This is a genomic window from Kribbella sp. NPDC059898 (assembly GCF_042730855.1).
Classification (GTDB): domain Bacteria; phylum Actinomycetota; class Actinomycetes; order Propionibacteriales; family Kribbellaceae; genus Kribbella.
Genome location: NZ_JBHWKR010000001.1, coordinates 1,074,302 through 1,131,972 on the forward strand (window position 1 = coordinate 1,074,302; position 57,671 = coordinate 1,131,972).

Here is a 57,671-nt window from a genome sequence, read left to right on the forward strand (position 1 = left end):
AGGTGTGGCCGAACGAGTCGGCTGTAACTCGGGCGGACTTCCTCGGGCTGTTCGCCGAGGGGTTGTCGTTGGCGGACGAGGAGTTCCTGGAGACGGGGCTGGACGATCGTTCCCGGGAGGTACGGCGGGTGGCGGCGCGGCTGCTGGCGCGGTTGCCGGGGGCGCAGTACGGCGTACGGATGAGTGAGCGGCTGCATGCGCATCTGGTGGAGTCGCAGGGGGTGCTTGCCGTCGACCTGCCGCGGAGTTTGACCGCGTCGATGGAGCGCGACGGGCTGGACTCGGCCAACCCCGAGGGGGTCGGGAAGCGTGCGTGGTGGTTCCACCAGGTCGTCGCCCACACACCCCTCACCACCATGAACCTCACCTGGCTCAACCTCCCCGTAGAAGGCTGCGCCCCCGAAGTCCTCCAATCAGCCTGGACCGAGGCCGCCATCCGCGAGGATGCGGCGGACTGGGCGCGCGAGTTGTTGCTGAGGAATGCCAACACCGGGAGCCGGAATCCGGCTGAGCTCTTGCGGTTGTTGCCGGCTGCGGAGTGGGCCCAGGCGGTGAACGTTCTGCGGAACACCGTGGATGTTGCCGAGTTGGTGGGTGGGTTGCCGGTGCCGTGGCCTCCGGAGCTGGGGAGGATGGTGCTCGACCAGCTCGGCAAGGTCGGGACCAACCGGGCGTGGGCGCGGCTCGCGAGTATTGCGGCACGGGCGGTGCCTCCCGACGTACTGGACCATCCGATCACCCGCGACCCGAGCGGCGACGAGGACACCTGGCGCCGCCGGCTCGTCGAGACCCTGACCTTCCGCCGTGAAATGTACGAGGAGCTGACATGACCGAGGTTCTCCGCCCGCACGCGGAAGTCGAGTACGCCGACGAGCTGCAGGCACTGCGCGCCGCCGACGACAAGCCGCGCCCGCCGGCCTGGCAGCTCTCCCCGAGCGCGGTCGTCACCTACCTCCTCGGCGGCAAGGCGGGCAGCACCGAGATCTCCCCGAAGTACGTCGGCCCGCGCCGCCTCGTCGAGGTCGCCGTCGCCACCCTCGCGACGGACCGAGCTCTGCTGCTGCTCGGCGTACCGGGCACGGCCAAGACCTGGGTCAGCGAACACCTCGCGGCCGCGGTCTCCGGCGATTCCACCCTCCTCGTCCAAGGTACGGCCGGCACCGCCGAGGAAGCGATCCGGTACGGCTGGAACTACGCCCAACTGATTGCCCAAGGCCCCAGTGAGGCGGCGCTGGTACCGAGCCCGGTGCAGCGCGCGATGACCGAGGCGAAGATCGCCCGGATCGAGGAACTGACCCGGATGCCGTCCGACGTGCAGGACGCGCTGATCACGATCCTGTCCGAGAAGACGCTGCCGATCGCGGAGCTGGCCACCGAGGTCCAGGCCCGCAAGGGGTTCAACGTGATCGCCACCGCCAACGACCGGGACAAGGGCGTCAACGAACTGTCGAGCGCACTCCGCCGCCGGTTCAACACCGTCGTACTGCCGCTGCCGGACTCAGCCGAGGACGAGGTGGAGATCGTGTCCCGCCGGGTCGCGCAGCTCGGGTCCGCGCTCGAGCTGCCACAGCCGGACGACGCGCTGGAGGAGATCCGTCGGGTGGTGACGATCTTCCGCGAGCTGCGCTCGGGGCGGACCGAGGACGGCCGGACCGCGGTCAAGTCGCCGTCGGGCACGCTGTCCACCGCGGAGGCGATCAGCGTGGTCACGGGCGGTCTCGCACTCGCCGCGCATTTCGGCGACGGCGTACTGCGACCGACCGATGTCGCGGGCGGCATCCTCGGCGCGGTCGTCAAGGACCCGTCGGCGGACCGGGTGGTGTGGTCGGAGTACCTGGAGACCGTCGTCCGCGAACGCGACGACTGGGCGCCGTTCTACCGGGCCTGCCGAGAGATCTCCGGATGACCGTTCATCTGCTGGGGATCCGGCATCACGGACCGGGGTCGGCGCGGGCGGTGGCGGTCGCGCTGGCGGAGCTGCGGCCGGACGTGGTGCTGATCGAGGGGCCGCCGGAGGCCGACAAGATCGTCGAGTTGGCGGCGTCGGAGGAGATGGAGCCGCCGGTCGCGCTGCTCGCGTACGCGGTGGACGACTCGACGCGGGCGGCGTTCTGGCCGTTCGCGGTCTTCAGCCCGGAGTGGCAGGCGATCCGGTACGGGCTGGCGGCGGGTGTCCCGGTGCGGTTCTGCGACCTGCCGGCCGCGCAGCAGTTCGCCTCGTCGGGCGGGCGGTCCGCGGCGGCGATGGACCCGCTGGCGACGCTGGCCGCGGCCGGTGGGTACGACGACCCGGAGCGCTGGTGGGACGACGTGATCGAGTCGCGGCGGGACGGCGCCGAGCCGTTCACGGTGATCGCGGACGCGATGCGCGAGCTGCGCCGCGGCGAGGAAGCGGTGGGGCGGGAGGCACAGCGCGAGGCGTACATGCGGACCGTGCTGCGGAAGGCCCAGAAGGAGGGATTCGAGCGGATCGCGGTCATCTGCGGCGCCTGGCACGTCCCGGCGCTCGAGCTTCCGTTGCCTCCGGCAACACATGACCAACGGATCCTGAAGGGCCTGCCGAAACGCAAGATCGCCTGCACCTGGGTGCCGTGGACGCACGGCCGGCTGGCCGCGACCAGCGGGTACGGCGCCGGCATCACGTCCCCCGGCTGGTACCACCACCTGTTCACCGCGCCGGACCAGATCACCGCCCGCTGGCTCTCGAAGGTCGCCCAGGTACTGCGTGACGAGGACCTGCCGGTGTCGAGCGCGCACGTGATCGAGGCGGTCCGTCTCGCCGACACCCTGGCCGCCCTGCGCGAACGTCCGCTCGCGGGCCTCAGCGAAGTCACCGAGGCCACGCGGGCCGTTCTCTGCGGCGGGAACGACGTACTGCTGGATCTCGTCACGCGCGAAGCGGTCGTCGGCGAGCTGCTCGGTTCGGTGCCGAGCGCGACACCGCAGGCGCCGGTCGCGGCCGACTTCGCGGCGCAGGTACGGCGGTTGCGGATGAAGCGGGACGCCGCCGAGCGCGTGATCGAGCTGGACCTGCGGAAGCCGAACGACCTGGAGAAGTCGAGGCTCCTGCACCGGTTGCAGATTCTCGGCGTCCACTGGGGTGTGCCGGCCACGGACGAGCGGCGTGCGCAGGGGACGTTCCGCGAGATGTGGCGGCTCGCGTGGGACCCGGGGCTCGAGGTGGAGCTCGTCGCCGCCGGTGCGCACGGTACGACGGTGCTCGGCGCCGCGACGACCGTGATGCTGAAGGCCGCCGACTCCACCACGCTCGCGGACGTCACAGCCGCGCTGGAGAAGTCGCTGCTCGCGGATCTCGCGGACGCACTGCCGCCGCTGCTGCAGGGCATCGACACCCGCGCCGCGGCCGACGCCGACGTTGGCCACCTGATGGCGGCGCTCCCGTCGCTGGCGCGCGCTTCGCGGTACGGCGACGTCCGCGGGACCGACACGGCCGGGCTCGCCTCGGTCGCGGGGCGGATGGTGTCGCGTGTGTGCGCGGGCCTGGCGCGGACGGTTCACGGGCTCGATCCGGAGGCGGCGTCCGCCGTACAGGAACTGATCGACGGCGTGCAGGACGCGGCGGCGCTGCTGGCCGAGGACGTCCGCGCGGAGTGGCTGAACACCCTGCAGGGGTTGAGTGATCGGGCCTCGGTGCCGCCGTTGATCCGCGGACGGTTGACGCGGCTGATGCTGGACACGTCGCGGCTGCCGGACGGGGAGGTCGCGCTGCGGCTCGGTCGGTCGTTGTCGCCCGGTACGCCGACGGCGGACGCGGCCGGGTACGTGGAGGGGTTCCTGGCCGGCGGCGGGTTGTTGCTGGTACACGACGAGCGGCTGCTCGCACTGGTGGACGCCTGGCTGGGCGGGATCCCGGACGACGCGTTCGTCGAGGTGCTGCCGTTGTTGCGACGTACGTTCGGCACGTTCGCGGCGCCGGAGCGGCGGACGATCGGGTCCCGCGCGCGGGTGCTGAGCGATCCGTCCGCGGTGGTCGTTGCCGACGACAACGAGCTGGACGCCGAACTGGCCGCGACCGCGCTACCCGTGGTGGCGCAGCTCCTGGGGGTCTCATGAACGAGCGTCTTCGCCGCTGGCGTCTCGTGCTGGGCGCGGAGGCCGAAGAGGAGACGGGCACGACACTGTCCAAGGCCGATCAGTCCGTCGATGCCGCGTTGGCTGCGCTGTACGACGCCGGGGAGAGCTCAGGGACGCAGCGGGCCGCCGGGCTGGGGTCGTCGGCGCCGCGGGTGGCGCGCTGGCTGGGCGACATCCGGCAGTACTTCCCGAGCACGGTCGTCCAGGTGATGCAGCGGGACGCGGTCGAGCGGCTCGGGATCACCCGGATGCTGATGGAGCCGGAGCTGCTCGGCGCGGTCGAACCCGACGTACACCTGGTGTCCACGCTGCTCGCGCTCAACGAGGTGATGCCGGAGGAGACCAAGCAGACCGCGCGCGAGGTCGTCGGGCGGGTCGTCGCGGAGCTGGAGGCCCGGCTCGCGGAGCGCACCCGGGCCGCGGTGACCGGCGCGCTCGACCGGGCCGGCCGTACGTCGCGGCCGCGGCACTCGGACATCGATTGGGACCGGACGATCCGGGCGAACCTCAAGCACTTCTCGCCCACGCTCGGCACGATCGTGCCGGACCGGCTGGTCGGGTACGCGCGCCGCAACCACAGCGTGCAGCGGGACATCGTGCTGGCGATCGACCAGTCCGGGTCGATGGCGGAGTCGGTCGTCTACGCGTCGCTGTTCGGCGCGGTGCTCGGGTCGATCCGGACGCTGCGGACGTCGCTCGTGGTGTTCGACACCGCGGTCGTGGATCTGACCGACCAGCTGGAGGACCCGGTCGACGTACTGTTCGGGACGCAGCTTGGCGGCGGGACGGACATCAACCGGGCGCTCGCGTACTGCGAGGAGCTGGTCACGAAGCCCGCGGAGACGGTGCTGGTGCTGATCTCGGACCTGTACGAGGGCGGCGTACGCGAGGAGCTGCTGCGGCGGGCGCGGTCCCTGGTGGAGTCCGGCGTACAGGTGATCGCGCTGCTGGCGCTCGCGGACTCCGGCACCCCGTCGTACGACGCCGAGAACGCGGCGGCACTGGCCGAGCTCGGCGTACCGGCGTTCGCCTGCACGCCCGATCAGTTCCCGGACCTGATGGCGGCGGCGATCCGGCACGAGGACATCACCACCTGGGCTGCAACCAACATCACGTGAGGACGTCATGGTGATCGACGAGATCCGGCCGGACGAGTACGAGCGGGCGGCGGAACTGTGGGAGGCGTCGGTGCGGGCGACGCACGACTTCGTCACCGAGGCGGACCTGGACGTGTTCCGGCCGTTGGTGCGGGCGTCGTTCGGGGAGATCGCGCAGCTCGCGGGGCTGCGGGAGGACGGGCGGCTGATCGGGTTCATCGGGGTCCAGGACGGGAACGTGGAGATGCTGTTCCTCGATCCGGCGTACCGCGGCCGCGGCGGTGGGAGCCTGCTGCTGCGGCACGCGGTCACGCACTTCGCGGCGACGTCCGTCGACGTCAACGAGCAGAACCCCCAGGCCCTCGGCTTCTACGAACACCACGGGTTCAAGGTCGTCTCTCGCACCACCCACGACTCATCCGGCAAGCCGTACCCGATCCTGCACCTGGCGCGTTAGCCGGCGATCTCCAGGATGTCGATCGGGGTGTGCGGGTCGGCCTCGGCGAAGCGGAGGGCCCACTGGACGGCCTCCTCCTTGGAGTCGACGCGGATGATCGAGACGCCGGCGACGAGTTCCTTCGTCTCGGCGAACGGCCCGTCGGTCACCCGCGGCTGACCCGGCACAGGGAACGTCACGCGCGCGCCGCGGGAGCTCGGCATCAGCCCCTCCCCGAGCACCAGCACCCCGGCCTGCCGCATCTCCTCCAGCACGGCGTCGGCGCGCTCGAGGATCTCCGGATCCGGCGGGTTCCCGGCCTCCAGACTGTCGTTGGTCTTGTGCAGCAGCATGTACCTCATAGCGCAGACCTTAGTGCGGTCCAGAACGGTTCGGGGATCTCGAACTCGTGCCACGCCGCCGCCTCCGCGATCTCCCGCGGGCTCCGCGCCCCGACCACCACGGCCGGTACGGCGGGATGCCGCAGCGGGAACTGCAACGCCGCCGCGAGCAGCGGTACGTCGTACGCCCGGCAGACCTCCCGCAGTACGCCGATCCGCCGCAGCACCTCCCGCGACGCCCGCGCGTACCCGGTCGGCGTACCGTCCGCGGTGTCCGCGAGCACCCCGCCCTGGAACACCCCGGCCGCCAGCACCGCCACGCCGTACTTCCGGCACAACGGCAGCAGCTCGTCCGCCCCGGACCGGTCGAGCAGCGTGTACCGCCCGGCCAGCAGCACGAGGTCCGGGCCGCCGTCGGTCTCCCGGACGAACCGCGCCGCGACGTCGGCGTGGTTGACGCCGAGCGAGATCGCCCGGATCGTGCCACGGCCGCGCAGCTCGGTCAGCGCCCGGAACGCCTCGGTCGACGCCCGCGGGAAGTCCAGGTCGGGGTCGTGGACGTGCAGAACGTCGATCCGGTCGATCCCCATCCGCTCCAGGCTCGCCTCGAACGAGCGGATCGTGCCGGCGTACGAGTAGTCCAGCCGCGGCCCGACCCCCGCGGGCGGCTCCGCCCAGATCGGCTGCAGATCCGGACCGCCCGGCTCGATCAGCCGGCCGACCTTCGTACACAGCACGAACTCGTCCCGCGGCCGCCCCCGCAACGCCAGCCCGGCGCGCTGCTCGGACAGCCCGTACCCGTACACCGGCGCCGTGTCGAAGAGCCGCACGCCCAGCTCCCACGCGCGGTCGATCGTCGCCACCGCCTGCTGCTGCGGAACCGCCGCGAACATCCCCCCGACGGACGCGAGCCCCAGCCCCAGCTCGCTGCCCCGCAACCCCGTCCGCCCCAACTCCACCGTCCGCATACGCCGGACGCTAACCGCCCCCACCGACAGTGCCCGGATCGCCAGGCCATCACAATCGGCCGCCCCGGACGCGTTCACGCCTGCCCGCCCGCGACCGCGGGTGATTGTGATGGCCTGGGGATCCGGGACCTACAGCCGAAGGCTGCTCGGGGCGTAGTAGCTGCCCGGGTCGTCGCACACGGGCGCCTCCGTGAGCTGTGCCGGATCCTGCAGCAGCAGCGCGTGCCCCTTGGCGATCGCGGGCTCCAGGTACTCGTGCCCCGGCAGATCCGCGACCGCCGTACGGCACCCGAGCGCCATCCCCTCGAACAGCGCCGTCGTCGAGACACCGACCTGGTACGTCGCGGCCGCGAGCAGGTCGAGCGTGCTCCCACCGGCGGACAGCCGTACGCCGGGCGGGACCGTGTAGTCGGCGGGGCGCTCGCTCGGGTGCAGGCGGTACAGCACCTCCAGCTCCGGGTGCTGCTCGGCGATCGCCCCCGCTGTGCGCACGAGCTGGGCGCCGATGGTGCCCTGGGAGAGGACGACCACGCGGTTCGTCTTCGGGGCAGGCGCCGGGAGGAACCGGGCGCCGGTGACCTTGGTCTGCATCCCCGCCGGCAGGTCCGCGACGTCGGTCCAGTAGGACCCGAAGCACCACAGCTCGTCCGGCTGATCCGCGACCACTGGCCGGCCCGGGTAGCTGTACCCGAGGTGGAACGGGCTGATCGCGCCGTGCTGCAGTTCGACCACCCGGATCCCGAGATCGCGGGCAGCGCCAACGATGTGCTGGTGGAAGTACGCGACCACCACGTAGACGGTCTCGATCCGGTGCTTCCTGAGCAGCGCACGGTACAGCGCCCGCAGCCGCAGATGCTTCGGCACCTCACGGGCGAGCAGCGCCCCGACCGGGACCTGTACGCCGGTCAGTTTCTGCAGCGCATCCGCGGCGCTCCGGTCGTCTTGGGTACTGCGGTGCACCGCGCCGGCCGCCGACGTGAAGAAGTCGAGGTTCTTACTACCTGGCAGCGGTACGCCGTTGATCCCCGAGTCCAGGACCAGTGCGCGATCGCCGAGCAGCGTCCGAAGCTCGTCCGTGTAGATCTCGACACCGTTCGGTTTCCGCGGGTGCGGTACGACGAGCGCGTCGTACCGGCCGGGGAACGGGCTGCGCGTGACGATCCCGCTGACGTGCTTCGCGACCAGGGCAGCCTTGTCGTACGGCGTGCGGCGTACCGGATGGGGAGCGCCGTGGATGCCGCCGCGGCGGGTCAGCTCATGGAAGACGCGCATCCGGATGATCGGCCAGGGATGCATCCCTTTGATCTGCCACGTCAGCAGCTCCAGGTCCTGCTCCACCGTCCAGATCGCCCGGCACAGGTCCGCCACCGTCGGCCGAACCGTGCCGTTCCCGGTACTCGTCATGGTTGATCCCAACTATCCCGGCGAGACTACCGACGCCCGAGAAGAACCGGCGGACTGCCTTCAGCAGGTGCGTCTTCCGGCCGAGCAGCAGCCCGGCGAGGGCGAGCCCGAACGCCGAGATCACCCGGGCTGAAGCATAGGCCAGCACCAGCACGTAGCTGATCGCGCCCGGGCGGATCAGCAGCCGGCTGATCGTGTCGCCGCTACCGGACCGGAACGCCCGCCGTACCAGCCAGCGCAGCGTCGTCCGGCCGACCGGGACGTCCTCGGCGATACACGCCTCCTCGCACCACACGATCCGGAACCCGGCACGGTGCACGCGGAGGAAGAAGTGCAGGTCGCTGGAGCCGGTGTACCGGAACGCGGGGTGGAACCCGGGCGTGACCGCGTGGTACACGCGCCGGCTGACCAGCGTGTTGTTCGTGTACGCCTTCTTGAGCTCCTCGCCGGTCGTGTGCCGGCCGGTCGAGTCGTGGACGTCGCTGTAGTGGTTCCAGGGCGGCGCACCGGCCGGGAGGTTGCCCTTCACCGGTCCGGTGACAACGTCGGCGCCCGTGGTCTCCCATGCCTTCAGCAGCGTCGCCAGCCAGCCGGGCGGCGCGACCTCGTCGTCGTCCACGAAGATCAGCGCGTCGTCGTTCCAGCACAGCTCGACCGACCGCTCCCGGGCGAAGGGGATCCCCGGCTCCGCTTCCACCACCGACTCGATCGGGTACGGCGTACCCTCCCCGAACTCCTCCAGCACCCGCGCCGCCGACCCGTCCGCGTCGTTGTCCACCACCACGATCCGGATCGAGTAGTCCCCGCCCGCCGGCAACTCCTGCGCCTGCAAACTCGTCAACAACCCCCGCAACAGAGCAGGTCGCCTGAAGGTAATCACCGCAATGGCGACGCAGGTGCTCATGGCGCCCGAGACTATCGGTCCCCACCAGCATCCACCCAGTCACCAACCGCATCCACGGCCCGCATGTGCGTTTCCCCACCCCAACCGCCACCACTCCACGGCAACAGTCCTTCTACGCCCCCGGCAAGCCAGGGGAGGTAGGTTCGCGGAAGTAGCGTTTGGTGCGTTCGGGGTTCAGGCCCAGGCCTCGTCGTACGGCTCGATCACGATCATGTGCGGGCGGGGAGCTTGGTGTCGAGGGCCTTCAGCCCGGATGCCAGCAGCAGGCCCAGGACCAGCACGAACGCGGCGTTCCGGAGTGCGGTGGCGAGGCCGAGGCTCGTCACGTCCAGGAACGGGTACGGATACCAGTGCGTGAACGCGCCCTGCGTGAAGATGTACACGAGCCACGCGAGCGGCCAGACGAACGCGAGTACGACGGCCCGCCACGTCAGCCGCGGTCGCGGCCCCAGGGCGAGCCACGCCGCAAGCGTCGTCCACGGCGAGACGTAGTGGAAACCGATCGTTGCCGCCAGCGCCCACCCGGTGAGGTGGACCTGCGGCGCGAGCACGATCGCGAACACCAGCCCGGTGATAACGATCCCGAGCAGCGAGTCCAGCCGCACCACCCGCCAGAACGCCCCGTCCCGCAGCGGCCGCAGTACCAGACCGATGGCCGCCGCGAGCACGATCAGGTTGCTCTGGATCGTGAAGAAGCTGAACAACCGATACAACCGCGTCCCAAGCCCCACCGCGGCCCCGGTGTCACCCGAGTTGGCGTCAGCGCCGCCGGCGAAGATCAGCACCAGCTGAATCACCAACGACGCGAGGATCACCGCAGCGATCCCGGCATGCGACCAGCGCGAGACCACTGCGTTCCTCGACCGTTCCGTCACGCCGCCCATTCTCGACATTTCGGTCCGGACACGGTTGCCGACAGGCCGGGTGATTGTGTAACGCCGAGGGGCCTCCCGACGATTTAGGACCAGACCGCATGTGGTCTTTCCCGCCCTGTCGAGGCCCTCTGGGGGTTTGTGGTGTTCAGTAAGCGTTTGCTGCGGCTGGTGTTGCCTGCGGCGATGATCGCGGGTGGCGTGGTGGTTGTCACCGGGTCGAGCGGGTCCGCGGCCGAGCCGCGCCCGTACCGGCCGCCGTTCGCGGCGGGGAAGCACAAGGCGGAGTACGACGCGCACTCCGTGATGGTGAAGTTCAAGCCGAAGGCGACCGCCGCGAACCGGCGGGCCGCGGTGTCGCGGTACGGCGCGACCGCCGAGGACCCGGTCGCGTCGAACGCGGTGAAGCTGACCAGTGACCTGCCCGCGACGGACCTGCTGAAGAAGGTCAAGGCCGACCCGACGGTCGAGCTGGCGTCGCTGAACTACAAGCGTTACATCTCGGCCGTCCCGAACGACGAGTACTACGCGACCGACCAGAAGACGTACCTGAACACGGTCCGCGTCCCGCAGGCCTGGGATCTGTCCAAGTCGACCGGCAGCCAGATCGTCGCGGTGCTCGACACCGGCGTCGACGCCGGCCACCCGGACCTCGTCGGCCACCTGGTCCCCGGGTACAACGCGGTCTCCAGCACCCGGCCGAACCCGGTCGACGACCACGGCCACGGGACCATGACGCTCGGCATCATCGCTGCCGCCGCGAACAACGGCATCGGCGTCGCGGGCGTCGGCTGGAACGTGAAGGCGATGCCGGTCAAGGTGCTCGCCTCCGACGGCGGTGGGTACGACGCCGACATCGCGGAAGGTATCGACTGGGCGGTCGCCCACGGCGCCAAGGTGATCAACATGTCCCTCGGCGGCCCGGACGACAACCCGGTCCTGCACGACGCGGTGGCCCGCGCGTACGCCAGCGGCGTCACCGTGGTCGTGGCCGCGGGCAACGACGGGAATGCTGCCCTGCAGTACCCGGCGTCGTACCCGGAGGTCATCGCCGTCGCCGCGACCAACGCCAGCGGGTCGCTCACCGACTTCAGTTCGTACGGCGACTGGGTGGACGTCGCCGCGCCGGGCGTGGACATCCTGTCCACCCGTTCGCGCGCGCTGACGCCGCCGGGGTACGAGCCGTACTGGTACTGCACCGGCACCTCCTGCTCCGCGCCGATCGTCGCCGGCCTCGCGGCGCTGGTGAAGAACAAGTGGCCGACGTTCACGCCCGCCCAGGTCGCGCAGCGGGTCGAGAACCTCGCCCGCGACGCCGGCCCGCGCGGCATCGACCCGTACTACGGCCACGGCATCGTCGACGCATACGCCACCCTCGGCGGCAAGTGGGCGCCCGACTTCCCGGTCAGCGCCCCCGACGGCAACGACCAGCCCGCGCGGGCGACCGCGATGTCGCTCGGAACGGTCAGCGGCGCGATCAACACCGAAGGCGAGACCGACTGGTACAAGGTGACCTCGGACGCGGCCCGCATCCTCACGTTCAGCGTGACCGGCCCCGAGTTCAACGACGACAAGTACACGGCGAACTTCGGTCCGCGGCTGCTCGTCGTCAACTCCAACCTCACCGCGGTCGCCGGTGACGTGAAGGCTTACCCGGACTTCTCCCAGACCACCGGCGATCCGATCTGGGGGCCGCTCACGGTGAGCGTCGGCGCCGCCGTCCAAGCAGGCGACACGTACATTGCCGTCCGCAACGACAACGGTTCGCGCGACACCCGGCCGTACACGCTGACCGTCACCGAAGCGACGGGCCGTTCGTCCGGCGTGCAGTACACCTACCCGGTCCGGGACGTGAGCCCGGCAGATCTCGGTGTCGGTGCCCCGCTGACCAGCACGCCGACCGTCACGTTCGCCGGTGACATGGATCCGGCACGGATCACCTCGGACACGGTGCTCCTGCAGAACGGGAAGACCGGCGCCGTGGTGCCGGGCACGGTCGCGTACGACGCCACCACCCGGAAGGCGACCATCACGCCGAACGCGCCGCTCACCGAGGCGACGCCGTACCGGATCACGGTGACGCTCGGGGCGTTCGCCCCCAATACGCGGGACGACGGCTGGAGCAGCGTGTTCTCCACGGTCGACCTGACTCCGCAGAAGCTGACGGTGTTCAGCGGTAGTGGTGCCTACCTGGCGGCCAGCCTGGCGTGGACGATTCCGCCGACGCCGGATCTGGACCAGGTGATCGTACGGCGGAACGTCGGGAGCAAGGCGCCGACGCCGACGACCGGGACGCTGGTGTACGCGGGTACGGGGACCTCGGTGAGGAACACCGGGCTCGCGCAGAGCACGACGTACACGTACGGCGCCTGGGTGCTCGACCGGACCGGGCACTACAGCCCGATCGCGGTGAAGCAACTGCTCGGGATGAAGTCCGGGATCGCGACGACCTCCACGTTGATCAACTACGGCGGTTCGATCACGATCAAGGGCAGTACGCTGCGGATCGACAACAAGGCGTACGCCGGGCTGCCGGTGAACGTGTACGTCCGCCCGAAGACGTCCTCGAAGTTCACGCTGCTCGCGGCGTCGAAGACGACGTCGACAGGGACCCTGGCCGTGGTGACGAAGCCGGCCGTGTCGTCGGTCTACATGCTGACGTTCCCCGGGAACGCCGACCTTATGGGTACCCGGACCGCCGACATCACCGTGCAGGTGCGGCCGACGATCTCCGCGGTGCTGTCGCCGGCGGCGATCAAGCTCGGGAAGACGACCGCGTTCAGCGGGTACGTCGCCCCGGCGCACGCGGGGAAGGTCGTGTACCTGCAGCAGTACGGCAACAAGGTGTGGAAGTCGATCGCGTCGGTGAAGCTCAGCACGTCCGGCAAGTACGCGTTCGGCATCCGGCCCGCGGTCCGCGGCCAGATCGCCTACCGCGTCTGGTTCCCGGCCGACGCCGACCACGCCACGGCGTACACCGTGAACAAGATCGTCACCGTCAGCTGAACGACTGACCTAGCCCCCACCCTGATCGGTGGGGGCTATTTCAGTTCGACCGTCCACGGCCCGCTGCGGAGGACGGACCAGTCCGCGGTGGGCGTGAGGGACACGGAGTACTCCGTGTAGAGCTGGTAGGTGCCGGGCAGCAGCGGGGTCGGGGCGGTGCCGCAATGGTCCAGCGGCACCGGGATGGCGAGCGTCTCGCTGGCGCCGGCCGCCAGCGTGAGCTGGATGGCGTTGGCAGCGATCGGGCCCATGGTGGCGACCACGGTGCCGTTCTTGACGACGACCACGCGGACCGCGTTCGCGGTCGACCCGTTGACGGTGGCACGGGAGTCGTTGGTCAGTACGCCGGTCACCCGGCCGTACCCAGCCGCGCGCTGGATCGTCTGCTCGGCGATGGTCACGCGGAGCGGCGACTCGGCCGGATGCTGACCGGTGAGCTTCGCGCCGCACCCGTGCGGGAACGGCACCGGAGCGGGAGCCGCCGCGACCTGCGGCTCCCCGGGGCGAACGGCCCAGACGACCGCGGACACCACAGCCACAGTGGTCACCGCGGCGCCGACGGCTGCGAATCTGGCCGTCCGCCGACGCCGCCGGCGGATGCGGTGCGCGACGGCCTCCTCGGCGATGCCGACCGTCTCACTGCCGGCGGCCGCGGTGTTCAGCAGGTCGTGCAGGTCGTTGGACGTCATCGGACACTCTCCTCACTCGTGCCGAGCAACCCGGCGAGCTTCGCTTTCGCGTCGGACAGGTGGCGCTTCACGGTTCCCTCCGCGCACCCGAGCTGGTCGGCGATCTCGGGGACGGTCAGGTCCTCGTAGTACCGCAGGACGACGCACGCCCGCTGCTTCGGCGCCAGCGTCCCGAGTGCTCGCCGTACGGCGTCCGCGACCGCGAGCCGGTCGTCGTCGTGGACCGGCGGGTCGACGAGCAAGTGCTTCGTCGCGTTCCACCGGAGCAGCCGGCGGCGGCTGTCGACGTACTGGTTGAGCATCGCGCGCCGCACGTACCCCTCGAGCTGGTCGATGTCGCCGCCGCGCCGCAACCGGCCCAGCACGCGGACCAGCGCGTCCTGCACGAGGTCGCTCGCCGTGCTCGGGTCGCCGGTCAGCAGGTACGCGTACGCACGCAACGCGCCGCCCCGTGCGGCCAGCAGCTCCCGCAGGTCGTGCTCCCAGCCGGTCATCGTCACCGTCCTTCCTCCACACCCAGGACGATCGGCCGGGCCGAAACGTTGGGTCGGATTGTTGTACCTCTTAGTACAGTGGCCGGGTGGAGACGGTCGAGCGGTTGATTCGCAGTACGCAGGAGCTGTTGTGGGAGCGCGGGTACGTCGGCACGTCGCCGAAGGCGGTGCAGCGGCTGGCGGACGCCGGGCAGGGGAGCATGTACCACCACTTCACCGGCAAGGCGGACCTGGCGAAGGTGGCGATCGGGCGGTCCGGCGCCGAGCTGCGGGAGGCCGCCGAGGAGCAGCTGGGGAGTGACGGTACGGCGGGATCGCGGATCGCGGGGTATCTGACCCGCGAACGGGACGTCCTCAAGGGGTGCCGGATCGGGCGGCTCGCGGCGGATCCGGAGGTGGTGGCGGATCCGGTACTGCGGGAACCGGTCGCGGAGACGTTCGCGTGGCTGCAAGCACGGCTGGCGGAGGTGGTTGCCGAGGGCAAGCGTGACGGCGAGTACCCGGAGTCGCTCGACCCGGAGCGGACCGCCGCGACGATCGCCGCTGTACTGCAGGGTGGTTACGTACTCGCCCGCGCGGCCGGTTCGCGCGAACCGTTCGACCTTGCCGTCAAAGGACTCATCGACCTCCTGGAGGCGAAGTGAAGATCGGCGCGGTGTTCCCCCAGCTCGAGATCGGGGCAGATCCGGCGGTCGTCCGCGAGTGGACGACGACGGTCGAGGCGGCCGGATACAACCACGCGCTCGCGTACGACCACGTGCTCGGCGCGGATCCGGCGAACCGGCCGGGATGGACCGGGTACACCGACAAGTCCTTGTTCCACGAGGTTTTCGTGCTGTTCGGCTACATGGCCGCGATCACCACCACGCTTGAGCTCGTCACCGGCGTCCTCGTGCTCCCGCAGCGGCAGACCGCGCTGGTCGCGAAACAGGCGGCCGAGGTCGACGTGCTGAGCGGCGGCCGGCTCCGGCTCGGCGTCGGCATCGGGTGGAACCAGGTCGAGTACGACGCCCTCGGCGTACCGTTCGAGAAGCGCGGCGCCCGGCTCACCCAACAGGTCGAGCTGCTCCGCAAGCTCTGGGCGGAGCCGGTCATCTCGTACGACGGCAGGTTCGACCACGTCGGCGAAGCCGGGCTGAATCCGCTGCCCGGGCGGGAGATCCCGATCTGGTTCGGCGGCGGCGCGGATGCGGTACTGCGGCGGACCGGGCGGATGGGCGACGGGTGGATGCCGCAGTCCGCGCCGGACGAGACGGCGCGCCGGCAGCTCGCGGTGATCCGGCAGGCGGCCGAGGACGCCGGACGCGACCCGGGGCAGGTCGGCATCGAGGCGCGATTGAGCCTCGGCGCCGTCCCCGAGCAGGACTGGCGCGCGTACGCGGACGGCTGGCGCGAGCTGGGCGCCACCCACCTGTGCGTGAACACGATGAACATGGGCCTGGCCAAGCCCGAGGACCACGCCCAGGTCCTACGCGAGGTGTTGCCGAAGCTCGCTCAGTGAGTGTTCGCGGTCGAGCCGCGGATCGCCAGCGGGCACGGCAGGGTGATGACCGTTCGCCGTGTCGCTCAGGGTGACCGCCTCGCGGGCCCGGCTGCTCGTCTCACACCAGGAGGCGGAGGTGCACCAGCGCGACGGCTGGATTACCGTGTTGGTATACCGGATAACGGACCACGAGATCGTAGTTCTCGATTAAGGAGCCCCCAGTGTCAGTCGACGTCACCGGCCCGCTGCACGAGCGGTACGACGAGATCCTCAGTGAGCGGGCGCTCGGCCTGATCGAGACCCTGCACCGCGCGTACGACGCCCGCCGGCGGGAGCTGCTCGGGAAGCGCGCGGAGCGGATCGCCGCGATCGCGGCCGGGACGGAGCTGGGGTTCCTGGCGGAGACGCGGGCCGTCCGTGACGACCCGGAGTGGCGGGTCGCGCCGCCCGCTCCGGGGATCGTCGACCGCCGGGTCGAGATCACCGGGCCGACCGACCGGAAGATGACCATCAACGCGCTGAACTCCGGCGCCAAGGTCTGGCTGGCCGACCAGGAGGACGCGAACACCCCGACCTGGGAGAACGTCGTCGGCGGCCAGCTGAACCTGCTGGACGCGATCACCCGGAAGATCGACTTCAGCACCGACACGAAGAGCTACAGCCTGAGGCCGGACGACGAGCTCGCGACGATCGTCGTCCGGCCGCGCGGCTGGCACCTGCCGGAGAAGCACATCCTGGTCGATGGCGAGGAGACTTCCGGTTCGCTGGTCGACTTCGCGCTGTACTTCGCGGCCTGCGCGCAGCTGCAGCTCGACCGCGGCCAGGGACCGTACTTCTACCTGCCGAAGATGGAGTCGCACCTCGAGGCGCGGCTCTGGAACGACGTGTTCGTCACCGCGCAGGAGGCGCTCGGGATCCCGCGCGGGACGATCCGGGCGACCGTCCTGATCGAGACCTACCCGGCGGCGTTCGAGATGGAGGAGATCCTGTACGAGCTCCGCGAGCACTCGGCCGGCCTGAACGCGGGCCGCTGGGACTACATGTTCAGCGTGATCAAGACGCACCGGACCAGCGGCAAGGCGTTCCAGCTGCCGGACCGGAACAGCGTGACGATGACCGTGCCGTTCATGCGCGCGTACACGGAGCTGCTGGTGCGGACCTGCCACAAGCGCGGCGCGCACGCGATCGGCGGCATGGCGGCGTTCATCCCGAGCAAGGACCCGGCCGTGAACGAGGTCGCGTTCGCGAAGGTCAAGGCCGACAAGACCCGCGAGGCCGGCGACGGCTTCGACGGTTCGTGGGTGGCGCACCCGGGCATGGTCGGGACCGCCCGCGAGGTGTTCGACTCGGTCCTCGGCGACCGCCCGAACCAGATCGACAAGCTCCGCGAGGACGTCACGGTGAGCGCCGAGCAGTTGCTCGACGTCGCCGCCACGCCCGGTGCGGTGACCGAGGCGGGCCTGCGCAACAACGTCAGCGTCGCGCTGCAGTACCTCGCGGTCTGGCTCGACGGCACCGGTGCGGTCGGCATCTTCAACCTGATGGAGGACGCGGCCACCGCGGAGATCTCCCGGTCGCAGATCTGGCAGTGGCGGCGCAACCAGGTCACGTTGGACACCGGCGACACGGTCAGCACCGAGCTCGTGGAGCGGATCGCCGACGAGGAGATCGCGAAGCTCGGCGACCCGGCCCGGTACGCCGCCGCCCGGTCGCTGTTCCTCGAGGTGGCACTGGCCGACGAGTACGTCGACTTCCTGACGCTGCCGGCGTACGACCGCTTCAGCTGAATAATTACGGTGAGGGCCGTAAAGCGTTGACTCCGACGCTCTACGGCCCTACGGTCGCGCCATAAGTCGAGTTCAGGACGCCAGAAAGGCGGCATTTCCTTGGCTATGAGCGCCCGTCCCCCGGTAGGTCAGACCCGGCGTGACTTCCTCCGCCTGTCCGGCCTGACACTTGCCGCGATCGGCGGCAGCTGGTCCTTGACCGGCTGTGGCTTGTTCGGCGACGACAGCAAGGCCTCCGACGGCAAGTCGGCACTGAAGATCGACTACGTCCCGGTCGAAGTGCTGGATCCGCAGGTGATCACCAACGGCATGTGGATCCTCAGTCGCGGGATCTCCGAAGGCCTGGTCACCCAGAACGAGAAGGGCGACGCGGTGGTCCCTGGCGTCGCGAGCGAGTGGAAAGTCTCCGACGATCACCTGACGTACACGTTCACGCTGCGCGACAACGCCCAGTGGTCGGACGGCAAGCCGGTGGTCGCGCAGGACTTCGAGCGGACGTACAAGCGGCTGTTCACCCCGGCGGGCGGCTCGGCCGGCGGTACGACGCTCGGCGCGAACAGCTACCAGACCGCCACCGGGATCAAGGGCGCGCAGGACTTCCTGTCCGGCGTACTGACCGACTGGACCAAGGTCGGCGTACACGCGAACGGGGACCACGAACTCGTCCTCACGCTGGCCAACCCGAACCCGGACTTCCTGCTCGCGCTCACTCATCCGGCGATGCTGCCGCTGCCGATGGACCTCGTCGAGAGCAAGCCGAAGGACTGGCAGAACCCGCCGAACTACGTGTCCAACGGGCCGTACACGGTGACCGAATGGGTCGCGAACTCGCGGCTGATCCTGGTGCCGAACGAGAAGTACTGGGACCGCGGCACCGTGAAGCTCAGCCGGATCCAGGTCAACCTCGTCGAGCCGAGCGCGGCCGCGACCGCGACGGTGCCGTACGAGAACGGCGAGACCGACCTCGTCCAGCTCGCCGGTCCCGACGTACTGCGGTTCCAGAAGAGCTCGACGTTGTCGAAGGAGCTCAAGCAGACCGAGAACTACAGCATCCTGTACCTCGCGAAGCTCCGCAGTCAGAACAAGGCGATGGACGACGTCCGCGTTCGCAAGGCCCTGTCGCTGGCGCTGGACCGCAAGACGTTGGCCGGCGTACAACCAGGTCAGCAGCCAGGTGTTTCGCTGGTGACCAGCCGGACGAACGGCTGGGACGACAGCATCGCGATCAAGGAGGACGTCGGCGAGGCGAAGCAGTTGCTCGCGCAGGCCGGCTACCCGAACGGTCAGGGCCTGCCGCCGATCCGGCTGCTGGTCGGCGTACCGGACACGACGCTCGCGGACGCGATCGTGGACAGCTGGAGCAAGCAGCTCGGGATCAAGGCGCTCGTCGACCATGTCGAGGCGGGCGTCTACACCGAGCGGCGCTGGCAGGTCCAGAAGGGCGACTACATCGGCTTCTACTACGGCACGTTCGCCGGGCTGCCGACCTGGCCGACGATGGTCGGGTCGCTGTGGTCGCCGCAGAACGTGCAGGAGATCAGCCTGCCGAGCGACCAGTGGCAGAAGTACCAGGCGGTGCAGGACGACAAGAAGCTGACGCCGGCCGCCAAAACCGCTCAGCTGAAGGCGATCCGCACCGGGTTCGCGGCCAAGGCCGCGCTGGAGATCGGCACGCTGGTCGACCAGGCCGCGGCCGAGACCGACGACGCGAAGCGACTGGCCTTGTACAAGCAGGCGGCCAAGCTGCGCGAAGAGCAGTACTTGTACCTGCCGGTGCTCTGGCAGAGCCTGTTCCACGCGGTCAAGCCGAAGGTGCACGGCCTGCAGTTGCGGGCGTACCCGGACTACTTCTACCTCAAGCCGCTCAGCGTGGTGAGCTGACCGTGGGGCTCGCCGTCTACATCGGCAAGCGCCTGGTCCGGCTGGTCCTCTCGCTGATCGCGGTCTCGATCCTGACGTTCACCCTGCTGCAGCTCGCACCGGGCAACTTCGCGGACCTGCAGCGGGTGAACAGCGGCGCGACCAACCTCGGCGGCGTCGGGACCGAGTCGATGGTCGGCGAGCTCGAGTCCCGGTACGGCGCGGATGTGCCGGCCTGGAAGCAGTACCTGATCTTCATGAAAGGCGCGGTGCACTGGGACTTCGGGCCGTCGTACAAGTACGCCAGCCGGAACGTGCAGGACATCATCGCCGAGGCGTTCCCGATCTCGGCCACGCTCGCGGTGCTGGCGGTCCTGCTCGCGCTGCTGATCGCCGTACCGGTCGGGGTGTTCGCGGCGTTGCGGCAGAACTCGAAGTCCGACCACTCGACGATGTTCGTGGTCACGCTCGGGCACGCGTTGCCGAGTTATCTGACTGCGGCGTTCATGATCCTGCTGTTCTCCGCCACGCTGAAGCTCTTGCCTTCCGGCGGCTGGAACGGGCCGAAGGACCTGGTGCTGCCGGTGCTCGCGCTGAGCCTCGGCCCGGCCGCGGTGCTGGCGCGGTACGTGCGGTCGAGCATGCTGGAGACGTTGCGCGAGGAGTACATCACGGCGGCGCTCGCGAAGGGCGGACCACGGCGTACAGTCATCGTCCGGCACGCGCTGCGGAACTCGCTGATCCCGCTGGTGACCGTGGCCGGCCCCTTGCTGGCCGCGTTGATGACCGGGACCGTGTTCGTCGAGGCACTGCTGCGGATCCCCGGTCTCGGGCTGTACTTCGCGAACGCCGCCGCGAGCCGGGACATGCCGCTGCTGATGGGTACGGCGTTGTTCTTCGCGCTGATCCTGATGGTGACCAACCTGGTCGTGGACCTGGCGTACGGGCTCCTCGATCCGCGAATCCGTGCTGCTGGAGGTGGTCCCGTTGACGGCGACTGAGGGTCTGCGAGCGGCGGCCGTCGAACACAGCATGCGGGCCCGCGGTCCGGGGGCGCGGGCCTGGTCCCGGTTCCGGAAGCACCGGCTGGCGTTCTGCAGCCTGGTCTTCTGCGCGTTCCTGATCCTCGTCGCGATCGCCGCGCCGCTGATCGCGCCGTACGGCTATGAAGAGACCGACATCCAGCACAAGCTGGCGGGTCCGGGATCCGCGGGGCATCTGCTCGGGACCGACCTGCTCGGGCGGGACATTCTCAGCCGGCTGATCTACGGGCTGCAGACCGCGTTGACCGTGGCGTTCGGTGCCGAGCTGACGGCGCTCGTGTTCGCGTTGGCGATCGGGCTGCTCGCGGGGTACCTCGGCGGACGGGTCGAGCAGGTGCTGATGGCGTTCACCGACGTGATGTACGCGTTCCCGAGCTACCTGTTCGCGGTCGTGATGGTGACCGTGCTCGGGCGCAGCATCTTCGCGCTGGTGGTCGCGATCGGGATCGCGTCCTGGGTCACGCAGGCACGGCTGGTGCGGGCGCAGGTGCTGACGCTCAAGCAGCGCGAGTACGTCGAGGCGGCGCGGTCGATGGGCGCGAAGGGCACCACGATCGCGATCCGGTACATCCTGCCGAACGCGATCGGCCCGATCCTGGTCACGACCAGCTTCGCGATCCCGGCCGCGATCGCCGCGGAGGCAGGGCTCGCGCTGCTCGGACTCGGCGTCCAGCCGCCGACGCCGTCGTGGGGCGCGATGATCAGCGACGGCAGCCGGTACCTGCTGGCCGCGCCGCATCTGCTGGTCGCGCCGGCGGTGCTGTTCGCGTTGACGCTGCTGGCGTTCACGTGGATCGGCGACGGCGTACGGGACGCGTTCGACGCGAGTGGGGAGCAGCGATGAGCCTGTTGTCGGTCCGCGACTTGCGTACGACGTTCCGCCGCGACGACGGGGAGCCGCTGACCGCGGTCGACGGGGTCTCGTTCGACGTGGAGCGGGGACAGGCGCTGGCGGTCGTCGGGGAGAGCGGGAGCGGCAAGAGCGTCACGATGCGCAGCGTGCTGGGCATCCTGCCGCGGACCGCGCGGACGTCCGGCCAGGCCTTGTACGGCGACCGGGATCTGCTCGCTCTTGGAGACAAGGAACTGCGCCGGATCCGCGGCCGCGACATCGCGATGGTCTTCCAGAGCGCGATGGAGGCGATGAACCCGACGCTGACGCTGGAACGGCAGCTCACCGAACACCTGATCTGGCACGGCCTGTGTACGAAGGCCGAAGCCCGCAAACGCGCGATCCGGGCGCTCGGCGACGTCGGCATCCCGGACCCGGAGAAGCGGATCCGCACGTACCCGTTCCAGCTGTCCGGCGGGATGCGGCAACGCGCGATGATCGCGATGGCGATGGTGACCGAGCCCGCGCTGCTGATCGCGGACGAGCCGACCACCGCGGTCGACGTCACCGTGCAACGCCAGCTCCTCGACCTGCTGAAGGCGCTCAAGGATCGCGGGACGGGGATCATCATGATCACCCACGACCTCGGCGTCGCGCGGTACTTCTGCGACGACGCCGTCGTCATGTACGCCGGCCGTGTCGTCGAACGTGCGCCGATGGAGAAGCTGCTCGACGACCCGCGGCATCCGTACAGCGTCGGCCTGCTCGGATCGGGCGTCGAGGTCGGCGGACGCGACCTGCCGCTGCGGCCGATCCCCGGCAGCCCGCCCGACCTGTCGCGGCGGCCGGAGGGCTGCCCGTTCCATCCGCGGTGCCCACGAGCGGAGCTGCCGCGGTGTGGGACCGAACAGGAGACGCTGACGATCGGGCCCTCCCGGGACGCCGCCTGCTGGAAGGTGACTGCCGATGTCTGAACCGTTGATCCACGCTTCGTCGGTGACGAAGGTGTTCACGACGCGGGCGGGTGAAGTGCGCGCTGTCGATGACGTGTCGTTGAGTGTGCATCGCGGCGAGACGGTCGGGCTGGTCGGGGAGAGCGGCAGCGGGAAGTCGACGATGGCGCGGTTGATGATGGGGCTGCAGACGCCGACGTCGGGGCGCGTCTCGTTCGACGGACACGACCTCGGGAGGATGCCGGAGCGCGAGTTGCGGGTGTTGCGGCCGCGGATGCAGATGGTGTTCCAGAACCCGTACGGGTCGTTGCTGCCGCATTTCAGTGCCCTCGGCAACGTGATGGAGCCGTTGCGGCTGCATGACCGAGGTTCCAAGGAGTCGCGGCGTACGGCGGCGTTGGAACTGCTGGACCTGGTCGGCATCAACACGCATCACGCGGAGCTGTATCCGCGGCAGTTCTCGGGTGGGCAGCAGCAGCGGATCGCGATCGCGCGGGCGTTGGCGCTGGAGCCGGACTTGCTGGTGTGTGACGAGCCGACGTCGTCGCTGGACGTGTCGATCCAGGCGCAGATCCTCGAGTTGTTCACCGATCTGCGGGAGCGGCTGGGGCTGTCGTTCCTGTTCATCTCGCACAACCTGGCGGTGGTGGAGCGGCTCGCTGACCGGGTCGCGGTGATGAACAAAGGCAAGCTGGTCGAGGAGAGCTCGACGGAGGAGCTGTTCCGGGAGCCTCGAGATCCTTATACGCAACAGCTTCTGGCTGCTGTCCTCCCGATTCGCCAGGAGAGCTGAGAGACTGCTTGGTGTGTACACACCGACTGCACGGGAAATCTCGCTCGCCTTCGACCTGGGTTCGTCTGGTGAGTTGGTCCACGTGCGGCGCGGGGACAACGACGCCTGGCGGTTGGGCTCGTACTTTCTGAAGGGGTACTTTCCCTCGACGGGCGGTCAGTTCAACGGCGACGGGCTGATCGATCAGCTGACGGTCGCGATGGCCTTCGAGCAGCTCGCCCTCGACGCCGGGGTGGACATGCCGTCACCGGTCCAGCCCGTGGATCCGTACCTCGGCTGGCTGGTGCGGATCGAGGACCGGTTGTTCCGGGTCCACCGCTGGGTCGAGCATGATCCTGAGCCTGTGGACGTCTCGGCGTGGCTTGGTCGCACGATGCTGCAGGTCCACCAGCTACAGCCGCTCGGCCAGGCGCCGCTACCTCGCTGGTGGCGTGGCTCGGTCCGCTCACCCTCAACCTGGGAAGCCTGGCTCGCCAAGTCTCACGACATGCCCTGGGCCTCTTTGTACGCCGAGGCCCTCCCACACCTGCAGTCCGCCGCCGAACGCATCACCACCAGGTGCGACTCCGTCCCCGACCTGGTGACAACCCACGGCGACTTCAAACCCCACAACATCGTCACCTCACCCACCGGCCCGGTCCTCGTCGACTGGGACAGCGTCCGCACCGACAGCGCCGCCCTCGAAGCAGCCCGCGTCGCCTACATCTTCGCCGCCGGCAACCCCGACCGCATCGCCCCCATCCTCGCCACCTACACCGGCGACCTCACCTGGCCCGGCGAAGACCTCTTCCTCAGCGTCACCAGAAACCACCTACAAACCCTCGGCGACCACCTCCAAGTAGCCCTCGCCGAAAACCCCCCAGCCCGCTGGATGGGCAACCCCACCACCATCCACACCGCCATCACCACCACCCTCCAATCCCTCCCCACCCACCTCACCGAACTCCGCCAACTGGCCGCCGCCGTCTGCTAGTTGCTCGCGGCAACTGCTGTGGTGATGGTGGTGGCGAGGGTTTGGGTTTGGGTGGGGGTGCCTAGGAGGTAGGGCTGAGGGAGCCAGAGGGTGTCTTGGGAGAGGGTGTCGGCGTTGGGGCAGGTGGGTTGGGGGTAGGGCCGGCCCAGGCGGTTGGTGATGGCGGTTGCTTCTTGCAGTACTGCGGTGTTGCGGTGGAGGGGGACGTAGCCGGGGGAGGCCTTGTCGAAGCCGGCGGCTTTGAGGGAGTTGAGTACGGCGTCTCGGTGGCCGGGGACGCGGAGCATGAAGAGGTGGCGGCCGTGGGCGGTGATGGTGGGGTCTTCGGGGGCGAGGTGGATGCCTTCCACCGTGGACAGGGCGTCGGTGAGTTGGCGGGCGTTGCGTTCGCGGAGTTGCTGGAGTTCTGGGTGGCGGCGGAGTTGGACGCGGAGGATCGCGGCCTGGAACTCGGTCAGGCGGAGGTTGTAGCCGACCGACTCGTGCTGGTACCAGCCACCACCGGGGACCCGCCCCACGTTGACCAACGAGTAGACAGCACCGGCCAGTTCCGCGGAGTCCGTGAGTACGACGCCGCCCTCGCCGGCGGTGATGTTCTTGCTGCTCTGGAAGCTGAACGTGCCGAGGTCACCGATCGCCCCGACCGGCCGGCCCTTGTACGCCGCCCCGTGCGCCTGGGCCGCGTCCTCGACGATCGTCAGCCCGTGCCGCTCTCCGAGCACCGTGAACGCATCCAGGTCCGCCGGCCGCCCGGCGAGGTGGACGACGACGATCGCCTTCGTCCGTTCGGTGATCGCCGCCTCGGCCGCCACCGGGTCGAGCAGGTGCGTGTCCGGGTCCACGTCCGCGAACACCGGCACCGCTCCGACGAACAGCGCCGCCGACGCGGTCGCGATGAACGTGTACGGCGGCACGATCACCTCGTCACCGATCCCGACCCCGGCCGCCCGCAGCGCCCCCGCGATCGCGAGGGTCCCGTTCGCCAGGCAGATCGCGTGCTCGGCCTGCTGGTACGCCGCGAACTCCCGCTCGAACGTCGCGACGGTGTCCCCGCTGGTGCTGCCCCACTTGCCCGAGTTCAGCACCTCGAGCAGCGCCTTGGCTTCCTCGTCGTCGTACTGCGGCCACTCAGGCATCATGGTGTGATCACCCATCTGTTGTCTCCGGCAACGATATCCGCCGTCAGCTCGACGAAGGCCTGGCCGAACCGCTCCACGGTCCGCGCCGAGCCCTCGCCTTCCTTGACGATCGGGTCCCGCCCGGCCTCCGGTACGGCGAGCAGTACCGCGGCTGCCGGCACCGGCTCGGCCGCCTGCGCGCGGACCGTGTACCCGTCCGGATGCGGTTCGAGTGACAGTACGACGCCGCGCCGGCTGCGCTCCCAGGTGTTGAGCTGCCCGGCCGTCCACCACGGCATCCCGCGCCGGCGCGCCTCCGCGGCGAGCTCGACGCACGCCCTCCGTGTCGGCGGGCGCCAGCGGAGATGTGGCCCGTGGAACAGGAAGTGTGCGACACCGTGCACTGCCTGCGCACCGTCCAGGATCACGTCGCGGACTGCGACATGCCCGGCCCAGGCGAGGTCCTGCGTGTGTAACGGCAGATTGAGCACGTCGTAGAGACGGTTGCCGTCAGCAACCGGTGCCATCGGGAACGTCAGGTGCGCGGTGCCGAAGGTGAAGCCCACGTCCCCTTGTTTACTCGGCCCGCGGGACTCGTCGATCTGGATGCCGAGCCGCTCGCACCACGGGTAGAAGTCGGTCCAGCCTTCCCAGCGGGTGTAGTGGTTCTTGTTCGAGACGATCCGCTCGGTCCCGGTGACGGCCTGCGCCCAGGCGTACTGCGCGCGCAGTTGCGGCCAGCCCCACACCGCAAGGTCCGCGTCGCCCATCGCGTTGTAATGCAGGGCGTTCTCGTGCCCGGCCGCCGTGATCTCCACGTGTAGATCCGGGGAGTACCCGCCCGGGAACAGATGGCACCACGTCACCTTCACGTCGGCCTCGGCGAACGCGTCGAGCGCGGCCTGCCCTTCCTCCTCGACGTTCCCGTCCGAGTCGTGTGACATGTGCGCGACCGCGTCCACTCCGGACGGCCAGTACCAGAGCCACGGCACAGCTGCCCCGGTCTGCGAAGCGCTCCACCACAGGCTCTGTGCGAACAGTGCGCACCACCAGTCCGCCTGCGGCTGGTCGAACATCGGTACGGCGCTCGGCGGTGGATACGTATGCACGAACCGCTCGACCAACTCGGGCTCACCCGGCGGCATCGCCCGGTCGTGCTCGAAGCTGAGCGCCATCCCGTCCTCGCACTTGAGGATCCCGTCGTCGATCGGCGCCGTACCGTCCGCGGCGGGCGCCCCATCCGCGGTCACGGCGTACCCCTGCCGGATCCGGACGATCGTCTGCCACAGGTCGACGCCGTACGTCAGTACGACGCCTGCGCCGACTCGGCGAAGCGTGACCGCGGCCGTGTCGTCCTGCCACCGCGCAATCACCTCGGCGTCGGCGACCATCAGCCGCCCACCGATCGCGTGCAGCCCTCGCGGCGGTCCGTACGACCAAACCGACTCATCTACACGTGTCACCTGACCATCGGGTACGGCGGCGTACGCCGAAACGCCCGCGAGCGTGGACAGCGAACCGGGATCGCCCACGACGATCAACGCACCGCCGGCCGCGACCCAATCCTCGATCCCGTCGGTAGGGCCGGGGGCAGCGACGACCAGGACCGACACGTCGTCCGGAATGTCGTCAGGGGCGACCACCGCGTACGGCAGCCGGAGTTGGCCGAGGATCTCGTCCAGGTAGGCCCACCAGGCGTCCTGACCCGCCCGGTGGGCCCGCTCGGTTGCCACCCGGTTGTCCACCACCGCGATTGCTGGCATGCCGACCACCCTGCCTCAGCGTGGGAGCTTCGGCAAGGCCCGAATAGCAGTTATGGATGTCCGTAATAACTCAGCGCGGCAGCTTCTCCACCAGCAGCTGGAACGGCCGTGGCGGCCGACCGAGTTTGTTCGAGCGGGGTGGCGGCATCGGCCAGGCGAGGCCCTCGTCCACCAGCGTCGTCAGCGTCCGGCGGGCGGTCCGCAGCGTGACGCCGAGCAGTTCGGCGACCTTCTCCGCGTCGACCACCCGCTCGGTGTCGTTCGCCTTGTCCAGCTGCTCGGCCAGCGTGGCGAGAATCTGCAAAGCCCGCGAGTCACCAGGCACCGGCCGTTCCGCGGCCCGGGTGCGTTCGCCCGGGATCTGCAGCACGAACCCGTGCGGCCCGACCACGAACGCCGTACCGCCGCCGGCCGCCTTGTCGACGGCGGACTGGGCGTTCACTTCGGCCTCGCGGGTCGACGTACCGAGGCCGATGCCGACCTCGAGCCGGATCCCCAGCTCCTCGGAGATCCGGTCCAGGAACGGCGCCATCGACAGGTTGTCGGTGGCCAGCCGCAGCGAGCCCATCGTGGTCACGATCAGGAAGCTGTGCTCGTCGCGCGGCACCACCGCGGCATCCATCGGCCGGGCGTCGCGGAGCAGTTCGCGGTGCAGCGACAGCCGCAGTTCCTGGTACCAGTACGCGCTCGCGCTGGCGTGCGCCGGCAGCGAGGCCGCAGGCACCCGGACGATCATCGTGACGATCCGGGACTCCTCCAGCTTGGCGCCGCCGCCCATCAGGATCGCGGTGGTCAGCGCCTGCCGGATCGTCATCGACGACGGCGTCATCCGCAGCGTCGGTACGCCGGCCTTCCGGAGCGCGACGTCGACGGTCGGCACCGTCGTCACCGCTCCGGTGGTCCGGCCGCGTTCGTGCAGCGTGCGGTGGAAGTCGAGGAACTCCCCGGCCGACTCCGGCCCGGCGTACTCCTTCAGCCGGACCCCGGCGACGCTCAGCCCGATCTCCTCGTAGACGTGCTTGAGGTCCCGCCGCGCCATCGTGTCGACGCTGATCCGGGCCGGGTCGAAGACCTTCTCCAGGACGCCGCGGAGCAGCGCCGAGAACAACGCGGGACCGCCGGCCGGTACGTACGTCGCCGGAACCGGCAGCCCGCCCGCGACCGCCAGGTCGTACGGCAACGGCCCGGCGAACAGGAACACGTCGACCCGGGACGCGATCCGCGCCGCCTGCTCGTGCGCCGCGTGCTCCTCGGCGTACACCGCGGTGACCAGCCGCAGCGCCGGGTTGTCCAGCTCCCGGGCCAGGTTGACGATCCGGGGCACGATCTGGTCGGCGCCGACGACGCCGACGGTGATCTGTTCGTGGGTCGGCATGTCAGCGGGGTGCGTCGACGTTCACGGTCGGGATGCCGCCGCCGGCCCGGGCGATGATCGCCAGCGAGGGCTCGGCGCCCGGGTTGCTCTCCCGGTGGACGGTGAACGACGGGACGTGCACGAAGTCGCCGGCCACCGCGTCCAGGTACTCGTCGGAGCCTTCGAACTCCAGCCGGAGCACCCCGGACACGATGTACAGGCTGCTCTCGTTCTTGTCGTGGTGGTGCCAGCCGGAGGTGATACCGGGCTGCGTGATCACCTGCCCGGCCCACAGGATCGGGAGCTCGAACGCCCGCATCCGGAGCATGCCGGACGTCGGGTCGGCGGTGACCAGGTCACCGGCCTTGATCACGCGAACGGGGTCGGACATGCCTTCAGTGTTGCAGCAATGCCTCAGCCACGGGCGCGATCTCGGCATAGACGCCGGGGTCGCCCGGCTGCGCGCAGCCCTGTCCCCACGACACGACCCCGAGCAGGCGCCCGTTGAGTACGAGCGGGCCGCCGGAGTCGCCCTGGCACGCGTCGGTGCCGCCCTTGATGTAACCGGCGCACACGTTGGTGGCCGCGGCGTACCCGTTGGTTACGTAGCTCTTGTTCGCCAGGCACGTCTTGTCACCAAGATCCGGTACGGCGGCCTTCTGCAACGTCTCGTCCGGCCCGGTGTTCTGCGTGTCGCCCCAGCCGTACACGGTCGGTACGGCGCCTGCCGCGTCCGCACGGGCCCGTGTCTCGAGCGGCAGCACGGGTACGCCGATGAACGGCTTGGCCAGCGTGAGTACGGCGACGTCGTACCGGTTGTTCTTCGTGTTGTAGCCCGGGTGGATCCACACCTTGCTGATCGCGGACACCCGTCCGGCCGAGCTGTCACCGAGGTCGGCGCGGCCCTGAACGGCGTAGTACGTCGAGGTCGCCTCGTCCATGCAGTGGGCGGCGGTGACGATCTTGTCGGGCTTGATCAGCGTCGCACCGCAGTACCGGCCGCTGGACGACTCGGACTGTGTGGTGTTGAGCGCGATCGCCCACGGGGCCTCGCTGACACTCGTCACCGTGCCACCAACGATGCACGGCTTGGCGCCGGCCGTGAGGGTCAGCAGTCCGGCAATGACGAGTACACCCCGTGAGAGTCTCATCGCTGTAGGTTAGCGAACGACTGGAGCCTGCAGGCTGCCGTACCTCTCCATGCGTTGCCAGCGCAGCCTGGTACCGGCCAGCGCGGTGAACACGGACTGGATCACCACGAGGTACATCAGCTGCCGGTAGACGAACTGCTGCAACGGCAACGTCCACAACGGACCAGGCCGCTCCCCGTCCAACCGGAACGCATAGAACCCCATCAACAGCTGCAACAGCACAAAGCCGGCCCAAACGCCGAGCACACGCACCGGGTTGAGGAAGATCAGGCCGTAGATCGCGAACACGTCCACCACCGGAGCCAACAGCGGCAGCAGCACCTGGAACAGCATCAGGTACGTCAGACCGCGCCGCCCGAACTTCCCGGCCCGCCCGCGCTGCACCATCGCGCCACGGTGCTTCCACATCGCCTGGAGCGTCCCGTAGCACCAGCGGTACCGCTGCCGCCACAGCGCGCCCATGGAGGCCGGTGCCTCGGTCCAGGCCACCGCGCTCTCCTCGTAGACCACCCGCCACCCGTCACGGCACAACGCCATGGTCAGGTCGGTGTCCTCCGCCAGCGTCACGTCGCTGAGCCCGCCGATGCGTTCCAGCGCCGTACGGCGGAACGCGCCCACCGCACCGGGCACGGTCGGCATGCACTCGGCGAGGTCGAACAGCCGGCGGTCGAGGTTGAAGCCGATCACGTACTCGATGTGCTGCCAGCGGCCGATCAGCCCGCCGCGGTTGCCGACCTTCGCGTTGCCGGACACCGCGCCGACGGCAGGGTGGCCGAACGGCTGGATGAGCTTGCGGATCGCGTCCGGCTCGAACACCGTGTCGCCGTCGACCATCACGATCAGCTCGCACCGGGCCGCCTTCAGCCCGGTGTTCAGCGCGACCGGCTTGCCCGCGTTCGGCTGCCGGATCACCCGTACGCCGGGGATCGCCAGCGCCTCGACGATGTCCGCCGTACCGTCCGTGGAGCCGTCGTCGACGACGATCACCTCCAGCGGATGGTCGGACGCGACCAGCGAGCGGATCGCGGCCTCGATCCCGGCGCTCTCGTTGTACGCCGGAACGATCACGCTGACCGGCTCCGTCACGGGCGGCCCGTAGATCCAGCCGCGCATCCGGGCGTGCCGGCGGGCGGCAACGACCGTCGCGATCGCCCGCAGCACGCTGAGCGCGCCCGCGGCGTACAGCAGCCACCCGATGAGACTCAGGACCCAGTCGCTGATCCGCATCACCCAGATGAGCGTCAGGCCGCGTCCGCGGTCCAGCAGCCCGGCCTTGTGCGTCGGGTCCGGCAGACCGACGGCTTCGCTTACGGTCGCAAAACGGAAGCCACGTGCCTTCAGTCGCGGCAGGAGCTTGTTGAGCGCCTCCACAGTCTCGCTGCGGTCACCGCCGGCGTCGTGCATCAGTAATACCTGCCCGGCAGTACTGCGCGGCATCGAGTTGGCGATGACCTTGTCGGTACCGGGTCGCCGCCAGTCCTCACTGTCCTGGCTGGTCAGTACGGCGAGGTACCCGGCGTCCCGCACCTGCCGGAGCGCCTTCCAGTCCAGGTCGGTCAGTGCGCTCGGCTCTGACGAGTACGGCGGCCGGATGAGCGTCGTGGTGACACCTGTGGCGCCGGCCAGGATCAGCTGGCTCTGCTTGAGCTCCAGCGAGCGCCGCCACGGGGCAGCGGTCGACAGGTTCGCGTGCGTGAACGTGTGCACGGCGATCTGGTGGCCTTCGGCAACTATCCGGCGGGCCAGGTCCGGATGCTTGGCGACCGCGGTCCCGACGACGAAGAACGTCGCGTGCACGCCGTGGGCCCGCAGTACGTCGAGGATCTTCGGCGTCCAGACCGGGTCCGGGCCGTCGTCGAAGGTGATCGCGATCGTCCGGTCGTGCGGGGCGACCGAGCGCGGCGTACCGCCGCCGGCGTCGATCACCGGGCCGCCCGTGACGATCTGTCGCGGTACCGTCCCGGACCCGCCGACCGGCTGGACCGCGCCGTCGGGGGCCGTGCCGAACATGTGGTTCGTGTAACCGTTCAGCAGCAGCATGGTGGACAGGCAGACCAGCAGCATGGTCAGCACGATCCAGTGTGTCCGGAGCGGAACCTGCTTCGCCCGGCGCGCGACCGGCCGGCTCACGGGGTCGGAGTCTTGGTCTTACCGGGCGGTGCGGTCGGCTTCTTGCCGTGCGTCGTGGTCGTGGTCGTCGTCGGTGCGGGCGTCGTCGGGGCCGTCGTGGTCGGCGTCGCCGTCGGGGCCGTGGTGCCCGGAGGCGCGGTGGTCGTCGTGCTCGGCGGTACGACGGTCGGCGGCACGATCGTCGTACCGACCGTCGGCACCGTGGTCGTACCGGTCGTCGGCGCGGTGGTCGATCCGGACGTCGGCGCCGAGGTGGGCCCGCTGCTGCTGTTCGTCGACGGAGCGGGTGTCGACGAGTCGCTGCCGGGGGTGCTCGACTCCTGGGACGGACCGCTACCGGGGGTCGACGAGCCGGTCGTCGGCTGCGGTGTCTGTTCTGCTGCCTCGACCGCAGGCGTCTGCTGATGCCTGGCCTTGGCGGGCTCGGGGAGCGGGATCAGTGGCGTATCCATGCGGGGCCCGCCGAGCAAACTACTGGTCATGAGCACGAGGTAACCGACAGTAGGCACGGCCAGGAAGGCGCCGGTTCTTCGGAGGGTTCGACGACGACGCCCGGTGGAATCCAGGAAAACGGGCCGCCGGGGGGAAGGCGGTTTCACAAGAGCTGGAGCTTAGCGCAACTGTGACGTGTTTGGGACGTTCCAAACCTTGCAGCTTCCTGCAAGCCCTTCCCGGGTGAATTCTCGGAACTGAAACACCGGGGTGTGCGGTGAACCGGTCCGGGGTGGCTACTGTCGTCAGGTGCAGAAATGGCCTGGTCGTCCCTACCCTCTCGGTGCCACGTACGACGGCGCCGGGACGAACTTCGCGGTGTTCTCGGAGGCTGCCGAACGAGTTGATCTGTCGCTGCTGGGCGACGACGGGACCGAGCAGCTGGTGCAGCTGACCGAGGTGGACGGGTTCGTGCACCACGCCTACCTGCCGGGCGTCCAGCCCGGCCAGCGGTACGGGTTCCGGGTGCACGGGCCGTACAACCCGTCCGAGGGCCACCGGTGCAACCCGTCCAAGCTGCTGCTGGACCCGTACGCGAAGGCGGTCGACGGGCAGATCGACGGCGACGAGTCGCTGTTCAGCTACCGGTTCGCGAAGCCGGACGAGCTGAACACCATGGACAACCGCGAGCACACCATGCTCTCGGTGGTCACCAACCCGTTCTTCGACTGGGGCAACGACCGTCCGCCGGGCCACGCCTACCACGAGACGGTCATCTACGAGGCGCACGTCAAGGGCCTCACCAAGACGCACCCGGGGCTGCCGGACAACATCCGCGGCACGTACGCCGGCATCGGTCACCCCGCGATCATCGAGCACCTCAAGGAGCTCGGGGTGTCCGCGATCGAGCTGATGCCGGTACACCAGTTCGCGCAGGACGGGCACCTGCAGCAGATCGGCCTGTCGAACTACTGGGGCTACAACACGATCGGCTTCTTCGCGCCGCACAACGCCTACGCGTCCACCGGGACCCGCGGGCAGCAGGTGACCGAGTTCAAGGCGATGGTGAAGGCGCTGCACGAGGCGGACATCGAGGTGATCCTCGACGTCGTCTACAACCACACCGCCGAGGGGAACGAGTTCGGCCCGACGCTGTCGTTCAAGGGCATCGACAACGCGGCGTACTACCGCCTGGTCGATCAGGACAAGTCGCACTACTACGACACCACCGGTACCGGGAACAGCCTGCTCATGCGGCACCCACACGTACTGCAGCTGATCATGGACTCGCTGCGCTACTGGGTCACCGAGATGCACGTGGACGGCTTCCGCTTCGATCTGGCGGCCACGCTGGCCCGCCAGTTCCACGAGGTCGACCGGCTGTCGGCGTTCTTCGACCTGGTCCAGCAGGACCCGGTGGTCAGCCAGGTGAAGCTGATCGCGGAGCCGTGGGACGTCGGCGACGGCGGCTACCAGGTCGGCAACTTCCCGCCGCTGTGGACCGAGTGGAACGGTAAGTACCGCGACCAGGTCCGCGACTACTGGCGGGGCGAGAAGTACGCGCTGGCCGAGTTCGCGTCCCGGCTGACCGGCTCGTCCGACCTGTACCAGGACGACAGCCGCCGGCCGCTGGCGAGCATCAACTTCATCACCGCCCACGACGGCTTCACGATGCGCGACCTGGTCTCGTACAACGAGAAGCACAACGAGGCGAACGGCGAGGGCGGCAAGGACGGCGAGAGCTTCAACCGCTCCTGGAACTGCGGCGTCGAGGGCGCGACCGACGACCCCGAGGTACTACGGCTGCGGGCCAAGCAGGAGCGCAACTTCCTGACCACGCTGCTGATCTCGCAGGGCGTGCCGATGATCGCCCACGGCGACGAGCTCGGGCGGACCCAGGGTGGCAACAACAACGTCTACTGCCAGGACAACGAGATCTCCTGGATCGACTGGCAGCTGACCGAGCCGCAGAAGCACCTGCTCGAGTTCACCCGGTCGCTGGTCAAGCTCCGCAACAACCACCCGGTGCTGCGCCGCCGCCGGTTCTTCCACGGTGACACCGGTATCGACGGGCTCGGCGACCTCGTCTGGTTCAACCCGAACGGCACCGAGATGCAGAACGGCGACTGGCAGCGTGACGACGCCCGGGCGATCGCGGTGTTCCTGAACGGCGACGCGATCTCAGAGCCGGACCCACGTGGTGAGCCGGTGGTCGACGACTCGTTCCTGGTGCTGCTGAACGGCAACTTCGAGCCGGTCGACTTCCTGCTCCCGCCGGAGGAGTACGGCGAGACCTGGACGGTCGCGGTGGACACCACGACCGCAACCGGCACCGGGGACACCGAAGCGCACGCAGCCGGGGCGACGGTGCAACTGGAGGCCCGCAGCACCCTGGTTCTCACCCGCGCCCGGCAGGTCGGATGACCCAGATCCCGCAGGCCACCTACCGGTTCCAGCTCCGCGCCGAGTTCGGTTTCGACGACGCCGCCGCGACGATCCCGTACCTGGCGAGCCTCGGGGTCTCGCACGCGTACCTGTCGCCGATCCTCCAGGCGGCGCCCGGTTCCACCCACGGGTACGACGTGGTCGACCACAGCCGGCTGTCCGAGCCGATGGGCGGCCGGCCCGCGTTCGACCGCCTGTCGGCACGGCTGGCGCAGCACCGGCTCGGCGCGATCGCGGACGTCGTACCGAACCATGTCGCCGTACCGACGCCTGAAAGCTTGAACAAGGCGCTGTGGTCGGTGCTGCGGCTGGGGCCGGGATCGGAGTACGCCGACTGGTTCGACGTGGACTGGGGCGCGGGGAACCAGCCGTTGCTGATGGCCGTGCTGGGCCAGCGGATCGGCAAGGTGCTGGCGGACAATCAGCTGGCGGTCGAGGACGACGTACTGCGGTACTACGAGCACGAGTACCCGTTGCGTCCCGGGACCGAGGCCCTGCCGCTCGAGGAGCTCGTCACGGAGCAGTGGTACCGGCTGGCGCACTGGCGGGTCGCGGACGAGGAACTGAACTACCGGCGGTTCTTCGACGTGGACACGCTGGCCGCCGTACGGCAGGAGGTGCAGGAGGTCTTCGACGCCACGCACCAGCTGTTGCTGGCGTTGCTGCAGGAGGGGAAGCTCAACGGCTACCGGATCGACCACCCGGACGGCCTGGCCGACCCGCGCGGCTACCTGCGCCGGCTGGCCGAAAGGACCGGCGGTGCCTGGGTCGTGGTGGAGAAGATCCTCGAAGGCGACGAGGAGCTGCCCAGCGACTGGCCCTGCGCCGGCACCACCGGGTACGACGCTCTGTTGCGGGTCGGAGGTCTGTTCATCGACCCCGCGGGTGCTGCACCGCTCTCTGCACTGCACTCCGAGCTCACGGGAGCACCTGCTGATTTCGGGCCCGTTGTGGAAGAAGCGAAGCGCGAGGTCGTCCAGCACGGGCAGTACGCCGAAGTGCATCGTCTGGTCGAGCTACTCGCGCGCATCTGCCGGGACGACGTACGGCTGCGTGACCACACCAGACGGGCCTTCCATGAGGTCGTGGCCGAGCTGCTCGTCCACTTCGACGTCTACCGCGCGTACGTCGTCCCTGGTGAGGAGGCGCCGCCGTCCGCGGTGGCTGCGATGGAGCGGGCCGCCGAGAAAGCGCGGGCGAACCTCGACGAGGACCGGCAGGCCACGCTGGACGTCGTACTGCATCTGCTGCTCGGGCGAGAGTCCAGCACGATCGACGAGCAGGCACGGGCGGAGCTGATCGTACGGTTCCAGCAGACGTGCGGGCCGGTGATGGCCAAAGGCGTCGAGGACACCGCGTTCTACCGGTGGCTGCGGCTCACGTCGCTCAACGAGGTCGGGGGCGACCCGGAGCACTTCGGCGTCTCGCCCGAGGAGTTCCACGCGTACGCGTCCCGGTTGAACAAGCACTGGCCGAAGACGATGACCACGCTGTCCACGCACGACACCAAGCGTTCCGAGGACGTACGGGCGCGGCTGGGCGTGCTGTCCGAGCGGCCGGCTGCCTGGTCGGAGGCCGTACGTGAGTGGCACCGGTTGGCCGAGGACCATCGGAGCCCGTTGCTGGACGGCAGTACGGAGTACCTGTTCTGGCAGACGCTGTTCGGCACCTGGGACGACGGTCCGCTCGCTGAGGACCGCATGCAGGCCTACTTGTTGAAGGCGATCCGAGAGGCCAAGAAGCTCACTTCTTGGACCTCACCGGACGAGGAGTACGAGCAGACCGTCGCAGCCTTCGCAACGGCCGTCCTCCACGACAAGACCGTTCTTGATGCAGTAGGGCGCTTTGCGGACAACCAGAGCGACTACGTGAGAGCAGCCACGCTCGGGCAGAAGCTGGTGCAGCTGACGATGCCCGGCGTACCCGATGTGTACCAGGGGACCGAGCTGGTCGACCTGTCGCTGGTGGATCCCGACAACCGGCGGCCTGTGGACTACCAGCAGCGCATCGAACGGCTGCAACGGCTGGACGCAGGAGGTAAGCCGGAGGACCTGTCCGACGAGAAGCTGCTGGTGACGTCCCGTGCGCTCCGGCTGCGTCGGCAGTACCCGGACGCGTTCGCCGGGAGCTATACGCCGCTGCCGACGTCCAACGGTCATGCGGTCGCGTTTGCCCGCGGAGACGCGGTCATCACGGTGGCTACGCGGCTGCCGGCAGCCCTGCAGCGGCTGGGCGGCTGGGGCGACAGCACAGTGGTACTGCCCAGCGGCCAGTGGAAGAATGTGCTGACCGGTCGGGAAGTCGCCGATGCTGCCCGCATCGACGACCTGTTGACGGACCTGCCGGTCGCCTTGCTGGTCAGGAGCTGACATGCACACGTTCCGCGTCTGGGTGCCGGAGGCAACCACCGTAGACCTGGTACTGCGGGACGGCGTGCTGCCGATGCGGTCCGTCGACGAGGGCTGGTGGGAACGCCGGGTCGCCGAGGCCCACCACGGCACCGACTACGCGTACGCCGTCGACGGCAGCGACCCGCTGCCCGATCCGCGCAGCCCGTGGCAGCCGGACGGCGTACACGGGTTCAGCAGGGTCTTCGACGCGGACCGGTACGAGTGGACCGACGACAGCTGGACCGGGCGCGACGTACGGGGTGCTGTCTTCTACGAGCTGCACATCGGCACGTTCACGCTGGAGGGCACGCTGGACGCCGCTGCCGAGCACCTGGACTACCTGGCCGTGCTGGGCGTCGAGGTGGTGTCGCTGATGCCGGTGGCCGCGTTCCCCGGCGTCCACGGCTGGGGGTACGACGGCGTCGACCTGTACGCCGTGCACGCGCCGTACGGCGGACCGGAAGCGCTGCAACGGTTCGTGGACCGCTGCCACGACGCAGGGCTCGCCGTGTGCCTGGACGTGGTCTACAACCACCTGGGACCGAGCGGGAACTACCTCGGGAGCTTCGGCCCGTACTTCACCACCCGGCACGACACCCCGTGGGGCCCTGCGGTCAACCTGGACGACACGGGCAGCACCGAGGTACGCCGGTGGATCTGCGACAACGCATTGCGCTGGTTCCGCGAGTTCCACCTCGATGCGCTGCGGCTGGACGCCGTACACGCGCTGGTTGACGACAGCCCGGAGCACCTGCTTCAGCAGCTGTCCACTGAGACCGCTGCGCTCTCCCGGGAGCTAGGGCGACCTCTTGGACTCGTAGCCGAGTCAGACCTCAACGATCCGCGCACGGTCGAGCCGGTGGCTGTCGGTGGGATGGGGATGACGGCACAGTGGAGCGACGACTTCCACCATGCGCTGCACTCGCTGCTGACCGGGGAGCGGTTCGGGTACTACGTGGACTTCGGGGATCCCGCGGTGTTCGCGAAGACCGAGACGAAGGTGTTCCTGCACGACGGGACGTATTCGACGTTCCGGCACAAGCTGTGGGGGCGGCCGGTGGATCCGCGGACGCATCGCGGCGGGCAGTTCCTCGCGTACACGTCGAACCACGACCAGATCGGCAACCGGGCGTTGGGCGATCGGCCGGCGCTGACGCCGGGGCAGTTGGCCATCGGTGCGGCGCTGGTACTGACGTCGCCGTACACGCCGATGCTGTTCATGGGTGAGGAGTGGGGCGCTTCGACGCCGTGGAGGTTCTTCACGGACTTCCAGGAGCCGGCCTTGGCGGCGGCGGTGCGGACCGGGCGGCGGCGGGAGTTCGCGGAGTTCGGGTGGGACGCGGACGAGATTCCGGATCCGCAGGACCCGACGACGTGGCGGAGTTCGGTGCTCGACTGGTCGGAGCCGGACGAGGCGCCGCATCGGGACATCCTCACCTGGTACCGGCACCTGCTGACGTTCCGGGCGCGGATGCCGGAGCTGCGGGACGACTCGCTGACGTCGGTCGGGGTGGCCTTCGACCCGGGTGGCGCGTGGCTGGTGGTGAGCCGGGGCAGCCTGCGGGTGGTGGCGAACCTGGCCGCGGAGGCCGCGGTGGTGCGGGTCGACCAGGTGCCGGAGTACCTGGTGATGTCGTTCGGCGGGGCCGAGGTGATCGCGGACGGCGTCTGGTTGCCGGGTCACGGCGTCGCGATCGTCGCCGTCTAGGACTTTCCAACCGGTGCACGTTTGTGGGCCAATCCAACAGAACTAGGCGTTCGACCGTGTTGATCCGTGGTGATTTCCGGAATCGCTTGTCTGGCGGTGTGGTCGTGACCGACTGTGGATGGGCCAGCAGGGGACGGGGGATTTCACGGGAGGTCCGGATGACAGTCGGAGGCGTCGACACCTACTACGACTACGAAGAAAAGCAGTGGAAGAGCCGGAAGCTGGGCGGTGGCCCGATCCACCACGGCCCCGTCTGCCCGGCCCCACGCACCCCAGACCACGCGGTGCAGGACCCAACCACGCACGAGCGGCACGCCGCCGGCCGCTCGCACGAACTGCCGAAGCACACGCTCAACTGATTCCCCGGGTGACAGGGCCCGCCAGACCAGGTCACCCACAGCAGCCACCAGCGGTCGTCGCCACAACCCCGCGACGACCGCTGCGCATGCTCAGCAGGCGCGGTCGAGCAGCCAGCCGCGGTCCGCGGCCTTCATGCCGGCCTGGAACCGGCTGCGCGCGCCGAGCCGGTTCATGAGCTGCGCGACCATCCGGCGGACCGTCCGGACCGAGATGCCCAGCTGCGCCGCGGCCACCTCGTCGGTCGCGCCGAGCGCCAGCAGCCGCAGCATCTCCTGCTCGCGCACCGACAGGTCGGTCTCCGCCGGCAGGTCGCAGCCGGCCAGCGGTACGGCGTCCGGCCAGATCCGCTCGAACAGCTCGAGCGCCGTCATCACCACGCTGGTCAGCCGCAGTACGGCGACGCTGCCGTTCGCGGTGTCGGCGGGCAGTACGGCGACCGACCCGTCGATCACGATCGCGTTCATCGGCACCAGCGGGATCGTCCGGACCGCGACCCCGGCCTGGGACAGCGCACCGACGTGCCGGCCGACGGTCGGCGTGGTCCGGGTGTGGTCCGGGAAGATCGCCCGGTACCGCACCCCGGGCTTGATGTCCCGCGGCCCGAACGTCGGCCCCGCGAGGGTGTCCAGTGCGATCACCTCGTGCCCGGCGGACGCGAGCAGTTCGGCAATCCCACCGTGGGCAGGGATCTGCCGGAATCCGGCCGGCCGGCCGAGCATCGTGACAGTCATCGGATCGAGCTCCCCAGGGGCAACGTGGGCGGACTGTGCATACGACCCACGATCCCGGGAGGCGATGACATTTTGATGACACGGGACGGACCGGCGGCGGCCGCGGGCGGAGACAGGCCGGGGCCGGGAGCGGGGTAGCCCACGGGTCGCATAGAGTAAGCGTCGTTCTCGATTGGAAGGGCTTCCGTGCGATGACCGATGCGAACGAGCAGCCGCCGTACCCGGGCTTCGACATCACCACGCCGAGCATCGCCCGGACGTACGACTACCTGATCGGGGGCAAGGACAACTTCGCCGTCGACCGCGCGTTCGGCGACCGGTTCATCAACGAACTGCCCGGCTCGCCGGTGATCGCGACCGACAACCGCGCGGTCCTGGTCCGGGCCGTCGACCAGATCGTCCGGACGACGCCGATCCGGCAGTTCATCGACCTCGGCAGCGGCCTGCCGACCGCGAACAACGTGCATCAGGTCGCCCAGCGGTTCGCCCCCGAGACCAAGGTCGTGTACGTCGACAACGACCCGATCGTGCTCGCCCACGGCCGCGCGCTGCTCGCCGAGAACGACAACACCAAGGTCATCCAGGCCGACCTCCGCGATCCGCAGAGCGTCTTCAAGGACCAGGCGGTGCAGTCCTTGATCGACTTCGAGAAGCCGGTCGGCGTGATCTTCAGCGCCGTCCTGCACCACGTGAACGACGACGAGGACCCGGCCGGCATCGTCTCGTTCTGGAGCGACCGCATCGCCTCCGGCAGCCACGTCTTCGTCAGCCACTTCCGCAGCCAGAACGACCCCCGCAGCCAGGAGCTCGAGCAGGTCCTCCAGGGCTCCCTGGGCCGCGGCCGCTGGCGCACCAACGAGCAGATCCTCGCCCTCTTCGGCGACGCCTTCACTGTCCTCGAGCCCGGCCTCGTCGCCGCCGCCGAATGGCGCAACGACGAGGAGCCCGACGACCTCACGGACTACCAGCAGCTGATCGCCGCGGTGCTGGCCGTCAAGAACTAAGACCGTCCGGCGGCGCGGAGGAAGGCCAGGCGCGCCGTCTTCGTGGTGCCGTCCGGGTGGATGACCTTCGCCTCCGGGCCTAGGGTGAAGCCGCTTCGTTGGAAGCGGGTGATCGCCGGTGTGTTGCGGGCGTCCGGGTCGACGATGATCCGTGGGTTGCCGAGCTGCTCGAAGACGAAGGCGATCAGCACCTCGATCAAGGTTCCGGTGAAGCCCGGGCGGGCTTTGCCGGGGGCGATCAGCAGGTGTACGCCGAGATCGCCCGCCTCGACGTCGTACGCCGCGCCGACCGGATCCGCCTGCGGGTCGTACGTCTGCAGCAACGCCACCGGCGCCCCGTCCAGCCGTACGACGTACACGTGATGCGTCGGCACCGAGTCCAGGAACCGGTAGATCTCCGCGATCTCGTCGCGCGCCAACGACTGCATGCCCCAGAAGACCGCGCGCTCCGCCGTCACCCACTCGTGGATCAGGTCGAGGTCGCGTTCCGGATCGGCCTCCTCGATGCGGACCGTGCCGAAGCCGTCGACCGTCTGCTCGTAGCTGCCGTCCGCCCGAACGACCTGGTCGTCGACGGGTGCGAGAGAACCCTTCAACCACAGCGGAAGCTGGTCGTGGTGGTGCGGATCGCCGAGTACGCCGGACGCCCCGAGCGGGACGATCCAGCGGCTGGTGGAGCGATCCGCCAGGTCCCACGCGTACCGGGCCGCCGACGCGCGGATCGACACGTCCGTCAGCCCAGGAAGGCTCGACGTGGACATCACGCAGTGGTGGTCGCCGGACAGCCCGAGGTCGAACGGTTCCTCGGACGACGCGAACACCGGGCCGCGCAAGGCGTGCAGCGGCGCGAGCTGATGCGTCTCGCCCCAGGGCGGGCGCGGGCTGTTGGCGGCGACCTCCTCCAACGCCTCCCGGGTCAGCCAGCCGACGTTGACCTCGGGGATCAGGTCCGTGGCGAGCAGGTTCTCGAGCGCGTACGAGACGTGCGCGAGCGGGTCCATCCACGGCGTGAAGATGTCCGCGACCTCGGCGTTCTCGAGCATCGTGAAGTGGTCGGTCAGCCGCGAGACGAGCGCCTTGCGGACCGCGGCGTACGACGAGGCCGTCGTACTCGTGGCGTCCATGTGCCGGTCCCAGGCGAGCAGCTCGTTGCGGAGGGCAACTGCTTGCGGGGAGAGGCCGTCGAGGCCGGTGAGCAGGTCGAGGACGGAGCCGGCCGAGCCCAGGTACGTGTCCCGGTGGATCGCCGGCATGTCGTCGGCCGTCCAGTCGTCGCGGGCGGTCAGCAACGCACGGATCCGGTCGGCGCGGTACGGCGCCGCGAACTCCACGCCCAGCTCCGCGGTCAACTCGCGCGCGTTGGCCATCACCGCCGGACCGTCGACCTCCGCCCGGGGCATCGCGTGCCAGCCGTCCCACTCGTGCCCGGGTTCCCAGGCCGGTACGACGCGCAGCATGTTGTCCGCGGCACGGCGCGGTACGACGCCGGCCGCCCGATGCAGCAGGCCGCCCTCGGTGTCGGCAGCGAGTACGACATTCACCGGCTCCACCCAGTCGTCGAACGCGGCATCGACATCGGCGACGGTGGTTGCCCGGAGCAACCGGGCCATCGCCTCGAAGCCGAGCTTGCCGGTCACTCGCGGCGGATACCGGAGCGAGAACGGCTGCGCGTTCGAGGGGCCGGAGATCACCGGCCCGCGGTCGGTCTCGATCACCTCCAGCTCGACGGGGTCGCCGCCCGCCACCTCGACCACCTCGGTGTGCGCGGCGGCCGGCTTCCACCCGTCCGGGCCGAGTGCTTCTACACGTGTAGCCGTCCGGCGGAGCTGTTCGGCGTACAGGTCCTGGTAGTCGGACATCGCGTTGGTGATCGCCCAGGCGACCTTGCCGGTGTGGCCGAAGTGCGCGAGGCCCGGAATGCCCGGAACGGCCAGGCCGAAGACGTCGTACTCGGGGCAGGTGAGCCGGACCTGCTGGTAGACGCCGGGGTTCTCGATGTAGCGGTGCGGGTCGCCCGCGACGATCGGCCGGCCGGTCGCGGTGTGCGTGCCGGGGATCAGCCACCCGTTGCTCCCGGAGCCGTGCGGGCCTTCCGACGAGAACAGTTCGAGCGCGTCGTCACCGAGGATCGACGCGACGTGCGTCCGCCAGAGCTTCGACGGGAACCCGGCGAACAGGATGTGCACCGTCAGCCAGATCCCCAGCGGCGCCCACGGCTCCCACGGCTGCGGCGTCAGTCCGGTCTCGGTGAACTCCGGCGCTCGCCGCGCCCCGCCCGCGAGCGCGTGGTTCACGCCGTCGACGTACGCCGAGACCCACTCCCGCGTCTCGCCGTCGAGCGACTCGAAGCACTTCCGCGCCGTGTCCGCGAGCCGCGCCTGCCGGGCGAACACGTCCCACCCGACCGCCTCCGTCCCGAGGAACGCGGCACTCGTCCCGAGGCACCGGCGCCGCTCCAGCTCGAGCTGCCAGGCCCGGTCGTGCGCGACGTTGACGCCCTGCAGGTACACCAACGCGAGCGGATCCCCGGCCTGCAGGTGCGGTACGCCGTACGAATCCCGGAACACCCTCGCGTTCACTACATCCCCCAGCTCGTCAGGTTAGGCTCGGCTAACTTCCGCGGCAACAATAGTAGGGTGCCGCCTGTGATCACCAGGCTCGACGTTACCGGCCGTCCGTTGGCCGAGCGGCTGCTGGCGGTTCAGCATGCGGCGTACGCCGTGGAGGCCGAGCTGATCGGGTTCGACGGGATCCCGCCCTTACAGGAGGGTCTACACGAGTTGATGGCCTCGGTCGAGCACTGGCTCGGGGCGTACGACGGGCCGCTGCTCGTCGGCGCGGTCGCGTACGAGTGCCCGGACGAGCGGACCGTGGAGATCTCTCGGCTGATCGTGGATCCGGCGTACGCGCGGCGCGGCCACGGGCGGGCGCTGCTCGATCGCCTGGACGAGCTCGAGCCGCGGCCGGTCAGCGAGGTCTCCACCGGATCCGCCAACCTCCCGGCGGTGAACCTGTACAAGTCCCGCGGGTACGCCGAGACCGGCCGCGTCGAAGTTGCCCCCGGCATCTACATCACGCAGTTCCGCCGCGGGTCCTGACCTGCTCGAACCCGTAGTACAACGCCAGCAGGAACACGATCACCAGCGTCAGCTGCGGCGACACGAACGAGAGCCCGATCGTGGCCGCGTAGATCACCGTGCCGACCGAGTAGCGCAGCAGCGACTTGCGGATCTGGGCCTTCGACATGGTGTGCTCGACCAGGTGGTGCCGCAGTACGTACCACCAGATCAGGCTGAACGCGATCGCCGCCAGCGTCAGCGTCGCACTGTAGACGGCGGCCGCGACGTGACCGTTGCTCGTCTTGTCCTCGAGGTGTTCCGCGAACAGGCTGGTCGGGAACGGCAGCAGCGTCACCCACAGCAACAGCAGCAGGTTGAGGAACATCAGCCCGCGGTCCGCCCGCTGGATCTGGCGGAACATCGAGTGGTGGTTCACCCACATGATGCCGAGGATCGCGAAGCTGGCCAGGTACGCCGCGAACTGTGGCCACTCGTCCAGCAACGCCGGCCACAACCGCTGACCCCCCTCGAGCTTCGGGGCGTGCAGCTCGAGCACGAGGAGGGTGATCGCGATCGCGAAGACGCCGTCGCTGAAGGCTTCCAGCCGATTCGTCTCGGCAAGGTCAGACTGGGTACTCACGGGCACACAGTCTGGGCCAGCGGCGGTCAGTCCGTCGACAGAGAAAACGCTGTCCAGCTGATCGCCGGTAGCGTAACCACGAGCTTTCCGTCGACGAGCTTCGCCGACTCGAACGGCTGAGCGGTGACGCGGTCGGGTTGCGACGCCGAGTTGACCGCGTCCGGGTCGTCGTCGTGCACGATGACGGCCTCGGTGAGCGACGTGACGCCGGTCCGGCTGACGTCGATCGTGACGTCGACCGGTCCCTCGGCCGAGCGGTTCACGGCGAACACGGCCAACCGGCCCTCGTCGTAAGTGGCGACGGCGTCGACCGCCGCGACCTCGCCGTACCGGGCGGTGCTGACCGTCGGTGAGCCGGTCTCGACCCGCAGGACCTGGCCGGCCGCGAGCCGGGAGGTGATCGCGAACGGGTGGAACGTCGGCTGCCGCCAGGCCGCGCCGCCCGGCTCGGTCATGATCGGCGCGATCACGTTCGCGAGCTGCGCCAGGCAGGCGACGCCGACCCGGTCGCTGTGCCGCAGCAGCGAGATCAGCAGGTTGCCGACCACCACGGCGTCGGTGACGTTGTACTCGTCCTCGATCCGCCGCGGCGCCACCTCCCACTCCTCGCCCGGCCCGTCGGTGCGGCGCGAGCGGTCGCCGTACCAGACGTTCCACTCGTCGAACGAGATCGCGATCTTCCTGCTGCTCTTGAGCTCCGCGCCGACGTGGTCCGCGGTCGCGACGACCGAGTCGATGAAGTGGTCCATGTCCACCGCGGACGCCAGGAACGACGCCGTGTCGCCGTCGTCGTTGCCGTAGTACGCGTGGCAGGAGATGTAGTCGACGAGCTCGTACGTCTCGCGCAGGACGTCCCGCTCCCAGGTGCCGAACAGCGGCATCTTCGACGAGGAGGACCCGCAGGCCACCAGTTGCAGGTCCGGCTCGATCATCCGCATCGCCCGCGCGGTCTCGGCCGCGAGCCGCCCGTACTCGGTCGGTGTCTTGTGCCCGACCTGCCACGGCCCGTCGAGCTCGTTCCCGAGACACCAGAGCTTGATCCCGTATGGCGTCGCGCTGTGTGACACGCGGAGATCCGACAGCGCCGTACCGCCGGGGTGGTTGGTGTACTCGAGTAGATCGAGCGCTTCCTGGACGCCGCGGGTGCCGAGGTTGATCGCCATCATCGGCTCGACGCCGGCCTTGGCGCACCACTTGCCGAACTCGTCCAGGCCGAACTCGTTGGTCTCGACGCTGTGCCAGGCGAGGTCGAGCCGCCGCGGCCGCTGGTCGCGCGGGCCGACGCCGTCCTCCCAGCGATAGCCGGACACGAAGTTCCCGCCCGGGTAGCGGACCACGGAAACGCCCAGCTCGCGGGTCAGTTCCAGGACGTCCTTGCGGAAGCCGTCCTCGTCGGCGGTCGCGTGGCCGGGCTCGTAGATGCCGGTGTAGACGCACCGGCCCATGTGCTCGACGAAGGTGCCGAAAGTCCGCCGGTTGACCGGCGCGACCACGAAGGCGGGATCCAGGGTGAGGCTGGCAGAGGTCACGGGAACATCCTTCTACATCGGTGTACTACATCGGTGTAGAAGATCATCCGGTGACCACTCGGCCCAGGTCAAGGGGTCAGCCGCGGGTCGATTCCCGCAGGTGCAGCTCGTACGGCGCGACGATCTCCGCGGGCGCCGCGTCGTCGCCGCCCAGCCGGCGGACCAGCAGCTCGACCGCGGTCCGCGCGATCTGGATCCGCCCGGCGTCGACCGTCGTCAGCGCCGGACTGCTGAACGCCGACTCGTCGATGTTGTCGAACCCGGCCACCGCGACGTCCTCCGGCACCCGCATCCCGCGCCCGATCAACGCCCGCATCGCGCCCAGCGCGAGCAGGTCGTTCAGCGCGAACACCGCGTCGAACTCGACCCCCCGCTCCAGCAGTTCCCGCACCGCGTCGGCGCCGCTCGACCGCCGCCACGCCCCACCCGGCACGGCAAGCTCCGCCGCGACCGGTACGCCGTACTCGGCCAGTGTCGAGGTGTAGGCGCCGTACCGGATCGCCGCCGTGCCGACCTGTTCGCCGGGCCGGACGCCGATCACCGCGATCCGCCGGCGGCCCTGGTCGAGCAGGTGCCGGATGACCGCCTTCGTGCCGTCGACGTTGTCGATCATCACGTGGTCGACCGGGCCGTGGAAGATCCGCTCGCCGAGCAGCACCACCGGCGTCGAGGTCTTCAGTTCGTCGACGTCCTCCGGGCCGAGACCGAGGGGGCTGTAGAGCAGTCCGTCGACCAGGTGGCCGCGCGGGCGGGCGAGCGCGGACAGTTCGCGTTCGCGGTCGGCGCCGGTGGTCTCGATCATCACGGTCAGCCCATGTTCGCCGGCGGCCTCGATCGTGGCGTCCGCGAGCTCGGCGAAGTACGGATTGCTGAGCTCGGGGACGGCGAGCGCGATCACGCCGGTCCGCCCGGACTTCAGGTTCCGGGCGGAGATGTTCATCCGGTAGTCGAGCGCGTCGATCGCCGCGAGCACCTTGGTCCGGGTCTCCTCACGGATGTACGGGTACCCGTTCATCACGTTGGACACGGTCTTCGGCGACACCCCGGCCGCACGCGCGACATCGCGCATCGTCACTGCCACGGCGTCACCATGGGCGCCACCGTAGTGCACAGACCGCCGAGCGGGTCAGTCCTCGCGTGCCGGGCGGCGCGGAGGATTCGGCTGTGGACCGGCGGACGGGCCGCCCGGGTGGTCCGGGACGTCCGGCTCGTCGTCCGCGGTGAACTCGATGCCCTCCTCGCGGAGCGTGTCGTCGATCGCGGCGTCCAGCTCATGACCGGGATGCGGCAGACCGGGCCTGTCGAAACTCATGACACCCTCCCTGACGAGTTGTTGCCTGCCAGCCACGATACGCACTGCGGAAACAAGTTCGCGCCCAGCGGCGGAAACTTTCCGCACAGCCGGTCTCAGCGGTCCGCGAGTGCGCGGCGCCACTGGGTGACGTCGGTGATCGACTGCGGCGCCCACGCCATGTCGGCGCGGTAGAGGTCGGTGCCGGGTGGCACGATCGCGTCGATGCGGTCGAGGGTCTTGTCGTCGAGCGTCAGGTCGGCGGCGGCGATCAGGCCGTTCAGTTGCTCCATCGTGCGCGGGCCGGAGATCACCGAGGTGACCGCCGGATGCGCGGTGGCGAAGGCGAGTGCGAGTTCGGGCAGCGTCGTACCGATGCCGTCGGCAACCTCGATGAACTGCTCCACGGCGTCGTATTTCACGGCGTTCGCCGGCAGCGTGGGGTCGAAGCGCTCCGGGGCCATGGCGGCGCGACCCGACGTCATGTCGATCGGCTGGTTCTTGCGGATCTTCCCGGACAGGAAGCCGAACGCCAGCGGGCTGTAGGTCAGCACGCCCATCCCCAGGCGCCGGCACGTCGGCAGCACGGACCGCTCGATACCGCGAGCCATCATCGAGTACGTCGGCTGCATCGTCCGGAAGCGCCCGTACCCGCGCCGGTCGGCCACGTGGTACGCCTCGACGATGTCCTCGGCCGGGAACGCCGAGCAGCCGAACGCACGGATCTTGCCGGCGCTGACCAGGTCGCTCAGCACCCAGAGGGTCTCCTCGATGTCCGTGGTGTGGTCCGGGCGGTGGATCTGGTACAGGTCGATCCAGTCGGTGCCGAGGCGGCGCAGGCTGTCCTCGACCGCGCGGGTGATCCAGCGGCGCGAGTTCCCGCTCCGGTTCCGGCCCTCGGTGAACGGGAAGTGCACCTTGGTCGCCAGTACGACGTCGTCGCGGCGGTCCTTGAGCGCCTTGCCGACGATCACCTCGGACTCGCCCGCGGAGTACATGTCCGCGGTGTCGACGAAGTTGATGCCCTGGTCCAGGGCGGCGTGGATGATCCGGGCGCAGTCGTCGTGGTCGGGGTTGCCGACCGCGCCGAACATCATCGTGCCGAGGCAGTGCGTGCTGACCTCGATCCCGGTCCCACCCAGCGTGCGGTAACGCATCTCAAGAGCTCCTTCGTGTCGGTGCCCCCGACGCTAGGAGCTAGAGCGCTGTCTAGGTCAAGTCCTGCCTAAGGTGGTCCGCATGGATATGTGGGATCCGCAGCCGGGCTGGTTGAACACCGCGTCGTACGGACTGCCGCCGCGGGTGGCGTGGGAGGCATTGCAGGCGGCGCTCGCGGACTGGCGGGTCGGGGCGACCAGTTGGGAGCCGTGGGACGAGTCGACGACGCGGGCGCGGGAGTCGTTCGCGCGGCTGGTCGGGGCGGACGCCGCGGACGTGTTCGTCGGGAGCACGGTGTCGGCCGCGGTGGCGCCGATCGCGAACGCGCTGCCGGACGGTGCGAAGGTGCTGACGGACAACGTCGAGTTCACGTCGAACGTGTTCCCGTGGCAGGTGCACGCGGACCGCGGCGTCCAGGTGGTCGCCGTACCGTCCGAGGACCTGGTCGCGGCCATCACGCCCGGGGTCGACGTCGTCGCGGTCAGTGCGGTGCAGTCGTCGACCGGCGCCGTCCTCGACCTGCCCGCGGTGGTTGCCGCGAGCAAGCAGATCGGCGCGCTCGTGGTGCTCGACGCGACCCAGGCGGTGGGCTGGCACCCGGTCACGGTGGACGGCGTGGACGCGCTGATCGCGCACAGCTACAAATGGTTGATGTCGCCGCGCGGCGCCACCTTCGGGTACCTCTCTCCGCGGCTGCGGGAGCTGTGCCGCCCGTCGGCCGCCGGGTGGTACGCCGCGCGCGACGTCCACGGCTCGTACTACGGGCCGGTGATGGAGCTCGATCCCGGTGCGCGCCGGTTCGACCAGTCGCCGGCGTGGTTCAGCTTCGTCGGCGCGGCGCCTGCGCTCGAGCTGGTCGAGCAGATCGGCGTCGACGCGATCAACCGGCACAACTTGGAGCTGGCGAACGAGTTCCGCGCCGGGCTCGGCCTGGAGCCGTCGAACAGCGCGATCGTCAGCGCGAACCTCCCCGGCGCGGAGGAGGCGTTCGCCGCGGCCGGCATCCGTGCCGCCGTACGGGACGGGAAGTTGCGGGCGTCGTTCCACATCTACACGACGCGGGCCGACGTACAGCAGGCCCTGTCTGCTCTAGAGCCGGTGATCTAGATCGGGGTTAAGGTGCCGACATGGGTGGACTGAGTATCGGGCAGGTGGCGGAGCGGACCGGGCTGAGCGTGCACGCGCTGCGGTTCTACGAGCGCGAGGGCCTGCTCGCCGATCAGGTACGGCGGGAGTCGAACGGGCGGCGGGTCTACACCGAGGACGACGTCGAGTGGCTGGACATGTGCATCAAGTTCCGCTCGTCCGGGATGCCGCTGGACACCATCCGCAAGTACACCGACCTGGTCCGGCAGGGCCCGGGCAACGAGGTGGACCGGCTCGCGCTGCTGAAGAGCCACCAGGACTACGTGAGCGCTCAGATCGCCGAGCTCAACGAATGCCTGAACGTGATCACCTGGAAGGTCGGGTGCTACCAGGAGGCCCTGGACGCCGGCCAGGCGGACTGCCTCTGGACGGCGCCCCCGGCGCAAGGCGAGAAGAGCGAAGCCTCCTGAGAGGGTGTCTGGGAACTGTGCGCCTACTGCGGGGCACCCGGCACGGCACCTCGCCGCACGGGTGCAAAGGCCACGATGCTCCGCATCGAGACCTTCGCCCCCGCGCACCGAGCTACCGCACCGAGCACCTCCTCGCTACGGCGCACAGTTCCCAGACACCCTCTGACGTCAGAGCGCCGACTCCATGGCGGTGAGGGTTTTGCGCATGTTGGCGGCCAGCTCGTCGAGGCGGCCCTGGATGATCTCCGCCGCGCGGTCCGGGTACTTCACCACGCCCATCCGTAGCCCGCTGTCGCCCGCGCCGTGCGTGAAGGTCTGCCGGACGAGGGTCGCGTCGCCGCGGTCCTCCAGCTCGTAGGTCCAGTTCGCGAGCGGGACCTCCTCACCGCCGTACACGTCCCAGCCGAACCGCGTCGGCTCCTCGAACGTGGTGACCGTGCAGGTCACGTACGTCTCGAACCCGTTCGCGAACCGGTTCCGCGCCTCGAACCGGGTGCGTGGTTCGAGCCAGGCGCCGTAGTAGCACTCGGGGCTCCACTCGCCGTACCGGTCGATCGCGGTGATACCGGCCCAGACGGTGCTGGCCGGCAGCTGCATCAGTACCTCGACACCGGTGGTCGCACCGGTCACTGCGTCATCGTTCATGACCGGTACGTCGGACGCGCCGTCAAGGCCTCGACATTTTGGGTCAGAGGTTCCACGGACGGGCTCCGGGGTCGATCGGGAGCAGGCGAGCGGCGATCGCCTCGGACGGGCCTGGGGCGACGACGGCGAGGGCGTCGCCGATGGCCGGTCCGCGGAGCATGGCCGCACCGTCGTGGCCGACCGGTACGGCGCCCTGCGGGGTGAGGCGGATCGGGACGAGGCGGGTGTTGGTGGGGTGGCAGGTGATGCCGCCCGGTACGGCGATGTTCGCGAGCGTGGGCAGCGTGAGGCCACGCAGGCGGGTGATCGCGGCGACGCCGAGGGTGAGGAACGCGACCAGCGCGGCGTGCGGGTTGCCGGGCAGGCCGAGCACGAGGCGGCCGTCGGGGAGCTGGGCGAGCGCTTGCGGATGGCCGGGGCGGCAGGCGACGCCGTCGACGATCAGCTCGGCGTCGAGGTCCGTGAGTACGGCGCGGAGGTGGTCGGCGGGGCCGGCCGCCGAGGAACCAGAGACGAGGACCAGGTCGGCCTGGGTTTCCTTCAGGGCTCTGACCAGGGCGTCGCGGTCGTCTCCCAGGTGGGTCAGCGGTCCGTTCTCGGCGCCGGCTCGGGTGATCAGGCCGGGCAGCATCGGGCCGATCGCGTCGCGGATCCGGCCGGGGGAGGACGGGCCGCGGTGGACGAGTTCGTCGCCGGTGATCACGGCCGCGACGGTGGGTGGCGGGACGACGGTCAGGCGGTTGAGGCCGACGGTCGCGGCCAGCCCGAGGACGGCCGGGTCGACGACGATGCCTGCCGGGAGGAGTTGGTCGCCGGGCTTGCACTCCTCGCCGGTACGCCGGATGTGCCGCCCGGTTCTGGCCGGTCCTTCCAGGTGATCGCCGGTGACGTCCGCGTCCTCGGACCGTACGACGGAGGTCGCCCCTCGTGGCACGGTCGCACCCGTGACGATCCCGGTCGCCTCGCCGTCCTCCAGTACGCCGGGGTCTGCGGCCCCCGCTTCGACGTGCCCGACGATCCGCCACGGCCCGTCCCCGTTGACGGCGTACCCGTCCATCGCCGACCGATCCACGGCCGGCACCGCGACAGGCGCCACCAACGGCGTCCCCAGCACGCACCCGTCGGCCGCCGCCAACTCCCGCGAAACCACCCGCCCGGGCCGCGCCACCGCGAACGCCAACTGCCGCGCCACGTCCCACTCCACGGCATCCCGCCGCCGACGCGCATGCAGCTCCCCGGGCCTGTCCTCCACACCCCCACCCTCCCCGACCACCCGCCGCTTGTCGAACCGAACCGACCCGCCGTCGCCCTCACTCCAGGCGGCGCCGACCGGCGCGGCTCCACCCGTTGGACGCGTGCCGCCTGCATCCACCCGCCCAACGGGCGCCGACCCGCCCCAGCCCGCCTCGGGTGAGGGCGTGTGCCCGTCGGGGGTGGGGTGGGTCACCGGGCTTGGAGTTGTTGGGCGGCGAGGGCTGCGGCGGGGGCCAGGTCGGCGGCGCCGGAGTTGGCGTGGGTGATGAGGGCCTGTTTCATGCGGGGGTCCCAGACCGCCTTCATGTGGTTGGCGATCGCCGTCGCCGCGTCCGTGGGGGAGCGGTGCGCGAACTGGGCGGCGATCTCGTTCGCCAGCCGCACGTACGGTGGCACGCCTTCACTCATCGGTTGCCTCCGGCAACCGCCGCCTCGAGGGCGGATCCAACGGGGTGTGGGACCAGGTCACCTGGACCGCGGTGACCTTGTACTCGGGGCAGTTGGTGGCCCAGTCGGAGTTGTCGGTGGTGACCACGTTCGCGCCGCTCACCGGATGGTGGAACGTGGTGTAGCAGACCCCGACCGGAATCCGGTCCGAGATCCGCGCGCGAAGTTCCGTCCGCCCCACCCGGCTCGACAGCGCGACGAGATCGCCGTCGGTCACTCCGCGCACCTCGGCGTCGTGCGGATGGATCTCCAGCACGTCCTCCGGATGCCACGCGACGTTCGCCGTCCGCCGGGTCTGCGCGCCGACGTTGTACTGCGACAGGATCCGCCCGGTCGTCAGGATCAACGGGAACTTCCGCGTCGACCGCTCCGACGTCGGCACGTACACGGTCTCCATGAACCGCCCCTGGCCGCGGGTGAACTCGTCCTCGTGCATGATCGGCGTACCGGCCGGATGGTCGGCGTCGCACGGCCACTGGATCGAGCCGACCTCGTCGAGCTTGCCGAACGAGACCCCGGCGAACGTCGGCGTGGTGAGCGCGATCTCGTCCATGATCCGCGCGGACGAGTCGTAGTGCATCGGGTACCCCATCGCCTGCGCGATCTCGCAGACGATCTCCCACTCCTGCTTCCCGGTCCGCGGCGCCATGATCGGCCGCACCCGGTTGATCCGCCGCTCGGCGTTCGTGAACGTGCCGTCCTTCTCCAGGAACGATGTCCCCGGCAACAACACGTGCGCGAACTTCGCGGTCTCGTTGACGAACAGGTCCTGGACGACGAGCAGGTCCAGCGCACCGAGAGCGGCGAACACGTGCTGCGTGTTCGGGTCCGACTGGGCGATGTCCTCGCCCTGTACGAACAGCGCCTTGAACGAGCCGTCGATCGCCGCGTCGAACATGTTCGGGATCCGCAGCCCGGGCTCGTTCAGGATCGGCGTACCCCAGAGGTGCTCGTAGACCGACCGTACGTCGTCGTCCGACACGTGCCGGTAGCCGGGCAGCTCGTGCGGGAACGAGCCCATGTCGCACGACCCCTGCACGTTGTTCTGTCCGCGCATCGGGTTCACGCCGACGCCGGGCCGGCCGATGTTGCCGGTCGCCATCGCCAGGTTCGCCATGCCCATCACCATCGTGGAGCCCTGGCTGTGCTCGGTGACGCCGAGACCGTAGTAGATCGCGGCGTTCCCGCCGGTCGCGTACAGCCGGGCCGCCTCGCGGATCGTCTCCGCCGGTACGCCGGAAATCCCGGCAACCGCCTCCGGACTGTGTTCCGGCTGGGCGATGAACCGTTCCCACGCCTCGAAGCCCTCGCACCGGCTGTTCACGAACTCCCGGTCCACCAGGCCTTCGGTCACCACGACGTGCGCGAGCGCGTTGACGATCGCGACGTTCGTCCCAGGCGCGAGCTCCAGGTGGTACGCGGCCTCGACGTGCGGCGAGCGGACCAGGTCGATCCGCCGCGGGTCGATCACGATCAGCTTGGCGCCCTGCCGGAGCCGCTGCTTCATCCGGGACCCGAACACCGGGTGCGCGTCGGTCGGGTTGGAGCCGATCACCAGGATCACGTCGGCCGCGTCGACGGAACGGAAATCCTGCGTTCCGGCGGATTCCCCGAACGTCTGCTTCAGCCCGTACCCGGTCGGCGAGTGGCAGACCCGCGCGCAGGTGTCGACGTTGTTGTTGCCGAACACGGCCCGCACCAGCTTCTGGACGGCGTACACCTCTTCGTTCGTGGTCCGCGACGAGGTGATCGCGCCGATCGAACCCTGCCCGTGCTGCGCCTGGATCTCGCGCAGCCGCCGGGCCGTGAAGGTGATCGCCTCGTCCCAGGACACCGTCCGCCACTCGTCCGCGATCGTTGCGCGGACCATCGGCTCGAGCACCCGGTCCGGGTGGCTCGCGTACCCGAAGGCGAACCGCCCCTTCACGCACGAGTGCCCTTCGTTCGCCCCGCCGTTCTTGTACGGGACCATCCGGACCAGCTCGTCACCGCGTAGCTCGGCCTTGAACGAGCAGCCGACACCGCAATACGCGCACGTCGTCAGCACGGTCCGCGTCGGCATCCCGAGCTCGACGACGGACTTCTCCTGCAACGTCGCGGTCGGGCAGGCCTGCACGCACGCCCCGCAGGACACGCAGTCCGACTCGAAGAACGGTACGCCGGCACCGGCCGCGACCTTCGACTCGAACCCGCGGCCCTCGATCGTCAGCGCCAGCGTTCCCTGTACTTCGTCGCACGCGCGGACGCACCGCGAGCAGGCGATGCACTTCGACGCCTCGAAATCGAAGTACGGGTTGGAGGAATCCGTCGGCAGGTCCATGTGGTTCGCGCCGGCCTCGACGCCGGAGCCGTACCGGACCTCGCGGAGACCGGTCACGCCGGCCATGTCCTGCAGTTCGCAGTCGCCGTTCGCGGAGCAGGTCAGGCAGTCGAGCGGATGGTCGGAGATGTACAGCTCCATCACGCCACGGCGGAGTCTCCCGAGCCGTTCGTTCTGCGTGCGAACCGTCATCCCGTCGGCGACCGGCGTCGTACAGGACGCCGGAGTGCCTTTCACACCGTCGATCTCGACCACGCACAACCGGCACGACCCGAACGCCTCCAGGTTGTCGGTCGCGCACAGCTTCGGTACGTCGACCCCGGCCTGCTTCGCCGCGCGCAGCACCGACGTACCGGGCGGGACCTGGACGGCGACACCGTCGACGGTCAGCTCGACCGTGGCCTCGCCGGGCCGGGCCGGCGTACCGAAGTCAGGTTCCTTCAGGAGCGTCATACGGTGAAGTCCTCTCCGAAGTGGCGGACGGCGCTGCGGACAGGCATCGGGGTGAGGCCGCCCATCGCACAGAGCGAGCCGTCGGTCATCAGCTCGCACAGGTCCTCGAGCAGGACCAGGTTCTGTTGCCGGTCGGTGCCGGACACGATCCGGTCGATCGTCTCGACGCCGCGGACCGCGCCGACCCGGCACGGCGTGCACTTGCCGCACGACTCGGCCGCGCAGAACTCGAACGCGAACCGTGCCATCGCGGCCATGTCGACGGTGTCGTCGAACACCACGATCCCGCCGTGCCCGACCATCGCGCCGGCGGCCGCGAACGCCTCGTAGTCCATCGGCAGGCCGAACTGCTCGACCGGCAGGTACGCGCCGAGCGGTCCGCCGACCTGGACGGCCCGCACCGGCCGCCCGGTCGACGTACCGCCGCCGAAGTCGTTCACCAGCTCGCCGAGCGTGATCCCGAAGGCGGTTTCCACGATGCCGCCGCGGGCGACGTTGCCGCCGAGCTGGAACACGCTCGTACCGCGGGAGCGTCCCACGCCATAGGCCGTGTACGCGGCCGCGCCGTCGGCGAGAATCGCGGGGACTGTTGCCAAGGACAACACGTTGTTGACGACGGTCGGTCGGCCGAAAAGTCCTTGTAGTGCGGGGATCGGGGGTTTGGCGCGGACCATCCCGCGTTTTCCTTCCAGGCTTTCCAGCATGGAGGTTTCCTCGCCGCAGATGTACGCGCCGGCGCCGACGCGGACGTGCAGGTCGAAGCCGAACCCTGAGCCGAGCACGTCCGGCCCCAACCAGCCAACGTCCCGCGCCTGCGCGATCGCGGCCTCGAGCGTCTCGACCGCGTCCGGGTACTCCGAGCGCAGATAGACGTACCCTTCCGCGGCGCCGACGGCGTACGCGGCGATCGTCACTCCCTCGATCAGCGTGAACGGGTCGCCTTCGATCAGCATCCGGTCCGCGTACGTACCGGAGTCGCCCTCGTCCGCGTTGCAGCACACGAACTTCAGGTCGGCTTCGGCGTTCAGAACGGTCCGCCACTTGATCCCGGTCGGAAACCCGGCGCCGCCTCGTCCGCGCAGCCCCGACTCGACCACGCTCTCCACCACGTCAGCCGGCGACATCGCGAGGGCGGCCCGCAGCCCGGCGATCCCGCCATGCGCCTCGTAATCCACGGTGGACAAGGGATCCACAACACCGACCCGAGCGAACGTCAACCGCTCCTGCCGCCGCATCCACGGCAGCTCCTCCACCAGCCCGAGGTAGGGCCCAACCTCCGCCCCGTCCAGCATCCCCGCGGCCACCAACCCATCCACATCCTCAGCCGCCACGGGGCCGTACCCGACCCGCCCCTCAGCCGTCTCCACCTCCACCAACGGCTCCAACCACAACATCCCCCGCGACCCGGTGCGGACCACCTGCACCCCGTCCACCAGACCGACCCGCTCAGCAACCTGGTCCGCGCCCACCGAACGCGCCGCCGAGTCCCTCGGCACATACACCTTCATCGCGCCTCCCCGAGGAGGGCGTCCAGGCGGGCGGGCGTCACTCTGCCGTACAACCTGCCGGCGACTTGGACTGCTGGGCCCAGTGCGCAGTTGCCGAAGCAGTAGATCTCTTCGAGGGTGATGCGGCCGTCGGTGGTGGTCTCGCCGAAGGAGCAGCCGACGGAGCGTTGGGCGTGTTCGGCGAGGGGGACCGCGCCGACCGAGCGGCAGGCTTCGGCCTGGCAGATGGAGACCGTGGTGCGGCCGGCCGGAGTACGCCGGAAGTCCTTGTAGAACGTGACGACGCCGTGGACCTCGGCGACCGCGAGGTTCAGTACGTCGGCGATCACCGCCACATCGGGCTGGTCGACGTACCCGAGTTCCTCCTGCACCGCATGCAGGATCGGCAACAACGGGCCGCGAAGCCCGGCCAGCTCCGTGGCGATCTCGCGGACGCGCCGGGCCCGGACGGGGGCGGTGATCACGACCTCACTCATCATGTATACAACATTCCGTCGCCAACGGCCCGCAGTCAAAGCAACGCTGCCTATCACCCGATAGGCAGCGTCTATCACTCCATGGGTCCGTAGACGGCGCTGGCCCGATCCTCCACGAACGCCCAGTACCGGTCGCCGTACGACCAGTGCCACCACTCCGTCGGATAGTTGACCATCCCGGCCGCCGTCAGTACGTCGGCCAGCAGCGCCCGGTTCGTCCGCGCCTCCCGGCTGATGTTGTCCGCCGCGAAGAAGCACGCACCGTTGCTCTGCTCGGGTGTCGCGTCGATCGGCGTCCCGAGATCGAGCGGTCCGTGGGCCCCGACCAGCGTCAGGTCCACCGCCGCGCCCGCGACATGCGGCGCCACCTCGATCGGCGACACGAACCGGCTGGCCAGCACGTGTACGTCGGCCTCCGCGATCCCGGGATGCAGCCGCGCCAGCTCCGCGCAGTACCTGTCGTAGATCTCCCGCTGGCTCTCCGCCGGCCGCAGCCCCTCGACCACGTGCAACCGGATCCCGGCCGGCAGGAACGTGTCCGCGAGAGCCAGCCGATCCGCCACGCTCTCCCGCGTGAACTGCTGTCCGGTTGTCGACAATCCTCTGGTGGACAGGTCGATCAGCGGCTCGCCGTTCTCGATCGCCGGGATCGCGGTGATCCGGTCGTCGCTCAGCAGTACGGTCATCCGCGCGCCACCGCCGTACGGATCAGCGTGTCG

The 57,671-nt window shown here is 69.7% G+C and carries 52 protein-coding genes (2 of these 52 running past the window's edge); 24 read left to right on the top strand and 28 right to left on the bottom strand.

The features are described from left to right. The 5 genes in view from ACFV9C_RS05295 to ACFV9C_RS05315 are tightly spaced (at most 7 nt apart) and all read left to right on the top strand, a layout consistent with a single transcriptional unit that may run on beyond the window. Positions 1-830: the 3' portion of a DUF5691 domain-containing protein gene (locus tag ACFV9C_RS05295; RefSeq protein ID WP_380190808.1), read on the top strand. The gene continues 574 nt to the left of window position 1, outside the view; only the last 830 of its 1,404 coding nucleotides appear in the window; its start codon lies off the left edge, out of view; it ends in the stop codon at positions 828-830. Then, a complete protein-coding gene (locus tag ACFV9C_RS05300; RefSeq protein WP_380190809.1) occupies positions 827-1,906 on the top strand; it encodes an AAA family ATPase in 1,080 nt (359 codons plus the stop codon). The genes ACFV9C_RS05295 and ACFV9C_RS05300 overlap by 4 nt, the downstream gene beginning before the upstream one ends. Further along, positions 1,903-4,074, top strand: a complete 2,172-nt coding sequence (locus ACFV9C_RS05305; protein WP_380190810.1) for a DUF5682 family protein — start codon at positions 1,903-1,905, stop codon at positions 4,072-4,074. The genes ACFV9C_RS05300 and ACFV9C_RS05305 overlap by 4 nt, the downstream gene beginning before the upstream one ends. Beyond that, the gene (locus ACFV9C_RS05310) at positions 4,071-5,213 is read left to right on the top strand and encodes a VWA domain-containing protein (RefSeq protein ID WP_380190811.1); all 1,143 of its coding nucleotides are present in this window, start codon (positions 4,071-4,073) and stop codon (positions 5,211-5,213) included. The genes ACFV9C_RS05305 and ACFV9C_RS05310 overlap by 4 nt, the downstream gene beginning before the upstream one ends. 7 nt (positions 5,214-5,220) lie before the next feature. Further along, positions 5,221-5,649, top strand: a complete 429-nt coding sequence (locus tag ACFV9C_RS05315) for a GNAT family N-acetyltransferase (RefSeq protein ID WP_380190812.1) — start codon at positions 5,221-5,223, stop codon at positions 5,647-5,649. Here the strand turns inward: ACFV9C_RS05315 and ACFV9C_RS05320 are convergent. The 5 genes from ACFV9C_RS05320 to ACFV9C_RS05340 all read right to left on the bottom strand — a co-directional run bounded on the left by ACFV9C_RS05320 (position 5,646) and on the right by ACFV9C_RS05340 (position 10,120). Next, entirely contained in the window at positions 5,646-5,990 is a 345-nt protein-coding gene (locus tag ACFV9C_RS05320; protein WP_380190813.1) for a YciI family protein, read from the bottom strand. The two genes, ACFV9C_RS05315 and ACFV9C_RS05320, sit on opposite strands and share 4 nt — an antisense overlap. After that, the gene (locus tag ACFV9C_RS05325; protein WP_380190814.1) at positions 5,987-6,937 is read right to left on the bottom strand and encodes an aldo/keto reductase; all 951 of its coding nucleotides are present in this window, start codon (positions 6,935-6,937) and stop codon (positions 5,987-5,989) included. Before ACFV9C_RS05325 ends, ACFV9C_RS05320 begins: the two co-directional genes overlap by 4 nt. A gap of 129 nt (positions 6,938-7,066) precedes the next feature. Further along, a complete protein-coding gene (locus ACFV9C_RS05330; RefSeq protein WP_380190887.1) occupies positions 7,067-8,233 on the bottom strand; it encodes a hypothetical protein in 1,167 nt (388 codons plus the stop codon). After that, the gene (locus tag ACFV9C_RS05335; protein ID WP_380190815.1) at positions 8,193-9,245 is read right to left on the bottom strand and encodes a glycosyltransferase; all 1,053 of its coding nucleotides are present in this window, start codon (positions 9,243-9,245) and stop codon (positions 8,193-8,195) included. Before ACFV9C_RS05335 ends, ACFV9C_RS05330 begins: the two co-directional genes overlap by 41 nt. Positions 9,246-9,454: 209 nt before the next feature. Continuing rightward, positions 9,455-10,120, bottom strand: coding sequence for a Pr6Pr family membrane protein (locus ACFV9C_RS05340; RefSeq protein WP_380190816.1), 666 nt, complete (start codon positions 10,118-10,120; stop codon positions 9,455-9,457). A 141-nt stretch (positions 10,121-10,261) separates the two neighbouring features. Here ACFV9C_RS05340 and ACFV9C_RS05345 point away from each other — a divergent pair, with 141 nt between their 5' ends. Then, positions 10,262-13,123, top strand: coding sequence for a S8 family serine peptidase (locus ACFV9C_RS05345; RefSeq protein ID WP_380190817.1), 2,862 nt, complete (start codon positions 10,262-10,264; stop codon positions 13,121-13,123). Between the two features lie 35 nt (positions 13,124-13,158). Here ACFV9C_RS05345 and ACFV9C_RS05350 read toward each other — a convergent pair whose 3' ends face one another. Then, complete coding sequence (locus ACFV9C_RS05350; RefSeq protein WP_380190818.1) at positions 13,159-13,812, bottom strand: hypothetical protein; 654 nt, start codon at positions 13,810-13,812, stop codon at positions 13,159-13,161. Beyond that, positions 13,809-14,306: a SigE family RNA polymerase sigma factor gene (locus ACFV9C_RS05355; RefSeq protein ID WP_380190819.1), complete on the bottom strand. Its 498-nt coding sequence runs from the start codon at positions 14,304-14,306 to the stop codon at positions 13,809-13,811. Before ACFV9C_RS05355 ends, ACFV9C_RS05350 begins: the two co-directional genes overlap by 4 nt. 86 nt (positions 14,307-14,392) lie before the next feature. Here ACFV9C_RS05355 and ACFV9C_RS05360 point away from each other — a divergent pair, with 86 nt between their 5' ends. The 9 genes from ACFV9C_RS05360 (at position 14,393) to ACFV9C_RS05400 (ending at position 24,030) form a co-directional block, all read left to right on the top strand. Next, positions 14,393-14,950, top strand: a complete 558-nt coding sequence (locus ACFV9C_RS05360) for a TetR/AcrR family transcriptional regulator (protein WP_380190820.1) — start codon at positions 14,393-14,395, stop codon at positions 14,948-14,950. After that, complete coding sequence (locus tag ACFV9C_RS05365; RefSeq protein ID WP_380190821.1) at positions 14,947-15,807, top strand: LLM class F420-dependent oxidoreductase; 861 nt, start codon at positions 14,947-14,949, stop codon at positions 15,805-15,807. The genes ACFV9C_RS05360 and ACFV9C_RS05365 overlap by 4 nt, the downstream gene beginning before the upstream one ends. A 203-nt stretch (positions 15,808-16,010) precedes the next feature. Continuing rightward, the gene (gene aceB, locus ACFV9C_RS05370) at positions 16,011-17,576 is read left to right on the top strand and encodes a malate synthase A (RefSeq protein WP_380190822.1); all 1,566 of its coding nucleotides are present in this window, start codon (positions 16,011-16,013) and stop codon (positions 17,574-17,576) included. A 105-nt stretch (positions 17,577-17,681) separates the two neighbouring features. Then, positions 17,682-19,457 carry a peptide ABC transporter substrate-binding protein gene (locus tag ACFV9C_RS05375; RefSeq protein ID WP_380190823.1) on the top strand — a complete coding sequence of 592 codons (1,776 nt, stop codon included), beginning with the start codon at positions 17,682-17,684 and terminating at the stop codon, positions 19,455-19,457. A 2-nt stretch (positions 19,458-19,459) separates the two neighbouring features. Continuing rightward, positions 19,460-20,437 carry an ABC transporter permease gene (locus ACFV9C_RS05380; RefSeq protein ID WP_380190824.1) on the top strand — a complete coding sequence of 326 codons (978 nt, stop codon included), beginning with the start codon at positions 19,460-19,462 and terminating at the stop codon, positions 20,435-20,437. Then, positions 20,424-21,323, top strand: coding sequence for an ABC transporter permease (locus tag ACFV9C_RS05385; protein ID WP_380190825.1), 900 nt, complete (start codon positions 20,424-20,426; stop codon positions 21,321-21,323). The genes ACFV9C_RS05380 and ACFV9C_RS05385 overlap by 14 nt, the downstream gene beginning before the upstream one ends. Continuing rightward, positions 21,320-22,285, top strand: a complete 966-nt coding sequence (locus tag ACFV9C_RS05390) for an ABC transporter ATP-binding protein (protein ID WP_380190826.1) — start codon at positions 21,320-21,322, stop codon at positions 22,283-22,285. Before ACFV9C_RS05385 ends, ACFV9C_RS05390 begins: the two co-directional genes overlap by 4 nt. Continuing rightward, complete coding sequence (locus ACFV9C_RS05395; RefSeq protein WP_380190827.1) at positions 22,278-23,057, top strand: ATP-binding cassette domain-containing protein; 780 nt, start codon at positions 22,278-22,280, stop codon at positions 23,055-23,057. Before ACFV9C_RS05390 ends, ACFV9C_RS05395 begins: the two co-directional genes overlap by 8 nt. Before the next feature lie 13 nt (positions 23,058-23,070). Then, positions 23,071-24,030: a phosphotransferase gene (locus ACFV9C_RS05400; RefSeq protein ID WP_380190828.1), complete on the top strand. Its 960-nt coding sequence runs from the start codon at positions 23,071-23,073 to the stop codon at positions 24,028-24,030. On the opposite strand, the gene ACFV9C_RS05405 is transcribed toward ACFV9C_RS05400, so the two are convergent. The 6 genes from ACFV9C_RS05405 to ACFV9C_RS05430 form a co-directional block, all read right to left on the bottom strand. Further along, the gene (locus tag ACFV9C_RS05405; protein WP_380190829.1) at positions 24,027-25,169 is read right to left on the bottom strand and encodes a DegT/DnrJ/EryC1/StrS family aminotransferase; all 1,143 of its coding nucleotides are present in this window, start codon (positions 25,167-25,169) and stop codon (positions 24,027-24,029) included. The two genes, ACFV9C_RS05400 and ACFV9C_RS05405, sit on opposite strands and share 4 nt — an antisense overlap. Further along, positions 25,166-26,911, bottom strand: a complete 1,746-nt coding sequence (locus ACFV9C_RS05410) for a hypothetical protein (protein ID WP_380190830.1) — start codon at positions 26,909-26,911, stop codon at positions 25,166-25,168. Before ACFV9C_RS05410 ends, ACFV9C_RS05405 begins: the two co-directional genes overlap by 4 nt. A 70-nt stretch (positions 26,912-26,981) precedes the next feature. Then, positions 26,982-28,286, bottom strand: coding sequence for a hypothetical protein (locus ACFV9C_RS05415; protein WP_380190832.1), 1,305 nt, complete (start codon positions 28,284-28,286; stop codon positions 26,982-26,984). 1 nt (position 28,287) lies between these two features. Continuing rightward, complete coding sequence (locus ACFV9C_RS05420) at positions 28,288-28,656, bottom strand: cupin domain-containing protein (RefSeq protein WP_380190833.1); 369 nt, start codon at positions 28,654-28,656, stop codon at positions 28,288-28,290. 4 nt (positions 28,657-28,660) lie between these two features. Beyond that, positions 28,661-29,416, bottom strand: coding sequence for a S1 family peptidase (locus ACFV9C_RS05425; protein WP_380190834.1), 756 nt, complete (start codon positions 29,414-29,416; stop codon positions 28,661-28,663). Between the two features lie 9 nt (positions 29,417-29,425). Then, positions 29,426-31,546, bottom strand: coding sequence for a bifunctional polysaccharide deacetylase/glycosyltransferase family 2 protein (locus ACFV9C_RS05430; RefSeq protein WP_380190835.1), 2,121 nt, complete (start codon positions 31,544-31,546; stop codon positions 29,426-29,428). Between the two features lie 12 nt (positions 31,547-31,558). Between ACFV9C_RS05430 and ACFV9C_RS05435 the strand changes: the two genes are divergently transcribed. The 5 genes from ACFV9C_RS05435 (at position 31,559) to ACFV9C_RS05455 (ending at position 38,880) form a co-directional block, all read left to right on the top strand. Then, positions 31,559-31,951 (top strand): hypothetical protein, encoded by a 393-nt coding sequence (locus tag ACFV9C_RS05435; protein ID WP_380190836.1) that lies wholly within the window; start codon positions 31,559-31,561, stop codon positions 31,949-31,951. Between the two features lie 336 nt (positions 31,952-32,287). Further along, a complete protein-coding gene (glgX, locus tag ACFV9C_RS05440; RefSeq protein ID WP_380190837.1) occupies positions 32,288-34,402 on the top strand; it encodes a glycogen debranching protein GlgX in 2,115 nt (704 codons plus the stop codon). Beyond that, entirely contained in the window at positions 34,399-36,792 is a 2,394-nt protein-coding gene (treY, locus tag ACFV9C_RS05445; protein WP_380190838.1) for a malto-oligosyltrehalose synthase, read from the top strand. Before glgX ends, treY begins: the two co-directional genes overlap by 4 nt. Position 36,793: 1 nt before the next feature. Beyond that, on the top strand, positions 36,794-38,521 hold the full coding sequence (gene treZ, locus ACFV9C_RS05450; protein WP_380190839.1) for a malto-oligosyltrehalose trehalohydrolase: 1,728 nt from the start codon (positions 36,794-36,796) through the stop codon (positions 38,519-38,521). Positions 38,522-38,679: 158 nt separating this feature from the next. After that, on the top strand, positions 38,680-38,880 hold the full coding sequence (locus tag ACFV9C_RS05455) for a hypothetical protein (protein WP_380190840.1): 201 nt from the start codon (positions 38,680-38,682) through the stop codon (positions 38,878-38,880). A 90-nt stretch (positions 38,881-38,970) separates the two neighbouring features. On the opposite strand, the gene ACFV9C_RS05460 is transcribed toward ACFV9C_RS05455, so the two are convergent. Continuing rightward, complete coding sequence (locus tag ACFV9C_RS05460; protein ID WP_380190841.1) at positions 38,971-39,612, bottom strand: LuxR C-terminal-related transcriptional regulator; 642 nt, start codon at positions 39,610-39,612, stop codon at positions 38,971-38,973. 191 nt (positions 39,613-39,803) lie between these two features. Here ACFV9C_RS05460 and ACFV9C_RS05465 point away from each other — a divergent pair, with 191 nt between their 5' ends. Continuing rightward, positions 39,804-40,616, top strand: a complete 813-nt coding sequence (locus tag ACFV9C_RS05465) for an SAM-dependent methyltransferase (RefSeq protein ID WP_380190842.1) — start codon at positions 39,804-39,806, stop codon at positions 40,614-40,616. Here ACFV9C_RS05465 and ACFV9C_RS05470 read toward each other — a convergent pair. Further along, complete coding sequence (locus ACFV9C_RS05470) at positions 40,613-43,195, bottom strand: GNAT family N-acetyltransferase (RefSeq protein ID WP_380190843.1); 2,583 nt, start codon at positions 43,193-43,195, stop codon at positions 40,613-40,615. The genes ACFV9C_RS05465 and ACFV9C_RS05470 overlap by 4 nt on opposite strands. 66 nt (positions 43,196-43,261) lie before the next feature. Here ACFV9C_RS05470 and ACFV9C_RS05475 point away from each other — a divergent pair, with 66 nt between their 5' ends. Beyond that, positions 43,262-43,714: a GNAT family N-acetyltransferase gene (locus ACFV9C_RS05475; RefSeq protein WP_380190844.1), complete on the top strand. Its 453-nt coding sequence runs from the start codon at positions 43,262-43,264 to the stop codon at positions 43,712-43,714. Here the strand turns inward: ACFV9C_RS05475 and ACFV9C_RS05480 are convergent. From ACFV9C_RS05480 to ACFV9C_RS05500, 5 genes are all read right to left on the bottom strand, one after another. Then, positions 43,689-44,315, bottom strand: coding sequence for a TMEM175 family protein (locus tag ACFV9C_RS05480; protein WP_380190845.1), 627 nt, complete (start codon positions 44,313-44,315; stop codon positions 43,689-43,691). The two genes, ACFV9C_RS05475 and ACFV9C_RS05480, sit on opposite strands and share 26 nt — an antisense overlap. Before the next feature lie 26 nt (positions 44,316-44,341). Beyond that, positions 44,342-45,844, bottom strand: coding sequence for an alpha-N-arabinofuranosidase (locus ACFV9C_RS05485; RefSeq protein ID WP_380190846.1), 1,503 nt, complete (start codon positions 45,842-45,844; stop codon positions 44,342-44,344). Positions 45,845-45,920: 76 nt separating this feature from the next. Beyond that, a complete protein-coding gene (locus tag ACFV9C_RS05490) occupies positions 45,921-46,925 on the bottom strand; it encodes a LacI family DNA-binding transcriptional regulator (RefSeq protein ID WP_380190847.1) in 1,005 nt (334 codons plus the stop codon). A 45-nt stretch (positions 46,926-46,970) separates the two neighbouring features. Next, positions 46,971-47,156: a hypothetical protein gene (locus ACFV9C_RS05495; protein WP_380190848.1), complete on the bottom strand. Its 186-nt coding sequence runs from the start codon at positions 47,154-47,156 to the stop codon at positions 46,971-46,973. A 95-nt stretch (positions 47,157-47,251) separates the two neighbouring features. Continuing rightward, complete coding sequence (locus tag ACFV9C_RS05500) at positions 47,252-48,292, bottom strand: aldo/keto reductase (RefSeq protein ID WP_380190849.1); 1,041 nt, start codon at positions 48,290-48,292, stop codon at positions 47,252-47,254. Positions 48,293-48,374: 82 nt separating this feature from the next. On the opposite strand from ACFV9C_RS05500, the gene ACFV9C_RS05505 reads away from it, so the two are divergent. Then, positions 48,375-49,400, top strand: a complete 1,026-nt coding sequence (locus ACFV9C_RS05505) for an aminotransferase class V-fold PLP-dependent enzyme (protein ID WP_380190850.1) — start codon at positions 48,375-48,377, stop codon at positions 49,398-49,400. A 20-nt stretch (positions 49,401-49,420) separates the two neighbouring features. Further along, positions 49,421-49,849 carry a MerR family transcriptional regulator gene (locus tag ACFV9C_RS05510; protein WP_380190851.1) on the top strand — a complete coding sequence of 143 codons (429 nt, stop codon included), beginning with the start codon at positions 49,421-49,423 and terminating at the stop codon, positions 49,847-49,849. Between the two features lie 168 nt (positions 49,850-50,017). Here the strand turns inward: ACFV9C_RS05510 and ACFV9C_RS05515 are convergent, their stop codons facing one another. The 8 genes from ACFV9C_RS05515 to ACFV9C_RS05550 form a co-directional block, all read right to left on the bottom strand. Next, positions 50,018-50,494, bottom strand: coding sequence for an SRPBCC family protein (locus ACFV9C_RS05515; RefSeq protein ID WP_380190852.1), 477 nt, complete (start codon positions 50,492-50,494; stop codon positions 50,018-50,020). 43 nt (positions 50,495-50,537) lie between these two features. After that, on the bottom strand, positions 50,538-51,746 hold the full coding sequence (locus tag ACFV9C_RS05520; protein ID WP_380190853.1) for a molybdopterin molybdotransferase MoeA: 1,209 nt from the start codon (positions 51,744-51,746) through the stop codon (positions 50,538-50,540). Between the two features lie 191 nt (positions 51,747-51,937). Then, entirely contained in the window at positions 51,938-52,156 is a 219-nt protein-coding gene (locus ACFV9C_RS05525; RefSeq protein WP_380190854.1) for a formate dehydrogenase subunit delta, read from the bottom strand. Next, a complete protein-coding gene (gene fdhF / locus ACFV9C_RS05530; RefSeq protein WP_380190855.1) occupies positions 52,149-54,968 on the bottom strand; it encodes a formate dehydrogenase subunit alpha in 2,820 nt (939 codons plus the stop codon). Before fdhF ends, ACFV9C_RS05525 begins: the two co-directional genes overlap by 8 nt. Further along, positions 54,965-56,476 (bottom strand): formate dehydrogenase beta subunit, encoded by a 1,512-nt coding sequence (locus ACFV9C_RS05535; RefSeq protein ID WP_380190856.1) that lies wholly within the window; start codon positions 56,474-56,476, stop codon positions 54,965-54,967. The genes fdhF and ACFV9C_RS05535 overlap by 4 nt, the downstream gene beginning before the upstream one ends. Further along, positions 56,473-56,952 carry an NAD(P)H-dependent oxidoreductase subunit E gene (locus ACFV9C_RS05540; protein WP_380190857.1) on the bottom strand — a complete coding sequence of 160 codons (480 nt, stop codon included), beginning with the start codon at positions 56,950-56,952 and terminating at the stop codon, positions 56,473-56,475. Before ACFV9C_RS05540 ends, ACFV9C_RS05535 begins: the two co-directional genes overlap by 4 nt. A gap of 74 nt (positions 56,953-57,026) precedes the next feature. Further along, positions 57,027-57,638 (bottom strand): M15 family metallopeptidase, encoded by a 612-nt coding sequence (locus ACFV9C_RS05545; RefSeq protein WP_380190858.1) that lies wholly within the window; start codon positions 57,636-57,638, stop codon positions 57,027-57,029. Continuing rightward, positions 57,635-57,671: the end of a D-alanine--D-alanine ligase gene (locus tag ACFV9C_RS05550; protein ID WP_380190859.1), read on the bottom strand. It continues 920 nt past the right edge of the window; the window shows 37 of its 957 coding nt (coding positions 921-957); the start codon falls outside the window, past its right edge; its stop codon occupies positions 57,635-57,637. Before ACFV9C_RS05550 ends, ACFV9C_RS05545 begins: the two co-directional genes overlap by 4 nt.

Coding starts and splice junctions, on each gene's coding strand:
- ACFV9C_RS05300 (WP_380190809.1), top strand. CDS start 827: ATGACCGAGGTTCTCCGCCCGCACGCGGAAGTCGAGTACGCCGACGAG.
- ACFV9C_RS05305 (WP_380190810.1), top strand. CDS start 1,903: ATGACCGTTCATCTGCTGGGGATCCGGCATCACGGACCGGGGTCGGCG.
- ACFV9C_RS05310 (WP_380190811.1), top strand. CDS start 4,071: ATGAACGAGCGTCTTCGCCGCTGGCGTCTCGTGCTGGGCGCGGAGGCC.
- ACFV9C_RS05315 (WP_380190812.1), top strand. CDS start 5,221: ATGGTGATCGACGAGATCCGGCCGGACGAGTACGAGCGGGCGGCGGAA.
- ACFV9C_RS05320 (WP_380190813.1), bottom strand. CDS start 5,990: ATGAGGTACATGCTGCTGCACAAGACCAACGACAGTCTGGAGGCCGGG.
- ACFV9C_RS05325 (WP_380190814.1), bottom strand. CDS start 6,937: ATGCGGACGGTGGAGTTGGGGCGGACGGGGTTGCGGGGCAGCGAGCTG.
- ACFV9C_RS05330 (WP_380190887.1), bottom strand. CDS start 8,233: ATGCATCCCTGGCCGATCATCCGGATGCGCGTCTTCCATGAGCTGACC.
- ACFV9C_RS05335 (WP_380190815.1), bottom strand. CDS start 9,245: ATGAGCACCTGCGTCGCCATTGCGGTGATTACCTTCAGGCGACCTGCT.
- ACFV9C_RS05350 (WP_380190818.1), bottom strand. CDS start 13,812: ATGACGTCCAACGACCTGCACGACCTGCTGAACACCGCGGCCGCCGGC.
- ACFV9C_RS05355 (WP_380190819.1), bottom strand. CDS start 14,306: ATGACCGGCTGGGAGCACGACCTGCGGGAGCTGCTGGCCGCACGGGGC.
- ACFV9C_RS05375 (WP_380190823.1), top strand. CDS start 17,682: ATGAGCGCCCGTCCCCCGGTAGGTCAGACCCGGCGTGACTTCCTCCGC.
- ACFV9C_RS05390 (WP_380190826.1), top strand. CDS start 21,320: ATGAGCCTGTTGTCGGTCCGCGACTTGCGTACGACGTTCCGCCGCGAC.
- ACFV9C_RS05395 (WP_380190827.1), top strand. CDS start 22,278: ATGTCTGAACCGTTGATCCACGCTTCGTCGGTGACGAAGGTGTTCACG.
- ACFV9C_RS05405 (WP_380190829.1), bottom strand. CDS start 25,169: ATGATGCCTGAGTGGCCGCAGTACGACGACGAGGAAGCCAAGGCGCTG.
- ACFV9C_RS05410 (WP_380190830.1), bottom strand. CDS start 26,911: ATGCCAGCAATCGCGGTGGTGGACAACCGGGTGGCAACCGAGCGGGCC.
- ACFV9C_RS05415 (WP_380190832.1), bottom strand. CDS start 28,286: ATGCCGACCCACGAACAGATCACCGTCGGCGTCGTCGGCGCCGACCAG.
- ACFV9C_RS05420 (WP_380190833.1), bottom strand. CDS start 28,656: ATGTCCGACCCCGTTCGCGTGATCAAGGCCGGTGACCTGGTCACCGCC.
- ACFV9C_RS05425 (WP_380190834.1), bottom strand. CDS start 29,416: ATGAGACTCTCACGGGGTGTACTCGTCATTGCCGGACTGCTGACCCTC.
- treY (WP_380190838.1), top strand. CDS start 34,399: ATGACCCAGATCCCGCAGGCCACCTACCGGTTCCAGCTCCGCGCCGAG.
- treZ (WP_380190839.1), top strand. CDS start 36,794: ATGCACACGTTCCGCGTCTGGGTGCCGGAGGCAACCACCGTAGACCTG.
- ACFV9C_RS05455 (WP_380190840.1), top strand. CDS start 38,680: ATGACAGTCGGAGGCGTCGACACCTACTACGACTACGAAGAAAAGCAG.
- ACFV9C_RS05460 (WP_380190841.1), bottom strand. CDS start 39,612: ATGACTGTCACGATGCTCGGCCGGCCGGCCGGATTCCGGCAGATCCCT.
- ACFV9C_RS05465 (WP_380190842.1), top strand. CDS start 39,804: ATGACCGATGCGAACGAGCAGCCGCCGTACCCGGGCTTCGACATCACC.
- ACFV9C_RS05495 (WP_380190848.1), bottom strand. CDS start 47,156: ATGAGTTTCGACAGGCCCGGTCTGCCGCATCCCGGTCATGAGCTGGAC.
- ACFV9C_RS05500 (WP_380190849.1), bottom strand. CDS start 48,292: ATGCGTTACCGCACGCTGGGTGGGACCGGGATCGAGGTCAGCACGCAC.
- ACFV9C_RS05505 (WP_380190850.1), top strand. CDS start 48,375: ATGGATATGTGGGATCCGCAGCCGGGCTGGTTGAACACCGCGTCGTAC.
- ACFV9C_RS05510 (WP_380190851.1), top strand. CDS start 49,421: ATGGGTGGACTGAGTATCGGGCAGGTGGCGGAGCGGACCGGGCTGAGC.
- ACFV9C_RS05515 (WP_380190852.1), bottom strand. CDS start 50,494: ATGAACGATGACGCAGTGACCGGTGCGACCACCGGTGTCGAGGTACTG.
- ACFV9C_RS05525 (WP_380190854.1), bottom strand. CDS start 52,156: ATGAGTGAAGGCGTGCCACCGTACGTGCGGCTGGCGAACGAGATCGCC.
- fdhF (WP_380190855.1), bottom strand. CDS start 54,968: ATGACGCTCCTGAAGGAACCTGACTTCGGTACGCCGGCCCGGCCCGGC.
- ACFV9C_RS05535 (WP_380190856.1), bottom strand. CDS start 56,476: ATGAAGGTGTATGTGCCGAGGGACTCGGCGGCGCGTTCGGTGGGCGCG.
- ACFV9C_RS05540 (WP_380190857.1), bottom strand. CDS start 56,952: ATGAGTGAGGTCGTGATCACCGCCCCCGTCCGGGCCCGGCGCGTCCGC.
- ACFV9C_RS05545 (WP_380190858.1), bottom strand. CDS start 57,638: ATGACCGTACTGCTGAGCGACGACCGGATCACCGCGATCCCGGCGATC.